The sequence below is a fragment of the Bacteroides sp. AR20 genome, from assembly GCF_964250605.1.
In the GTDB taxonomy this organism is placed as follows: Bacteria; Bacteroidota; Bacteroidia; order Bacteroidales; family Bacteroidaceae; genus Bacteroides; species Bacteroides uniformis.
Genome location: NZ_CAXUGK010000017.1, coordinates 1 through 57,671, shown reverse-complemented (window position 1 = coordinate 57,671; position 57,671 = coordinate 1). Strand labels below are relative to the sequence as shown.

Here is a 57,671-nt window from a genome sequence, read left to right as displayed (position 1 = left end):
GAAGGGGATGGTTAGCGGACTGTCTCCAGTGCCGACAAGCATAGTATGGCACCGGTCTTTATAATGTTCAAGAACGAATGCTATCAGTTGTCTTCCATATCCCTGGCGCTGGTATTCCGGATAGACAGCTATGCTCTTTATTTCGTAGATTCCTTTATCCTCGCAGGTGATTACACAAGACGCTTTGACTGTATCATTATCGGATAGGATGAACATCTCTCCCCGTTCCAGATAACAGTCAATCATGGACTCTTGTTCGTCGGCAAGCAGCAGCAGGTCAAGATATTGCTTTTTGTTGCCGGATATGGGATGTATTCTTATCATATTTCTGAATTTCTGGTGTGAAGTTAGTCATTTTCTATTGAATTACAATGGATATCTCTTTTTAACTGTTGAATGGTTGAGAGTTGCCGGTGAACAAAATCTGCCATACGCCGTTCTTCTCATAACATGATAATCTGATGAAGTTATGAGTAAGTTGAAATTCTCTTTTCTGGTTTTGATGCTGATGGTATCAGTCTCGGCTTCTGCCGATTGGGCACCTGCTGATGTACAGGCTGCACTGAAGAAAATGTATCCTACGGCAGATGATGTTGCCTGGTCGCATGATGAGTCTTATTATGTGGCAGATTTCCTGATGAACGGTTTTGATACGAAAGTCTGGTTTGACGGGCAGGCGCAATGGGTAATGCAACAGACGGACTGGGAGACAATGGACGAAGTGCCCCCTGCCGTTTACAATGCTTTTGCCGCCAGTGAATATTCCGGAGGGATGGTGCAGAATGTCACTTGGGTACAGTTTCCCAAATGGCAGTCCATCGTGGCGGTAGAGGTAGGGATGGCAAATCTCCAGACGAAATATCAGATATTGTTTACCCCGACGGGCGAAATCATCCGTGCCCGTAATGTCACCTATACATACAATCCGCTCGGCGCAGCCACTTTCTTGTAACGTCTGTTCGCATACCTGCTGAATTTATCATATCTTTGCCTTCCCAAACCAGACTTTTATGGACAAAGACACTTTTCAGCAGGAGGTTTATAATGTAGTGGCCGCAATCCCTCCGGGGCGGGTGGTGACGTACGGACAGATAGCCTATCTTGTCGGAAGACCTCAATGTTCGCGCATGGTGGGACATGCTATGCACGATGTGCCCGACGGCATGTGTCTGCCCTGCCATCGGGTAGTGAACAGCCAGGGCAGGCTGGCACCGTGCTGGGCGGAACAGCGGGCTTTGCTGGAGGCAGAGGGCGTGACGTTCAGAAAGAATGGGTGTGTGGACATGAAAAAATGCCAGTGGGAATTCATGAAAGAGCAAATACAATAAGATTATGAAATTTATAGGTGCACATGTATCGGCCAGTGGGGGAGTGGAAGCGGCTCCCGTCAATGCCAGTGAGATAGGGGCAAATGCTTTTGCCTTGTTTACCAAGAACCAGCGTCAGTGGGTGGCAAGGCCGCTGACGGAGGAGAGTATCAGGGTGTTTAAGGAAAATTGTGGGAAGCTTGGCTTCGATTCCCGCTATATCCTGCCTCACGACAGTTATCTGATAAATTTAGGGCATCCCGAAGAAGAAGGGTTACAGAAAAGCCGTGCCGCTTTTCTGGATGAGATGCAGCGCTGCGAACAATTAGGGCTGAAGTTACTGAATTTTCATCCGGGCAGCCATCTGAATAAGATTTCCGTGGAAGAGTGTCTGGACAAGGTCGCTGAATCCATTAATCTTATATTGGGCAAGACGCACGATGTGGTGGCTGTCATAGAGAACACAGCCGGGCAGGGTAGCAATGTGGGAAATGAGTTCTGGCAGCTGGGACATATCATTGACCGGGTGGATGACAAGTCTCGCGTTGGAGTTTGCCTTGATACCTGCCACACGTATACAGCAGGCTATGATATAGTGAATGAGTATGACAAGGTGTTTGAGGAGTTTGACACAGCGGTAGGTTTCGGCTATCTGCGTGGTATACACCTGAATGACTCCAAGAAAGCACTCGGCTCCAGAGTAGACCGTCACGACAGCATCGGCAAGGGGCTGATAGGTATGGATTTCTTCCGGCGCTTTATGCAAGATGTGCGTTTTGACGGTATACCTATTATTTTGGAGACGCCCGATGAATCGCTTTGGGCAGAGGAGATAAAACTGTTGAGAAGCTTTGTCTCCTCTGATTGAGAGACTATGCCCTGAATACACATTCTATACGGTTACCGTCCGGGTCGAGGACGACACTTTCAAAATATCCGTCGCCGGAGGTACGGGGCTCTCCTGCGATGGTATATCCCGCTGTACGTAGCCGTTCTGTCTGTCGGAGGACAGCTTCCTGGCTGTCGAAGGCAAAGGCAAAGTGGGTCAGTCCCAGTCTGTTTTCCTCAATAGGGGTATTCTGTATGTCCGTACGGCTCATCAGTTCCAAATCCGTTCCTTCATCGAAGTGAAGGAAATAAGATTCGAATCCTTTTTTGGGGTTGATGTACTTTTCATTGCTGCTCCCGTTGAAGTAACGTGTGTAGAACTCTTTCATCTCTTCCAGTTGGAAGGTCCAGATGGCGATGTGATGTATCTTCATAAGTTTGCTAAATTATAATCTGTGTTCAATCTGAGTAATCTGTGGTGGGGTTGGTAATTGCAGGTGCAGAATAGGGAAAGGCTTTCCCATCGGGTCGGTTTCGTCCCGGCCGGCCACTTGGAATCCCATATGTTGGTAAAATCGGCAAGCTTGTCCGTTCTGCTCGTTTACATCCACTTTGTGGATGTGTTTTTGGTGGACGGCGTACTCCATGAGCCGTTTTCCGTATCCCTTACCTTGTTGGTCGGGACGGACAAACAACATCTCGATGAGTTCATCGCTCAGTCCCATAAAGGCGGCAATTTCTTCTTTTTCGTTGCGGATGATGTAAAGCTCTACGGCAAGAAAGTACTGCTCTCTTATCAGTGGTTTGTAAAACTGTATATCCTTTTCTGCCAGGAAGTGGTGTGTGCTGCGGACAGAGGCTTCCCAGACGGTCAACAGTTCGTCATAATCTTGTGGGGTAGGTCGGAGTATCATCATTTATTGCATTACTTTGCTGGTTATTAATCAGTAGGCAGTCAGAATTCAGCTTCTTTGGTAATCCTTACGGTTTCTCCCGTTATAGGGTGGGTAAATTCTAAGTATTCGGCATGCAGATAAAGCCGGTCTGCTTTCTCCCCGTAAAGTTCATCACCGATGATGGGGCAGTGCAAGCCAAGCGGGTGTGCTGCATGTATACGTAGCTGATGGGTTCTTCCCGTGCGCGGATAGAAAGCGATACGGGTCCGTTTCCCGTCCAGACGTTCCAGAACTTGATAATCGGTGATGGCGGGCTTTCCGTGTTCGGTGTGTACCATTTGCCGTGGGCGGTCAAGTGGATTCAGGCAAAGCGGGAGGTCGACCGTATCTTTGTCCTTTGGGACAATACCCTCGAGCAATGCGACATAACGTTTCCTGACCAGGCGGTTCTTGAACTGGGCCTGCAGGTTCTGGTGTACACGCTTGGTCTTGGCAATGAGCATTAAACCGGAAGTGGCCATGTCGAGACGATGCACCGTCAGGGGACCGTCAGCTTCGGGATATTGCTCACGCATCAGGCTATAGACGGAGACTGCATCTTCCTTGCCGGGAACAGACAGCATTCCTGCCGGTTTGTTGATGACCGAAAGCCATGGGTCCTCATAAACAATCTCCAAATTTTGGGAGGGTACCTGCATTCTTTTCAACATGGGGTTTTCCTCTACTTGTAGACCTTGCAGCATGTGTTGCAGTATAGGTTCGCACTTTCCTTTGCAAGCCGGATAATAGTGACCGTGATGGCGTATCTCTGTCTTTGGGGAATCACCCCACCAGAACTCGGCCATGGCAATAGGTTTCCACCCGTGCAGATAAGCTTGTTGCAACAGTTTGGGGGCCGCACATTCACCCGCGCCGGCAGGAGGTGTCTTGTGCACGGTCTGCCCGAATATCTCACAGAGATTCTTGAGTTCTCCCCGGTAATTCAGCATCCCGAACTGTTCGAATAGCTTTTGCTGCAATGCTGCAGAGCGGGTTTTACGTTCAGACTTCAATGCTGAAATCCGTCTTTCCCAGTCTTCTGTCTGCGTTTGCAGTGTGGTAATCCTTGCTTTCCATGAACGTTCCAGACGTTTATATTCCGCCTTTTGGAACTGGCTTTCCCGTATCAGTTCGGCTTCTTCCTGCGCATTGAGTTCTTTTTCTTTTCTGCGCTGTTCTCTGGCTGTTTTGGCTTCTTTCAACTGTGCTTTGGCTGTTGCCAGTATGTCTTCTGCTGACTGAATGGTCCGGGCAAGCTCTGCTGATAAGGCGGCATATGCTTTGTCATTTTCCAATTGCCGGATGTTGCGGTTGATGGAAGAGATGTTCTCTTCTTCTATCTTGAAAAAGCCTTGTGGCTGTAGCAAGTCATATACGGGAGGAACAAAAAAGGGATGTAGGTTCTTTCCGGCCAATATGCCTGAGAATGCAGCTAAATATCCGGTTTCTCCATGCTCGGTTTGTACAATCAGTACCCCGAACATTTTGCCTTGGCGCAGTTCGTCCTTCCATGCAGTTTGTCGGGTAAGATAGCTTTGTACTTCTTTGGCTGCCAATATACATAATGGGTGCGGAGTATAGCAGAAAGGATAGGTGAACCTTTCCGGAAGCGGAATGTCGGTTATGGAAGTAGTAAAACGGTGCAACATGATGTTGCAAAGATACTATATTTCTCTTATAACAGACCGTTTGTACTGCAAATCTTTATTTCGTTGTATATAGGTTGTAGCGCTTATGAAGAGAAAAACATCTTTGGGAAAGTTTTACTTATTCTCCGTTTATACAAATATGTATATATGTGTGAATTAACTTTGTTTTTGATAAATTGGCAACTCTGTTATCCTTAAAAAATGACTATTAATCTGTCTCGGATATTTTCTTCTTCCATAGACTTCTTTTTGTGTACTTTAGATGTTATGCCGTCGTATGAATACGGATGAAGAGCTTTTGCCTTAGTGATACTTGTAAAATAAATTAAGTTATTGCCTTTTTTGTTTTATTGGGGAATGGTTGTTTTTTAAACTTCCTGGATATATAAAAGAAACTTATTTCTCTTTAAAAAGTTGTATATTAGCGCCTTAAAGTTTTTCAAAAGATTATATGGGCAAAAACAAAGAGAAATTAAACATATTCTTGCTTCATTTTTTAGAACGGTTGAATAGCAATGAACCCAATGAAAGGAAAGTTATTGAATCGTTGACCGATTTCTGCAACTACTATGACTTTACGAAAGGGTTTATCTATCAGACTGACGGATTCCGTTATTTCTTATTGAAAGAAACGATTGGAAATGAAGGTGGGACTATGAAACCCCGTTTCGATATGGGAGAGTTGAAAAAGGAGCATGTCGATGCCATGAAAGCTCGGGATAAACCTTTCTATGGAAACAGAAATGCGGATGCTTCATGGGATGATATTGACATTCTTGATTTCTACGGTGAGGATTCTTTGTTAATCAGGCATTTTGAAGATACTGAGGGTAAAATCATCGGATTCATAGGTTTTGCAGGCAGGGAGGAAGAGACCTATCTCACGGAAGAGGAGTTGCAAATCATTCATCTCTTGCTGGGCTCGTTCTCTAAGGAAATTGCGGTCAGGGAATATAAGGAAAGGGAAGTGAGGGCCAGCAATACATTAGGCAGTATCATGAATAATATGGGCGTTGATATTTACGTCAACTCTTTCGATTCCCACGATATGTTGTATGCCAATAGGTCTATGGTGGAACCATATGGCGGTATCGAGCATTTCTGGGGGAAAAAATGCTGGGAGGCCCTCTACTCGGACAAGACGGGGGAGTGTGAGTTCTGCCCAAAGAGGCATTTGATAGATGAAAACGGACACCCCACCAAAGTCTATTCGTGGGATTATCAACGGCCATTTGACAAGTGTTGGTTTCGCGTGTTCAGTGCAGCCTTTGCTTGGGTGGACGGGCAGATGGCGCATGTCATTACCAGTGTGGATATCGACCATCAGAAAAAGATAGAGGAGGAATTGCGGGTCGCCAAGGATAAGGCAGAACATCTGGACCGCTTGAAGTCTGCTTTCCTGGCCAATATGAGTCATGAAATCCGTACTCCGCTCAATTCCATTGTCGGTTTTGCAAGCATCATTGCCGAACTGGACGATAGGGAAGAACGCCAGGAATACCTTGCCATCATGCAGGAGAATACGGAACTGCTCTTGCAACTGATATCCGACATTCTGGATTTGGCAAAGATAGAAGCGGGAACACTTGATTATAATATGGGGTATGTGGATGTCAGTGACTTCTGTAAGGACGTGATGCGCAACTATGATATAAAGGAAGACAAGGCTGTACCGGTTCTGTTGGCTCCCGACTTGCCCGATTACCGTATCTATACCGACAAGAAACGTCTGATGCAGGTGGTCACCAATTTTATAAACAACGCTTTGAAGTTCACCAGTGAAGGGCAGATCCTTTTGGAATATCATCCGGTGGAAGGTACCGGTCAGATAGAGTTTTCTGTGACGGACACCGGTATGGGTATTGCTCCGGATGCCGTGGCTACTGTGTTCGACCGCTTTGTAAAGCTTAATACGTTTGCGAAGGGCACGGGTTTAGGCTTGTCCATCTGTAAAAGTATCATTGAGCATCTTGGCGGGACTATCGGTGCTGAGTCGGAATTGGGAGTCGGCAGCCGTTTTTGGTTCAGACATCCGTGTGCCGAATGATTTTATTTGCCTATATTTGTGCGAACTTCAATATTTATGGATAAAAAACTCTGTACCGATGAAAAACAAGACATGGACGTGCCTGGTTGTTGTGTCAGCAGCATTGCTGATGGCGGGTTGCGGCAGCAGGACAAAGAAACAAACAAATGAAGATGTAAGTATGGATAGTGTCGGTGTAACATGCAGTGGCGTAAAGACCTTGCAACTGGAGGGAGTGCAGGCCACTTGGATTCAGGATAATGCTGGTGAGCATTTGATGCCGAGAACGATTTTCCCGGATGCAAGCGATGAATTGATGGAAAGTTTGTCGCTTCAAGGCGGTATTCCTTCTTCCATGAGCACCTTCCTGGTAGATACGAATGGTATCCGTATCCTTTTTGATACGGGAATGGGAGCTCCCGGCAGTCGTCTGTTGCCCGGATTACAATCTTTGGGTATCTCTCCGGCAGATATTGGATATCTGTATCTTACCCATTTCCACGGCGACCATATCGGTGGAATGATGAAGGGAGACAGTGTAGTCTTCCCGAATGCCGAAGTGTACGCATCAAAAGTGGAATATGATGCCTGGATGGCAATGCCTGCCGAAAGGAAGGCGCAGGTCGTAAAGACGATGGATGCCTATAAGGAACGGCTGCATCTGTTTGAGTTTGGCGATACCTTGCCGGGCAATGTGGTTGCCATGGAGGCAGTCGGTCATACTCCCGGTCATACGGTTTTCCAGAGTGGCAAGTTACTGGTGATTGGTGACCTCATCCATGGTGCGGCCCTTCAGTTGGAGCATCCGGAATACTGCGCTTCCTATGATATGGATAAGGAAGCTGCCGTGAAAGCACGCAAGTATTTCCTCCAATATGCCAAGGACAACCAATTGACGATGGCAGGTATGCATCTTCCTGCTCCGGCCTTCAAATAGAATGGGAGAGTGTCAAAAGTATATGAGTACTTTCATTATGCTATATTTAGGCGCGGATAGTTCTGAGCCCCTCGTTATTCCTTTTTACTTTTAGAAGCGGCAGTCTTGTTCGATGTATGTCATATATTCGTCGTAACTGATGTGCCTGCCTCCCATTGTTTTGAGGTGAGGGGTTTCGAACTGGCAATCTATCATGACGCCTCCATGTTCCCTGAAGAATTGGGCCAGATGGATGAGGGCCAGCTTCGAGGCGCTGGGAACGAGTGAGAACATGCTCTCTCCAAAGAAACAACGTCCCAGGGTCACTCCGTACAGCCCACCTACCAATTGCTCTTCTTCCCATACTTCCACGCTGGCGGCGAATCCTTGTTCGTGCAGGTGCGTATAGGCTTCCATCATCTTCGTTCCGAGCCAGGCTCCTTCTTGTTCCATCCGCAATTCTCCGCAGGTTTGTATGACGTCTTCGAAAGCCTCGTTAAAGGTGATCTCGTACTTTCCTTTGTTGATGAGCGTACGCATGGAGTGGGAGATATGGATTTCGTCCGGAAAGATGACGAAACGGTCCATCGGGCACCACCATTGTATCAGTTCTTCCCGAAATGCGTACCAGGGGAAGATGCCGTTGGAGTACGCCAGGATGAGGCGGTCAATGGATAGGTCACCGCCCACAGCGAGCAACCCGTCGGGGTCGCCGTAGTGAGGGTCGGGGAAAGCAAGTTTATCCGTCAGTTGAAAGACCATATCGTTATTCGGTTGCGGGTTGTAGTTTCAATGCTCCGTTTTCCACTTGCACGCGGACTTTTCCTCCTGCCTTCAATGTACCGAACAGAATTTCGCGCATCAGCAAGGGTTTCAAGTGGGCGGCTATCACGCGGTCCATCTCCCGGGCGCCGTATTCGGGGATAAAACCCCGTTGGAGCAGCCATTCGTGTGCTTCCTGGCTCAATACCATTTCCACCTGGCGGGAAGACAGCTTGCTGCCTAGTTCTCCGAGTTTCTTGTCGAGGATAAGTGATGCCATCGGGCGGTCCATGTCATGGAAGACCACCGTGGCAGAGAGGCGGTTGATGAATTCGGGCTTAAAGGTTTTCTTGACTTGTTTCAGCATGGCTTCTCCGGCGGTGACCTGACTGTTGAAGCCGATGGACGCTTGGCGGGCATATTGTGCTCCGGCATTGGAGGTCATGATGAGGACCACGTGTCGGCAGTCGGCTTTCCGTCCTTTGTTGTCGGTCAGTACGGCATAGTCCATTACTTGCAGCAGGATGTTGAATACGTCGGGATGCGCTTTTTCTATTTCATCGAGCAATAGTACGCAGTTTGGAGTCTTGCGTATAGCGTCGGTCAGCAGGCCGCCGTCCTCGTAACCCACATAGCCGGCAGGCGAGCCAATCAGTTTGGCTACGGTATGCTTTTCGGTATATTCGCTCATGTCGAAACGTTGCAGGGCGATGCCCAGCTCGGCGGCGAGCACTTTGGCAACTTCGGTCTTTCCTACTCCGGTGGGGCCTACAAAGAGCAGGCTTGCTAGCGGTTTGTTTTCGTCCAGCAGTCCTGCTTTGGACATTTGCACAGCTTCCACTACCTGACGGACGGCTTCTTCCTGCCCGTAGATGCGGGAGCTGATGCGCTCGTGCAGGCTTTCCAAGGCGACTGTGTCGTCCTCTTTCATGGCGAGGGCATTGACTTTGCAGGTACGTGCCAGTATGTCGGTTATCAGTGCCTTGTCCACGGTCTGTTCTCCGGAGTCTGTGGGATGTATTTCCCGGTAAGCTCCTGCTTCGTCCACCAGGTCGATGGCTTTGTCGGGCAGGAAACGGTCGCTGATGTAGCGGGCGCTTGCCTTTACGGCGTAGGGGATGACGTCGGGCTCGTAGGTGACGCCGTGGTAGGTTTCGTATTTCTCTTTCAGGCCTTCTACGATATGTATGGCTTCTTCAATGCTCGGTTCCAGTATGTCTATCTGCTGGAAGCGGCGTACCAGTCCCTTGCTGCGTGCGAAGTAGCGGTTGTACTCGTCGTAGGTGGTGGAACCGATGAAACGTATTGCCCCGGTTTCCAGATAGGGTTTCAGCATGTTGGAGGCATCCATGGAGCCTTCACCCGTGCGTCCGGCGCCTATCAGGTTGTGTATCTCGTCGATGTAGACGATGGCGTGTCCTTCACGGCCTATGCCCTCCATGATGGTTTTCAACCGCTTCTCGAAATCGCCGCGATATTGCGTGCCTGCCAGCAGATTGCCCAAGTCCAGCTCGTAGATGCGGCAACCGGCAAGCCGTTCGGGGACGTTGCCCGCTTCGATACGGGCGGCAAGCCCATAGGCAAGGGCTGTTTTGCCTACGCCGGGTTCGCCCACATGCAACGGGTTGTTCTTTTCTTTGCGGCAGAGCACTTGTATGGTTCGCTCCAACTCCATCTCCCTGCCGATAAGCGGGTTGTGGTCTGCCAGGCGGTCGTTGAGGCAGGTCACGTAGTTACGCCATGGTTCTGTTTTCTCTTGTTCATCGGGGGATTGTACACCGCCTGCTTCTTCTGCCAGCTCCGCTTCTTCGTAGTGGGTAATGAGCAGACTGAGGAATTCGGGCAGGTCGCCGCCGACTGCTTCCTTTAGAAAATGGCATGCCCAGGAATCTTCCAGTTGCAGCAAGCCTTGTATCAGATGGGGAACACCCAGCTCTTCGGCGCTGGAATACTCTGTCACCATATAGGCATGTTGCAGGAGTGAACTGAGCTGGACGGAAAGTCCCAACTCGTATTCCACATTGTCGGGGATAGTTTCCACTTCTTCCGTCAGATAGTTTTCCAGTGAGATGCTGAGCTCCACATAATTGTAGAAGGTATCTTGCAGGGTGTTGATAAAGGGTTCCTGTTCCAGAATGGCGCTCAGCAGATGTTCGGGCATGATGAACTCGTGCCGGTAAGACTCGGCTTTTCTTTGTGCGGAAGCGAATGCTTGGTTTACGAATATCGTATTTTTTATATCCATATTGTTTCTTTCTTATTCTTCTTCCTCCGGGGTGACGGTGAGCCGGAGGGGGAAACCTTCATTGCGTGCCATGCGGGTGGCTTTCTGTACTTTGGAGTGGGCGATGTCGTATGAGTAGATGCCCACTACCGCGGAGTTGCTCTTGTGCACCTGCAGCATCAGTGTTTCCGCTTCTGCCGATGATTTGTAAAAGACGGTGGTGAGTACTTTTACCACAAACTCCATGGTGGTGAAGTCATCATTGTAGATGGTGACTTTGAAGCGTCGGGGTTCCCGTAATTCTATGCGTTCTTTTTCTTTGAAAGAAGATTGCTGTTGTTCCATTTCTTTTTAAAAACTACTGTTAAGACATTGTTCTACCGTTGTGTGGGCAACGAAAACTCCTGCCAGTCATATTCGTCCCCATACTCGTCGGCTATGGCTATGCGTATGGTGACGTTACCCGTCTTTATCCGTTCTCCGGCACTGATGTTGGCGGTGTATTTCACACCGTTGTGCGGAGTTATTTGCTCTATCATGACCGACGGTGATATGTAAATGCGCTTCATGCCCGTGGTTTCCGCCACCACCGGCACTACGTTGTAGGCTGTTTTGTTTCCTTCGTTCATGATTTCAAAAATCACTTTACAGTTTTCGCCCGAATTGATGACGTGGTTGCGGCTGTCGTCAATGAAACGTATATTCCGTACCCTCAAGTGGTCGATGGCCGATGCTTGCGGCTGTCTTCCGGATTGCGGGGGATAGGGCTGTGTCCTTTCTATCCGGTAGCTGTACTCCTCCTGCTTTTTGGGGGCTGTGGCTGCATTGGCAATGGCAGCTCCCGCAATGGTTCCTATGATGGTGCCGATGGCGGAACCCCGGTATCCTCCTCGCCAGCCTCCGTTACTGTCACCTATCAGCCCGCCGATGGCACCGCCTACATTACTTCCGATGGCAGCTCCTGCGAGCACTGCGTTAGGGTCGCCTGCAGCCATCTGGCTTGTGCCGCATCCGCTGAGGATGATGGTTGCTGCCAGGATTCCTATAAAAGACTTTTTCATGTTCATATCCTATAATTATTATGTTGGGCAGATTGTTTTATAAAAGGGCTATTCCCGATAAATCATCTTTTTGGTCATGCCTCCGTCAATGGTGATGTTTTCGCCATTGATGAAGTCGTTTTCGTCTTGACATAGGAATAGGCACATACGGGCAATATCTTCCGGTTTGCCAACCCGTCCGGAGGGATGTTGTGAATGGTCTTCTGCCCGTAATTGTTCATAATCGTGTGTCTGAATCCAGCCCGGAGAGATGGAGTTGACCGTGATGTGCCACTCTGCAAGCGATAAAGCCAACGCATGCGTCAATGAATAGATACCTCCTTTGGAAGCTGCATATCCTTCACTGCCTGGTTCACTCATCAGATAGCGGGTAGAACAGAGATTAATGATTCTTCCGTAGGTATTCGTGCTGTTTTGACTTTTGCGGTGTACTGCCAACGCATGTGAAGTAATGAACACCGGACGTAAATTCACAGACAATATTTTATCGAAAGTCTCCACACTCGTTTCTGTGATGGGAGAGAATTCACTGATGCCGGCATTGTTTATAATGATGTCAATATCCCCCCATTCCTTGAAAATATTTTGCAGGCAAAGTTCCAATGCTTCTTTGCTGTTTAGGTCGACGGGGTGGAATTGTGCTCCGGTGGCTTGGGCGGTTTGTTGTCCTTCCAGTTCATTCTTGTCACAAAAGGCTACTTGGTAATTAAGCTTGCAGAAGGCTTCTACAATGGCTTTGCCAATACCTCCTGCACCTCCGGTAACGAACACTTTCTTTCCGCCTTTTTTGAGGGGAAGTGTCGGCTTATGTAGCGTTTGTGCCTTACCGGATTTTTTCGCTTTCTCCCAAGCTGCTTTGCGTGCCCGGTATTGCTCGTACTGATTTTCAAGATAATTATCGGCCATATATGTTTCCGGTTTTATTGTTTAACTGTCTTTCTCCGAATAAGTTCACTTCCTTGCATTGGGAGATGATATAGAGATGATGCCCCCAAGGGATGGAGAAAAATTTCTCTTCACCTAATTTGGAAACAACTTGTTGCCAAATTGTATGTGGCTCATTATAAAATAGATACCACTGCTTTATACTGCGTATGTTTCTATATGAGAACCCTTTCATATCAGGAAATTCTGCCATCAGCTCACGACTCAACTCTTCGAGAAATCCGCTTCCCCAAGTCATTTCTTTCTGCCGTTCTATAATTTCTGCTCCCAGTTGCCAGTAAAGGTGAAGCAGTTCGCTGTTCACGCGTACAGCCGCTTTAATCTGTGCACTACGAATGTCTTGTTTTAGGTGGTTTACCCAATCCTTGAACGGTTGATTTATAGATAGTGCTGTTTTCATATTTTTATTTTCTTCATCGTCATATTCGATGTTTCTATTTCACAAAGTTAAGAAAAAGAATTTATTTCAACTGTAATCCTTTTCGTCTTTTCTACCTCTCCACTTTTACCACACAATATACCATCTCCCCCTCTCTTTCCTTTACCTCATCCCGTGTTGCTGCAATATCCTCCCGAACACGTTCACCCGTTTTGCAGAGAATAGGTATCGCACTATGTCGCTGTATTTCCTCCTATATTTTCGTAGGCGATAATTATTCCCCTTGTAGGGCTTCAAAAGGGAATCCGTCTGTTTCCCTAAGGAGAACGGTTTGTTTCAATATGGAGAACAGTTTGTTTCATTAGTAGGAAACAGTTTGTTCCGTTAAAGAAAACAGTTCGTTTTATTGAGTGCGAACAGTTTGTTTCATAGTATGTGAACACTTTGTTTCTTACTGTTGTAACAAAGTGTTCACCGTTGTGAACTAAAGTGTTATCTATATTTTCAGTGATAAAATGACATGAAAAGGGGGCTGAAGATTACCTTTCTACCATTTGTATTCCTCGCTGTAAGAGTCGAAAGCCGGTTCTCCCGGAATGTTGTATTGGTGGAAAGTTCTGCGGATATAGTTCTGGTCTTCGGGGGAAAGGTAAGATTCTTCCCGGTAGAAGCGGTAGTATTTTCCGCGGCCGAAATGGGCTATCAACTGGCTTTTCAGAGGTTGGAGATTCTTGTAGGGAACTTCATCGAGCAAGTGGCTGATTCCCCACGCAACATGTATCTTTTGTGTCGATTGGAAATAGGCGCATTGACTGCTATCCTCTGGAATGCACAGTGGATTGATGATGCGGATGGACGGGTACTCGGGGGTATCGCGAAGGGCAGCTAAGCGATGCAGGCAGTTGTCGGCTTTCGGGCATTGGTTGTTGAAACAGCGTGAGTAGTTGGCAGGTGCTAAAGGTTTTTCGGAAGAATGTTTCATGTTTATATATACTTTGATGAAGCTACAAAGATAACACTAACTTTTTGATATAGCCTTCTGTTCTCTTGTTTGAAATGCCTCTTCATTGAAAAAACAGTAGCCGGAACCACTGAATCCAGTAATTCCGGCTGTACCGTTCTTTCTTATAAGTATGGATGGACTATTTCACCTGGATGATGTCATAATTCAAGTCACTCACTGCTTCCTGCAGGCTGTCGTTGACAAGGCGCAGGGTAGTGTCGTTCACTACTACGAAGTACACCGGAGTGTCGCCGTCGTCTGGAGTCAGTTTGATGGCTGTTTTCTTCTTGTTATTGACGTCTTTCTGGATAACTTCTTTCTTTCCTTTGGAAGTAAAGCTTTTGTTTTTTCCGGGGCCTTCGGCATCCAAATAAGTTGTTACCAACGTATAACCGCTTTCTCCATCAGGACCTACGCTGTCCACGCTCAATACATACTGGATGCCCGGACCGTCGGCAGCAGGAAGAATTCCCTCGTATACGGCCACGGCAGACGAGTCATTGCCGGCAACTGCCATTACCCCTTCGTCCACGGCAACAGCATCATTGTTCTGGGTTCCTTTTGATTGGCAGGATACCAATGCAGCGGCAAAGGCTGCAATCATCATTACTTTTTTCATTGCTTTAATGGTTTAAATTAATTATAAAGACGCAATAGCGTTCGTTATTCATCATCTTCTTCTTTCTTGATGACAAGCAGTTTGTCCACTCGTCCGCGGTCCATATCCACTACTTCGAAGTCCAGGTTTTTGTAGCTGAACAAGTCTCCGGCTTTCGGCACCTGTCCTATCAGGAACATGGCAAGACCGCTCAAGGTGGTGAAGTCTTCTTCTTTCAGGTCATCATAGTTCATAATGCCCATTGCCTCCATAAAGTCATCCAGATTCATGGAAGCTTCCACCAGCATGGAACCGTCTTGACGGACAACGATTTCCTCTTCTTCCGTTTCATTCTCTTCGAGGATGTCTCCGAAGATACTTTCCGTCAAATCGTGTAGGGTGATGATACCTTCTGTATTTCCATACTCGTCTACAACAACTCCGAACTTGTTTTTGTTCTTCTTAAACAGCTCTAAAACTTTCTTTGCATACAAACTTTCCGGAATAAACAAAGCAGGGCGTGCAATACTACGTAAGTTGAAGGGTTGTTCGCCGCCCATCATCAAGATGATGTCCTTTACGGAAACCACACCGATAATCTCGTCCTTTCCCCGCTCCACCAGGAGATATTTGCTGAAGTGTTCTTCGTGGATGATGCGCAGCACCTCTTCCGGTGTGTCTGTGGGATGGAGCACGACGATGTCGCGGCGATAGGTCATCAGGTCATTCGCTCTTTTGTCCGAGAAGCGGAACACGTCACGCAACATTTCCGTTTCGTCTTTGTCGATGACGCCTTGTTCCGAGCTTTGGTGCAGAATCATCTTCAGTTCGTCTTGTGTCATTTGGCGTTCTTCGCCGCTGTTCAGTCCGATGAGTTTGTTCATCAGTTTGGTGGAAGCGCTCAGCAGGCATACAAACGGATAGGAAATCTTGGTCAGCACAATCATGAAGGGGCTGAGCATGGTGGCCCATCGTTCCGGGTTGTTCAAGGCGATGGACTTGGGCACCAGTTCGCCTATGATGAGCGACAGATAGGTGATGATGGCTACTACGGTAATCATGGCGAGAGTCTTGGCATAGGCGGCTACTCCCGGAATGAGGGCGAACAGCGGTTCTACGTCATCAGCGATGGTGGCACCACCATAGGCACCGGATACGATACCGATAAGAGTAATACCGATTTGGATGGTGGAGAGGAATTTTTCGGGTTCTTCCAGTTGTTTCAATACTCCTTTGGCTCTTTTGTTCCCTTTTCCGACAAGAGTTTCAAGGCGTGCTTTACTTGAGGAGACTAAAGCGATTTCATACATGGCAAAAATGCCGTTCAGAATAAGTAAAAGTAGAATGATAATAAACTCCATAGTGGATTTTGAATAGTTTGTGAGGCAAAGATAATGATTTTTCAGTATTTATTGTTAATATTGCCATCCGTTAGAAAAAATAAACAATAAATAGATGAAAAAAAGAATTATTGCCTTGGGGCTTTTGTGGTGTCTGTCTGCCGTAATGTTGCAGGCGGCACGTGTAGACACGGTGTTGGTGAGAAGTGCAGCCATGAATAAGGATGTAAAAGTTGTGTATGTATTGCCTGATAAGGCTATCGGCAAGCAGGCTTGTCCGGTGGTTTATCTGTTGCACGGTTATGGCGGCAATGCGCGGAGCTGGGTGCAACTGAAGCCGGAATTGCCGCAGATGGCAGATGAGAAAGGGATCATATTTGTATGTCCGGACGGCAAGAACAGTTGGTATTGGGACAGTCCGGAGAATCCTGCCTACCGTTATGAGACTTTTGTCACCTCGGAATTGGTGAAGTATACAGACGGGAACTATGCTACCATTCCCGATAGAAAGGCGCGTGCCATCAGTGGATTGAGTATGGGCGGCCACGGTGCTTTGTGGAGTGCTATCCGTCATAAGGATGTGTTCGGTGCGGCGGGCAGTATGAGTGGAGGAGTGGATATACGGCCGTTCCCCCAGAATTGGGAAATGAACAAGCAGTTGGGAGAGTTTGCTGCCAACAAGGCATCTTGGGATGCGCATACGGTGGTCAATCAGCTGGATAAGATTGTAAATGGAGACTTGGCGCTAATCATCGACTGCGGTGAGGCCGATTTCTTTCTTGAAGTGAACAAGGACTTGCACAACCGGCTGCTGGCAAGGAAGATAGACCATGACTTCATCACCCGTCCCGGTGGACATACCGGAACGTATTGGAACAACTCCATAGACTATCACGTCCTTTTCTTCGACAAGTTCTTTAAGAAGTAAGTAGTTTATTATTCGATGGTATAGTTCACGGTGCGTGTGTAGTCCTGCTCGTAGCCGTTCCTTATATGCCTGACGACTGCATGGCAGGAAGTGACGATACCCCGGTTATCTAACGTATAAGTATAGGTGGTGGTCTCTTCACTTTCTCCGTTGCTGTCCGGGATGAGTTGGGTAATCAGATAGTTTGCAGGTTCTCCCAATATCTTCCCGTATATGGCAACCGCATGCATGGAAAGCGGATACATGTCCGTAATGAATAGGCTTGGTATTTCGGAGATATTTGCAATTTCATTGCCTGATGGTGTGGTAGCCGTACTGTTGTGCTCAAAAGTGTCAACCTTTTGCTGTATGCGCAATGCCCGGAAGTTGCTGTAGTCTATTGTAATGAATGAGTATTCTTTTCCGTCGTCCAGCTTTTCTGTGATGTTTTCCAGATAGTATTTGTCTTCGGTGTTGATGAGGTAGGAGAAGGTGTAAGTACGGGTATTTCCTGCCATATCCTGACTGGTACAAGTGGTGGCATAACCTTTGTCATTCAGCGTGTAGGTTGATACTGTACCTGCTTCGTCGGTTATCACGGCTTGATGGTCCTTGTATTCGACAGTAGTGGTATTCTCTATCTCGAAGAGTTCGTCTCCTGCTGTAAAGCTCTGTTTGCCGGTGTAGCCGGTCAGCCTGCCTGCACTGTTGTAAAGGTAGGTGTGGGTGGCAGTAACCGGTTGCGCATCGCTCTCTATCACTTCTTTGAGTTCGATTTTGGAGAAAGGAGTAGTGGGGTAGGTTGATGGCTCCGGTTCTGGCGTATCACTGTCATTGTTATCATCGCTGCAAGCTGCCAGTCCGCCGAGCAACAGCAGGCTGAACATGATTCCCGAAAATCGGGTGATGATTGTAACTCTTCTGTTTAGTTTCATCCTATTTGTCTTTTTATTTGATGCGTACGGCATGGCTTGCCCGACGTTCAATGGAGTTTGCGAGAGTGGTCACTCTTAAAGAACGGGTATCTTCTTGTGCGGGCGGTTGTATGCTTCCGTCGATGGCGCCGAGTGCAGTGCTCAATAAGGCTTCGTTGGTATCTCCAAAGGGCAGGAAACGTGACATGTCGCTCATCTCATTCACTACATATCCCGAGTAGGCCGGTTGGAATCCGGATTCATAATCAGATTTCCCTTCCGAATTGTATATCTTGCAGACGATGGGATTCATCGTTATCATCAGTTCGGGGCTGGAGAAATTCCTGGAACCTACATTCTTGCCTACGGTAGTACCGCCGATTATGACAACATCCATATACGGGTCGAGGCAGTTAATCACCATTTCGGAGGCGGAGGCAGTCTGGCTGCTGGTAAGTACGTAGAGAGTATTCAGGTTTAGGTTTGCTCCGTTTCCGATGAGTCCGGAATTCAGGGTGAACGGTACTATCTGCGGATTGAAGCGGTTGTTGAATTCCAGGTACCCCAACTCTTGTCCCAAGGCGGAGGAAGGTGCAAGCATGGTACACAGCAATTCTGCGCAACTCAGTAATCCACCGTTGTTGTAGCGCAAGTCAAGGATGAATTCGTTGACTTGCTGTGATGCGAAATATTGGAATGCGCTGCGCAGGTCGTTGTCATATTCATTACTGTTGTCCGTGGGGCCGGAACTGAAGTGGTTGTAGACCAGATAACCTATTTTCTTGCTGCCTGATGTATATACATTCTTATAGTGCACCGGGTTGTCGTTGACGGGACGCGCCGATGCTATCTGTCTGGGTTTGTCGTAAGCAACGATGGCATTTTTCTCCACGTCGTAATAACCTACTGTAAGTTCCATGGCACTACTTCCATACAGTTTCTTATAATTCTGTTCAGTAATAAAGTTCCCGTCCATCTTCATAATCCAGTCACCCCGTTTTAGCCCGATTTCCGAGGCCGGGCTTCCGTCGGCAACGTAAAGAATCTGTGCAACAATGGCATTCTCTTCTCCTTCTACTTCTATCTGGTTGGTAGTGAACTGGAATCCGTAGCTGTAATCCGTATAGGGGATGCTGCGGGTAGTGGTGATGCTGACCAGACTGTCGATGGTGGAGAATTTGTCTTCTTCGGATTTGAGCGAGGCAAAGAAAGTGAAAGGGGCTTGAAAATAGTTCAAGTCGTTGGTATGGGGGATAGCGTCTACCCAATAGTACCACACACGCATGGTATCGTCAATCCAGCGGTCTGTCTGGGTCTGTCCGGCATACTCTTTCCAGCGGTCCACCCCGCAGGAAGTCAGATAAATGGGAAGAATCAGGGTTCCCAATATGAGTATCAGTATATTTCTTGCTTTCATGGGGGCAAAGATAGTGCAAATTGAGTGCAGAACTTTCATGCTTGCATGAAAAAGTTTTGCCGAAATGCAGTCTATCTTATCTAAAGATAGAAAATAGCTTGCTTATCTACCACAATTGTGGTATAAAATTCCCTAATCTGTGTCATTGTCTGCCCCGGCTTATCGCTCTATCTTTGCAACATCCGAATGAGAAACGGTTTATTCACCTAAAATACAAACGACAATGGAAACAAAGAAATTGCACTTTGAGACTCTACAACTTCACGTTGGACAAGAACAACCCGACCCGGCAACTGATGCCCGCGCCGTACCTATCTATCAGACAACTTCGTATGTATTCCGTAATTCGGCCCATGCGGCAGCCCGCTTTGGCTTGCAGGACCCGGGGAATATTTACGGGCGGTTGACGAATTCCACCCAGGATGTGTTCGAGAAACGTGTGGCGGCTCTGGAAGGCGGTGTTGCCGGATTGGCCGTAGCCTCGGGTGCGGCAGCCATCACTTATGCCTTTGAGAATATCACCCGTGCAGGCGACCATATCGTGGCAGCTAAGACCATCTACGGTGGAACGTATAATCTGCTGGCCCACACATTGCCTGCCTACGGGGTTACCACTACTTTTGTGGACCCGGGCAATCTGGACAATTTCGAGAAAGCGATTCAGGAGAATACCAAGGCAGTATTCATTGAAACGCTGGGAAATCCGAATTGCAACATCATTGACATTGATGCCGTTGCTGAAATAGCACACCGTCACCGGATTCCTCTGATTATAGATAACACCTTCGGTACTCCTTACTTGATTCGTCCCATAGAGCATGGGGCAGATATTGTAGTCCATTCGGCAACGAAGTTCATCGGAGGGCATGGTACGTCCTTGGGTGGTGTTATTGTAGATAGCGGCAAGTTCGACTGGGTGGCCTCGGGGAAGTTTCCCCAACTGACGGAACCGGACCCGAGTTATCATGGAGTACGTTTCGTCGACGCTGCCGGTCCTGCTGCCTATGCCATCCGTATCCGTGCCGTATTGTTGCGTGATACCGGTGCCACAATCAGTCCTTTCAATGCTTTCATTCTGTTGCAAGGATTGGAGACGTTGTCGCTTCGCGTGGAACGTCATGTGGAGAATGCCTTGAAAGTGGTTGAATTCTTGAAGAAGCATCCCAAAGTGGTTGCCGTGAACCACCCGTCCCTGCCCGAGCATCCTGACCACGCGCTTTACGGGAAATACTTTCCGAATGGAGGCGGTTCTATCTTTACGTTTGAGGTGCGGGGCGGTGTGAAGGAAGCGCAGACGTTTATTGACAGTTTACAGATATTCTCGTTGCTTGCCAATGTGGCTGATGTGAAATCCCTGGTTATCCATCCTGCCACCACTACCCATTCCCAATTGAGTGCACGGGAATTGGAAGAACAAGGCATCAAACCGGGCACGGTCCGCCTCTCCATCGGGACAGAACATATCGATGATTTGCTGGACGACTTGTCCCAGGCATTTGACAGAATTTAAAAGAATAACAGTATACGATAGAATGAATATTGCTGTATTATTGTCGGGAGGTGTAGACAGCTCCGTGGTGGTACATCTCCTTTGCGAACAAGGTTACCGTCCTTCTCTATTTTATATCAAAATAGGGAGGGACGATGCCGATTATATGGACTGCTCTGCGGAAGAGGATATGGAGATGGCTTCTGCCATTGCCCGGCGTTATGGATTATCGTTGGAAGTAGTGGACCTGCACCGGGAGTATTGGGACCAGGTGGCGGCTTATGCCATTGATAAAATAAGACGTGGCTTGACTCCCAATCCGGATGTGATGTGCAACAAGCTGATAAAGTTCGGGTGCTTTGAGCAACGTGTGGGGAAGGATTTCGATATCACGGCAACCGGGCACTACGCCACTACGGTGTTGAGGGATGGAAAGACATGGCTCGGTACCGCTGCCGATTCCGTGAAAGACCAGACCGACTTTCTGGCACAGATAGATTATCTGCAAGTTTCCAAACTGATGTTTCCATTGGGCAGACTGATGAAGAATGAGGTTCGTGACATAGCCCTGCGTGCCGGATTGCCCAGCGCCAGACGTCGTGACAGTCAGGGCATCTGCTTTCTGGGAAAGATTGATTATAATGATTTTGTGCGCCGTTTCCTTGGCGAAAGGGAAGGGGATATTGTGGAGTTGGAAACGGGTAGAAAGTTGGGCAAGCATCGGGGCTATTGGTTTCATACCATCGGCCAGCGTAAAGGATTGGGGTTGGGTGGAGGACCGTGGTTTGTTGTCCGCAAGGATGTGGAGGAGAATGTGATTTACGTGTCCCGCGGATGTGATACGGCATTGCAATACGGCTATGAATTCCGTATGTACGATTTTCATTTCATTACGGATAATCCCTGGAAGGGAGCGCAGGAAGAGGTGGAGGTGACTTTCAAGATACGCCATACGCCGGAGTTTGTCAAAGGCAGGTTGCAAAAGGAGGCGGAGGGTTACCGCATTGTTTCGGAAGAAAAGCTGCAAGGCATTGCTCCGGGCCAGTTCGGAGTGGTGTATGATGCTGATGCCCGGCTGTGTGTCGGGAGCGGGGAGATTTATATATAATATTCCACCAAGTCTACGATGCCTGCCTTCATGGCATATTTGGTGGCTTCGTGCGCATTGTTTACACCCAGTTTCCGGAAGATATTCTTCCGGTGGCTGTTTACCGTATGGAAGCTGAGGTTTCGTTCGGCAGCTATTTCTTTGGTTGTTTTCCCCAGGGCTATCTCTTTTAGGATGCTCCGTTCGGCAGTAGTCAGTAAATCATCTTTGATGGTAGGATGAGTGGGGGAGGAGGAACCGTTGCCTGCGAGCAGCAGGTTACTGACGTGATTACAGATGAATCGCTCCTTGCGTGAGGCGCATTGTAGTGCGGTCAGTATCTCTTCTTTGGAATTATCCTTCAGCGCTACGCCGAATGCCATGCTGCTGAACAATACCTGGCGCAGGAACGGTAGGCTCAATTCGTCGGAAAAGAGTAGCCAATCGGCTTCCTTGAAGCGTTCGTGAAGTACCATTAGCTCTTCGGCTCCCGAAAAATCAAAAAGGGTATAGTCCAGAATGACAACGGCGGTGGGATGCAGGCGTAGTTGCTGTATCAGTTCTGCCTTGTTGTCGGCTTCCAGCAGCAGGGAGGTGTCTTTCTGTCTGCCCAATAGGAACATCATGCCTGCTTTGGTGATATCTTGATTGTCTGCAATGATAAATTCTCTCATGACATTGGTATATAAAAAACTCCGCTACAAATGTACACTTTTTAGTGTGATTTGTGGCGGAGTGGGAATATATATATTTATATAAGGGTTTTACCAGGAACGTCCCTTGAATATGTTGGATTGTTCCAGCGGAACCAGGTTCCCGCTCAAAGTCATGGTGTTGGAGTTGAAGTTCGGGCTGATGGTTACGCTTGCGTTGTTCCCGCCATCGGTCAGCGTAAGGAATATCTGGGCGGAAATGCCGATACCCTGGATGCTGAAGTTACAATTCACGTTGCCCCGTTTGTCGGTAGTCATTTGGATGTCCGATACGGTTCCGTCTACTGTTACACCGCCAATGCCGTTAGGACCTGGGTATACGGTGTTGAAGGCTACCTGCACGGTGCCACGTCCTTGGTTGACCAATACGAAGTTGGTGTTGGAGTTTACAAATGCGGTCTGTCCGTTGCGGAACATCACTTGGTCTGCCTCCATTACGAACTGGTGAGCTTTCAAGGCCGCCATTGCGTCATCGTACGAAATGGCATCCTGTGCTTGTTCTTCAGCTTTCAGGCGTGCACGTTCTGCGTCTCTTTGGGCTTTACGGTCTGCGCGCTTTTCAGCTCTACTCTCTTGTGCATACATGGTCGTTGTTGCCATGCTTACCAATACTACTGCTGCTAATGCAATAAACTTTTTCATAATCGAATCTTTTTTTGTTTAGGTTTAAATAAATTGTTCGTTATAAGTTTATTGCAAGAACAATGCCTATCCAGGATTGTTCACCGGTTTTTTAATTATTTTATATCCGATAGCAGCAATAAAGATACTCATTACCGGACTGATAAGGTTGAAGAAGCAATAGGGAAGGTAGGTCAGTGTGGGTACACTCAAAATGGTGGCTTGCGTCATGCCGCAGGTGTTCCATGGGATAAGCGGGGAGGTGACGGTAACGGCATCTTCCGTGGTACGGCTAAGTAGCCGGCTTTCGTAGCCTTTCTTTGCGTAAACGTTGCTGAACATGTTTCCGGTGAGGATAATGCTGATGTACTGGTCTGCCGTGGCAAGGTTCAGGAACAATCCGGAACATACGGTGGATGCTACCATGCTGGCTGTATTCTTCATGAAGCGGACGAATAGGGAAGTGATGCTTCCTAGCATGCCGCTTGCCGTCATGGCTCCACCGAAACACATGGCGCAGATGATGAGCCAGATGGTATTCATCATTCCTGCCATACCTCGTGTGGCAATCAGTTCTGTCAACATGTCACTGTCAGTTTGTAGACTGGTACTGCCATAGAATGTCATCATTATCCCTTTGAACATATTCCCACCTTCCGCTATCTCATTCAGTAGTCCCGGTTGGAAGATGAAGGCGAATATCCCTGCCAGCAGAGTGGAGAGAAAGAGTGTGATGACGGAAGGTACTCTCCGGGCAATCAGTATTCCCGTAATCACGGGAACAGCCAGTAACCAGGGAGTAATGTTGAATTTGGCGTCCAATGCTGCCGTAAATTCCGCGATCTGTTGTGTATTGTTCGTTTCGTGTGTGAGTCCCATTACTGTAAAGATGACAAGGGTGATGAGGAGAGAGGGGACGGTGGTGATCATCATATAGCGGATATGGCTGAATAACGGTGTTTCCGTTACGGATGAGGCAAGGACCGTGGTATCCGATAACGGTGAAATTTTGTCTCCGAAATAGGCTCCCGAAATGATGGCACCGGCTATCCATCCCTCTTCAAAACCTTGTGCCTTACCTATGCCCAAAAGGGCGATACCGATGGTGGCGATAGTGGTCCATGAACTTCCCGTCATTACTGATACCAATGCACAAATAATGCAGGTAGAAGCAAGGAAAAAATTCGGATGGATAATCTGCATACCATAATATATAAGGGTAGGTACCACCCCACTTATCATCCATGTGCCGCTCAAAGCACCGATAATCAATAGAATAATGATAGCTGTGGCAACACCTGAAATGTTGTTGGTGATGGCAAGTTCATAATCTTTCCAAGGGATGCGGTAGAAAGTCATGCCGATAAAGACACACATACCAGTGGTGGCAAGCAGGGAAATCTGGCTTCCTCCACTCAAGGCGTCACTTCCGAAAGTATGGATGGTGGCGAACAGCATTCCTACGAGAAAAGCGATGGGAAATAGAGAAACGAGTGGAGAGGGTATTTTCTTTGCTGAATTCATAGGGTTGTTTTTGACTATGCTTGGTTGACGAATCTATTATCAATCTGTCGTTTATAGTTTGATGCGACAAAGGTATAACAATTCTGTTCAATATCTTCCTTATCCTTTGCATGACAAATAAAAATTATCAAATCTTTGCGTTTGCTTGGAAAAATGATAGTATCCTTGTTATTTCTTGCTGTAAAGGGTGATGGACAACGATATTATTGTTAAAATAACGCCGGTGCCGACCACGCCACTCCATCCCCAAGTCTGCCAACTGCTTCCTGCAAGGAAGGTACCCAAAGAGCCGCCGATGAAGTAAGTGGTCATGAAAATCGTATTTACCCGATTGGAGGCAGACGGGTAGATGTCGAAAATACTGGTCTGGTTGCTGAGTTGGATACATTGCATGCCTATGTCTATAAGAATGACACCGGTAATGATACCTGCATAGTTGTTTCCGCAGAAAAAGAGCGAGGCCCATGCAAGCAGAATCATTCCGCAACCGATAAAGTTGAAATTGCGTATGCCTACCTTTTTTACATATTTTCCTACAAAAGATGCGGTTAAGGCTCCGGCAATGCCGCAGAGCCCTAGTATGCCGATGACATCGCTGGATGCATGGAACGGGGCTTCTCCCATTTTGAATGCAAGGCAGGACCACATGGCAAGGAATGAGCCAAAGGCCAGTCCTGCACGTATCGAGTAGATTCGTAGAGAGGGGTATTCTCTTACTAATGAGAAAAGAGACTTCATCAGCCCGGAATATTTGCCTTGGAAAGTCGGTTGTATGTCCGGTAGTACCTTTAATACAACGATAGCGCATAGTAACATCATTCCAGCGGCGATGAAGTACATTTCACGCCAGCCAAGCACTTCACCCACAAATCCGCTGACAACACGTGATGCAAGTATTCCAGTCAGTAATCCTGAGATGACGACACCTACATTCCGTCCCTTGTTTTCGGGGCGTGAGAATTGCGAGGCAATCGGTACAAATATTTGGGGTATCATGGAGCAGATGCCGGTAATGAGTGATGCTGCCCAGATGATGTAGATGTTCGGTGCCATGGCAATGGCTAGAAGGGAAAATATGAGTAGGAAGAAATTCGTTAGGATGATATTCTTGCGTCGATAGAGGTCTCCTAATGGGACGATGAACAATAATCCCAGCGCATATCCGATTTGTGTAATCATGGCAATGAGGTTCGTTTTGAATTCAGAAACTTCCAATTCATGCCGCATGATATTAAGCAGGGGTTGATTGTAATACAAGTTGGCTACGGACACGCCAGCTACGATAGCAAGTGTCCAGAGTATATGTGCCGGTAATCCTCCGTTTTCTTTCAGTTCTTGTTTCATGCTGCAAAGATAATGTCTTTCTGTTTCATGCGCAAGATATGTGAGTATGATAAGAATATGTGTGAAGTGGTATCATCTTTTTAGCCTTTCCGTTTGTTATACTATTATTTTGTTTGAGAATAATTGATTGGAGCTATCTTGGATAAGCGGAATGTTGTATTGATATTTAAAGATACGTTGGGCATGGGAAATGAATGGTTTAGAGAGTTGCTGGGTATGAAATACAGGTGGACGAAATGCAGGCTCTTCTAGCAAACGAGGGTTGGTAAGGTGAATTCGATGACTCAAGGAACCTACCGTTCCCCCATTAGACCGCCTCCTGATGACATACTTGGGATTATCCTGCTATTGACTGAAAACTCGGGTATATATTAGTATGAATCATTATTACTTAAACTTATAATAGTATGAAACATTTATCGATAATAATAATAGTAGTGTCATTATGCGTTTTCCTGCTATCCATCGGCGTATATCATAAGGTTCCCTGGTCTGTTCTGCCAATAGTGGCTAGTGGAATCTGTATATTATGTTGGCTTTTGTTCCATTTACTCTGTATCAGTGAAGAAAGAGATTTACTGAAAGAGGGAAATCAGTATTTCATTGATACCTTTCAAAACATACGTAATCCCATTTCTTTGATTAAGACACCGTTAGGGGCAGTTTACGAAGGAGACTGTCCGGAAGACATAAAGAAGGAACTGGCTGTTGCACTTCATCATATAGGCGGGCTGGAGCAGCACTTGATAGCGTTGATGGAGTTGAAACGACTATTTGGCAATTCTGGTAGCCTGGTAGTTGCAGAACATGAAATCGGCGCATTTATGAGGAAGAAAGTGTCTTTTTTACAGTCTCATGTGGCCGGGTTACAGATGAAGCTGGATTTGGTTCCGGATTTTGACTATGCAAGCGCTTGGTTTGATCCGGGAAAGATATCTCCGGTTATCGACCGGTTTGTATTGAGTGCCATCGAGTGTTCTCTGCCGGAAACGCATCTCTCGATGCAGGTTTCGTTGAAGGGAGATTACTGGGCAATCAGGATTAAGGATACAGGCAACAAGCGATTTCTGAAATGTTGCAGATGGTACTCGTCGCGGCTTCCTATTCTGCGACCTCTGCATGGCAAGCAGTATGGCATGGGCGGTGTGTTTTTTGACAAGTTGATGAATATATGTGACGGGAAAATACTGACTTTGGAAAAGGAGGCTCTGCTTCGATTTCCCATAAGATGTTCGTGTGCGGTTTCGGGGGAGGATACATCCTTAAATATTCCGGACACTTTTCAGGTGAATGAGTCGGAAATAGCTTTCCATGGTTTCTCGAAGAAAAAAAATATGGATAGACCTTTAGTGATACTTGCGGATAATGACAAGGGATTCAAGGATTATCTTGAGAAACGTTTATCGGAATGTTTTGTAGTGAGGAGCTTTGATGACGGTCAGGAAGCATTGGAGGTAATATGTGAAGAGTATCCGGATTTGGTGATTTGTGATATCATGTTGAAAGGTATGAGCGGTGAGGAACTTTCTTCTAAACTGAAGACGTCGAGGGACACCTCCTTTATTCCGGTGATATTGATGGGGGCGCACATTGATGTGAAACGGCGGGAAAAGCGTTGTTCTTCTCAGGCTGATCTCTTTGTATGTAAGCCCTTTAATCTGGAGGACCTTAAAGTGGAAATATCCATATTGATAAATAATAGCCGTTTTCTTCGGAAGACATTTCTTCAGAAAGTTTTTGGAGAAGATTTTTTAACGAAACCTATGGAGCGGGCTCAGCAGGATGCCAATCTGGCATTTTTGAATGAAGTGAAGCTTTACATTATGGAGAATATGGATAAAGAGGATTTGACAGTAGATGATATTGCCTCCAGGATGTGCATGAGCCGGACAACCTTTTATAATAAGTGGAAGTTGTTGACGGGAGAAGCACCCAAATATTTGATTTCGAGAATCAGGATGGAGAAGGCACGGGAACTTTTGGAAAGCGGAAAATTTTCTGTGACTATGGTTGCTGAAATGGTGGGTATGCGAAATATGAAAAACTTCAGAGGCAGGTATAAGGAGTATTTTGGAAAAACACCGAAGGAGTTTATGAAAAAAGTATGATATTTACCTGAAAAAAACTTTCATGGAAAGGCTGTCACATATTAGATAATGGACAGCCTTTGTTTTGAAATAGGAGATAGGAGAACTAAACATCCCAAACTATCTATAAAGGAAAATCTCTCATCGTTTTCGTTTTGGGGATAACTGGGTATATATGATTAGCTTTACTTGCCGATGCAGCATATTAGACTGATTGACTACCAATAGTTTGAAACTTAAACGGTAGGAAAGTCTGATTTTGCTCTTTATTCTTCGCTGAACTTTTGCAAAGATACTGCGTTTTTCCGGTACAAGAAAACAAAAGAAAAGACTTTGATAAAAAAGGTGGTTTTTGGTGTAAATTTGCTAGCTGTACTATGAGATTTTCAGAAGATTTTGCATAGAATTTCATTGCTGGCGAAAAGAAAAAAAATACCCAGTAGGCTAATTTTCTTCTCTCCCTCTATTTGACTTAACTTTATTGCCCGTGTATATTATAACGGTCATTAAAGTCAAGTTAAGCGTGGAGTCATATCTTTTTCTTTTGGCAAGCAAAATAGTTCTTTGATATGATGTGTGTATGATGAACAATTTGCATCGTTTGTAACGAATAAGATATTATTTGTTGATGGTTGTACATGGTGCTTACAAATAACATTATAGCATTTGGTTTTTGGAAGTTTTTGCTCAAAATAGATTAGGTATATGGTTAATTATGCCAAGATGTGCATTTTACTATGTGTAATGCATCATTAAATAAATAAAAAGTATTACTTTTGTATATTATATGATATGTTGATTGTGATAAAGTCATCGGCATAGTTGCTTTGCACTTTAAATTGATGTAGTAATGACAAAGAATACAATGGGGACCAAACTTCCCCGAAAATTGGAGCAAAAGATGCAGATTGTAGGTGAGCAGATTAAGTTAGCTCGCTTGCGTCGGAATCTGAGTGTGGCTCAGGTGGCAGAACGGGCTACTTGTTCACCGCTTACTGTGTCCCGAATAGAAAAAGGGATTCCTACTGTTGCAATAGGGATTTATCTACGTGTTTTGTATGCATTGCAACTTGACGATGATATTTTATTGCTTGCCAAAGAAGATAAAATGGGAAAAACTTTGCAAGATTTGAGTTTGAAAACAAGAGAACGTGCATCCAAGAAAGAATAATCTATGAAAAAGTTGTATGTATATGCCGATTTCGATTGGCTCAAAGAAGTGGAACTCATTGGCGAATTAGGCTATGAGTCTCTTCGTGGTGCGGATAGCTATAGTTTTACGTTCAATAATGAATGGTTAAGGCAGCACAGCGATCTGTTTTTGAGTGACGATCTAAATAATTACCCGGGACAACAATATACACAACCGGACAAGGATATTTTCGGATGTTTTTCCGATGCTTTGCCGGATCGTTGGGGGCGAACTTTGTTGTTGCGTCGTGAGCAAATTTCGGCAGCGGAAGAAAAGCGACCTGTAAGGAGATTGTCATCTTTCGATTTCTTGACTGGTATCGATGATTTCTCCCGAATGGGTGGATTCCGTTTTAAAGAAACCCCTGATGATGAATTTATCAATGTAAGTGAATCGTTGAAAATCCCACCTCTGACGGATATTCGAGAATTGATTGCAGCCAGTGCGGAGATTGAGAAAAGCGAAGAAAACAATATGCTTCCTGATAGGAAATGGATTGCACAACTTGTGCAACCTGGTTCTTCGTTGGGTGGAGCAAGACCGAAAGCCAGTGTGATAGACACGGATAAAACGCTTTATGTTGCCAAGTTTCCTTCTCGTAAGGATGATTACGATGCAGGGCTTTGGGAGCATTTCAGTCACTTGCTTGCTACAAAAGCAGGAGTAAACGTAGCAAAAACCAAAGTGCTGGCAACTGGAGAAAAATATCATACATTGCTGTCACGACGTTTCGATAGAACAAACGATAGCAAACGTATTCATTTTGCATCTGCTATGACCTTGTTGGGATTAAGTGATGGAGATAATGCAACTACTGGACACGGCTATTTGGATATAGTTGACTTCATTATTCAGAACTGTACCGATGTAGAGCGAAATCTGCAGGAACTCTTCCGTCGTGTAGCCTTCAATATCTGCCTTGGTAACAGCGATGACCATTTCCGCAATCATGGTTTCCTGTTGACTGCAAAAGGATGGACATTGTCGCCGGCATACGATATGAATCCAACGCTGAATGAATATCAAAGTCTGCTCATCTCATCAACTTCCAACAAGGCGGATTTAAGTATCTTGTTTGATGCCTGCGAGGATTATATGCTTAATCGAAACACTGCGGAGAAAATTATTTCAGAGGTGATTGAAGCGATAAAAGAATGGCGCGAATTGGCAACACGATTAGGAATTTCCAAGAGAGAAATGGATATGTTTAGCGGGGTGTTGGATGAGCGGTGTGATAATATTTCCAGATGTTGAGTTTAATAACCAAAATTCTATCATAGTTGTACCCGTACTATACTATAAAATACATACTGTTATTATAGTGCAAGCGAAAAATTATTTGGGGCAAGAAATACAATATTAATAGTTTTAATCATAAATATAATGGATAAGAAAGAGTTGTTATATCTAATAGAACAGGATTCGGCTTTCATGAAAGCGTTTATAGATGAGTATAGACAAGAGGGTATTGATTCTGGCGTGGCAGAACGTTTGATGAGCCTATTTGTTGATATGAAACAAAGTGTTGAGGCGTTGGTTCCTGAATCTTTATTTGGCCGTTTTGGAAATCTACTACATTCGTTAGATATAGAGAAGTTGAGAAACAAACAAAATGCTCTTGAGAAATTACATGATTATGAACAATATCATAAGTTGGTTGAGAATATAATCACTAATAGTATATTTGTAAGTAAAACATTTTATTTGCTTAAAGCGATTGGATTTACAAGTTCTAATGTAGTTCTTATAGGGGCTAACGGTTGTGGTAAAACAACATTTGCAAATTCAATAAGAGAACACCTTGAAAGGACTGATAATGGAATTGTTATTCCTGCGCAAAAAATATTAATATTTCCAACGTATGATAGCTTACCAACTTACAAATCTGCTTTTTCTGATTATGAGAATCGTCAGAAAGTTTGCTTAGACGATAAGCAAACTTTTACTGCTGCAAAAAATGACGATTTCCCATATTCTTTATCAAAACAATATGGTGAAGAACTTAAGATACTTGTGTCTGCATTAATTTCCGAAAGGTTGGAAAGAAGAAATAATTTTTGTTCAAATGCTCAAGAAGGGGATATTATACATCTTGACGATTTTAGAAGTAATATTGATGACGTTATTGATATTTGGAATCGTCTTATAGAACATAGGGTTTTGTCTTGTGATAGTTTAGGAAATCTTAAGATTGAATATGCAGATAAACAATATCCTGCGTACAAAATGAGTGATGGTGAGCGTGTCATTTTTTATATAGTAGGGCGTGTTATGCTTGCAAAAGATTCATCTCTAATCATTGTAGACGAACCTGAAATACATTTACACAAGGCAATACTTAATAAATTATGGGATATTTTGGAGGAGAAGCGTAAAGATTGTATGTTTATATATTTAACTCATGATATAGATTTTGCCTCTACTAGGATAGCTAATAAACTTTGGTTAAAGTCTTATACATGTAGTGCTTCAGGGGTGTTCGAAAATTGGGAAATTGAGCAAATATCAGATTCTGAAATCCCAGAGGCAATGTTGATGAAAATACTGGGAAGTCGAAAAAAAGTGTTGTTTTGTGAAGGGAAAAAGGGTAGTTTGGATAGACAAATATTCGAAATGTTGTTCCAGGAATTTACAATAACCCCACTTGCCTCTTGCAAGGATGTAATCAATTACACGAGAGCTTATAATAAACTCAGTAAAAAATACGCTGTGGCCTATGGTATTATTGATAGAGATTTTAGAACAAATGAGCAATTGAGTAAGCTTGCAACGGAAAATATATACTCATACGATGTCGCAGAAATAGAAAACCTCTTTTTGATTGAAGATTTTATCAAAGGTTTTGCAGAATATAAACATGAAACTTGTGATATAGATAGTATTAAAAAACAAATTCTGTCTTTATTAGAACAAAATAAAGAGCTGCAAATTTCTTCGTATTTAATTCAAAAAATTAACTATAAATTTAATGAGTCTCATGTGCGAAATGGAAAAGATAAAACTGAAGTTGATGCGAATTTTAATGAGTTTGTAAAACAAATAAAAATTGAAGAATGGTATAATATACGATTACAGGAATTAAATGATGTGATTAATACTGGTGATTATGCAAAAGTTATTATGCTATACAATAACAAAGGTCTTCATTCAATTATTGAAAAGGCATTAGGTATTTCATCTTATAATTTGAAGGCATTGGAATACTTAAGAAATTCTCAAAGTGCTCGTTCTATATTACATAGTGTTTTTCCAAAATTAGAATAGAAACTTAGAATAACAACCTGAAAGTTGTGTAATCTCGATTATTTATAGTACCTTTGCCTACAAAATAGGACAAAGGTATTTTTGATTCATACAATGGCTGAAGAAAAGATAGACAACGCTTTAGGAGAAGTAAAGAATATAATGGAAAACAAAAGAGAGGATTGGGTTTGCCATTCACAGGCTATAGCTGCAACTATGTCGGACCGGATGGAGGAACTTGGCATGACACAACGAGTGCTGGCTGAGAAAATGAATTGTACCCAGCAGTATGTTTCTAAAGTTTTGAAAGGTCGAGAAAATTTGTCGTTGGAAACCTTATGCAAAATAGAAAATGCATTAGGTATCAAGATATTGCAAGCTAGAATAAATAAGTAGTAACACCATAGCAGGACAAGAATATGTCAACACAAAGCGAAGCGGCATTGGAAGCCGGACTGATAGCCACACTCCGACAAATGGACTACGAGTATGTCCAGATTGTCGAGGAAGATAATCTTTATGCCAATTTCAAGCGGCAGTTGGAGATTCACAACCGCAAACGATTGGAAGAACACGGACGTACTGAGTTTACGGCAGAAGAGTTTGAGAAATTTCTTATCTATCTTGAAGAAGGACTATCGGCAGATTCGTATAGCGGAGATATATGCCAGGCGGATTGATTGTATGATGAGTGGCGATGATAGATATTGTCATAAAAGAAAAAATTTACTTAGAGAAATAATGGCAGCAACAAGATATTATTATTCGGACACGATTTCGATGTTTCTAGACAGGAGCACTGATGAAATTATTGGTAAACTTGCTCTTGCCAGCCAACATGACATCAACGACGAAACCTCTAATTCATGGTTAGAGGAGATTGAGTCGTTGAGAAATGTTCTTGTGCCGTATAAAAACAAAGGTAGTATTTATTTTGAGTACAATATTCCTCGAATGGGAAAACGTGCAGATGTAATTCTTCTTATCAATGAACTTATTTTCATTCTCGAATATAAGACTGCAGATAGTAAGTTTACTCACGATGCTATTACTCAGGTATGGGATTATGCTCTTGATTTGAAAAATTTCCAGGAAGGCAGTTTGGAACGAATCATTGTGCCTATTTTGGTTGCACCATCAGAAAAAGATAAAAATTGTATATTCGTTCTTCATAATTTTGGGGATGATGTTTATGAACCATTGTTGACAAATGCAAATCATCTTGATGAAGCCATTTCTATTCCGTTGTCACAAATTCCCCATAGTGTTATAGAACACTCTGCAGAACGTGATGAGCGATGGGCAAAGAGTGGCTATGAACCAACTCCAACCATAATAGAGGCAGCCGTTGCACTATACGAAGAAAATACTGTAGAAGATATTACGAAACATGGTGGAGATATTGATAAGGCTTCTGCTGAACTTAGACGAATCATAGACTATTGCCGTGAGAATAGTCGCAAAGCTATCTGCTTTATTACCGGTGTTCCTGGTGCAGGCAAAACGCTCATTGGGCTAAATACGGCCATCGACCAATTCAATCGTGGTGAAAAAGCTGTTTATCTATCGGGAAACTTTCCTCTTGTAGAAGTATTGCAAGAAGCGCTTACACGTGACTTTATTCGTCGTGAGAAGATCAAAGCAAAGTTGGAAGGTCGTAAATCATGCACAAAAAAAGAAGCCAAGAGTAAAGTTAAGGCTTTTATCCAAATGATTCACCACTACCGTGACCTCTATCTCGAAGGTACAGAAGTTATTGGAAATGAAATACGACCAAAAGAAGGCTACTTTATCAATCATAAAGATAAGGCTTATATTCCAGCAGAGCATGTTGCCATATTCGACGAAGCTCAACGGGCATGGACTGGTGAAGAACTTAAACGTTTTATGCGAGAAAAGAAGAACATCAAAGATTTTCCTTATAGTGAGCCTGAATATCTCATATCCTGCATGGATCGTCAGATAGATTGGGGAGTTGTCGTTTGTCTTATTGGAAACGGGCAAGCCATAAATAAAGGCGAAGCAGGATTGAAGGAATGGATTGCGTCCATAAACCGCCGTTATCAAGATTGGGATGTATTCATGTCAGAGTTTCTTGTCGAATCAGGGGATATAGATAAAGAAGAATTGGCATTGATTCATAAACAATTGAAGCCTTGTGAGGACCTTCACTTAAAGATGTCAATGCGTTCATTCCGTTCCGAAAAAGTGAGCATCTTCGTTAATCAACTCATAGCCCTTCAAAAAAATGACGCTGCCGCCACCCTAAAAGAATTAGGTAATTATCCTATAGTGCTGACTCGCTCGTTAGAAACAGCAAAGCGGTGGTTACGAAAGCATGCGCGAGGAAGTGAACGTTACGGACTTCTTGCCAGTAGCAAGGCAGAGCGTCTGAAAGCCATTAGTATAAATGTGCGTTATCAACCCGACTTCGTTCATTGGTTCCTCGAAGATGACTCTGATATTCGCTCATCAAATGCTCTTGAAGACACACTTACGGAATTCAAAGTACAAGGTCTTGAAATCGACTGGGCATGTGTGGCTTGGGATGCAGACTTACGTCTTAACAAGGATCATACGGCATGGCAACATTACCAACTTCGTTCAGGCACTATGTGGCAGAACATCAACAAGCCTATCAACCAAGAGTACCAAATTAATGCCTATCGAGTACTACTTACCCGAGCTCGTCAAGGTATGGTAATCGTTGTACCGAATGGTGATAATGGCGTACCTCCTGATGAAACAAGAAAACCAGAATGGTACGATGAGACTTATAATTACCTTAAGGAAATAGGTATTAATGAAATTAAATGATAACAGTTAAACGATAATATGCCACTTAAGTTTATAGATTTGTTTGCAGGATTAGGTGGATTTCACCTTGCGCTTGAACAACTTGGTTGCGAATGCGTATTTGCGAGTGAGATTAACCCGGATCTTAGGCAATTATATGAAAGAAATCATGGAATACCATGTGCTGGAGATATTACTAAGGTAGATATTAAAAATGAAATTCCTGCACATGACATCTTATGTGCAGGTTTTCCATGTCAACCATTTTCTAAAGCTGGGATGCAAGGCGGATTTGAAGATGAACAAGGACGTGGTAATCTTTTCTATAGGATTATGGACATTCTTAATGAACATAAACCAGAATATGTGTTTCTTGAAAATGTCCCTAATCTTAAGTCGCATGATGGAGGTAATACATATAAGGTAATATCTGAACAGTTAAGTACACTCTATGATATTGCTGATGATATAATTTCTCCACATCATTTCGGTATTCCTCAGCATAGGACTAGAATTTACATTGTAGGGCGTCTTAAATCTCTTGGAGGATTACGTAACTTTAGTTTTCCATCTCACGAGGAGAAAATTGAGTGTAATATTCAGTCTATTTTAATTCCGGAAGATGAAGATTACATGTCAATGCGTCCAGCAACAAGACGTCATATTGCTGTATGGCAACACTTTCTAGATATTCTTGCAGAGAATAATGTTCCTATTCCAACTTTCCCTATATGGGCAATGGAGTTTGGTGCTACATATGACTATAAAGGGCGTGCTCCATATTTTCAAACACGTAAACAACTCGAAGGGAAACGAGGTAATTTTGGGCAACCTATACGTGGAAATAGTAAAGATGACTATTTATTTTGTCTTCCTATATATGCGCAGGACAATCCATGTAAAAGACTCAGTGATCAAGATCGTAAATTTTCATTTCCTGATTGGAAAATTCAATATATTACACAAAACAGAAAATTTTATCAAGACCATCAGAATATCCTTCAAGAATGGATGCAGGAAATTCAGCAATCAGGCTTTGAGAACAGTCATCAAAAATTTGAATGGAATTGTGGCTTTGAAGAGCATCCAGACATATATACGAAAATCATTCAGTTTCGAGCATCGGGAATAAGAGTTAAATTACCAACATATTCTCCAGCTCTCGTACTAAATACAACACAGATTCCAATAATTCCTTGGATTGTTACACCAAAAGGCGAACGTGGTAGATATATGACTCGGCGAGAAGCAGCAAAACTTCAATGTATGGATGATCTTCATGAAATACCTGATACTATAGCTAAGGCATTCCGGGCATTTGGTAATGCAGTTAACGTAGAGGTCGTCAAAAGAATTGCTGATAATTTAATCCCGGAGGATAAAAGATGAAACAAATAAACACAGTATCTATTGCACTTAAACCAAATGTTTATAGTACATTTAGGAACTTAAATAATACAGTCTCCAATACTCTAGGAGAGTATGTTGACAATGCGGTTCAAAGTTATCTCAACAATCGTGAATTGCTTTTATCTGTAGAGCCCGATTATAGATTAAGAATAACTATAGCTGTAAATTGGGAACGGAAATCAATTGTAATTGAGGATAATGCTGCTGGTATTGATACGGATAATTACGAACGGGCTTTTGAACCTGCTCATGTGCCTATTGATGATACTGGACTCAATGAATTCGGTATGGGTATGAAAACTGCGTCTGTATGGCTTGCTAATAAATGGCGAGTTTATACCAAAGCTCTTGGTGAATCAATGCAGAGATATACCGAATTTGATTTGCATAAGGTTACAACGGAAGGTAGAGAGGAACTCTTAGTAACGGAAACACCGATGCCAATTGAGGCTCATTTTACCCGTATAGAACTAACAGAATTGTCTAACCATGCACCGACAAGCAATCAGATGGATAAAGTACGTCGTCATTTATCAAGCATTTATAGAAAATTCTTGCGTAGTGGTGAAGTGGAAATTAAAGTCAATGATGTAAAACTGGAAGCACCTTGTTTTGACATTCTTAATGTTCCTTATTATAAAACGCCAAAAGGCAATAGTATACTCTGGAAAAAGGATGTTAATTTCGAAGCGGGTGAATATAAAGCTCGAGGGTTTATTGCAATTCTTGATAAAATTCAAAACAATGCTAATGGTCTTGTCCTAATGCGTAGAGGTCGAGTAATTGTTGGTGGAGGTGATGAACGTTATTTTCCTCAAGTTATATTCGGCTCGCCAGGTAATTTCCGTTATAAAAGGCTTTTTGGTGAACTTGAACTGGAAGGTTTTGAGGTTACGTTTAATAAAAATGGATTTCGTGATGAAGAAGATCTTTATGCTTTTATGGAAGCATTGCGAGATGAACTTAGAAATGATGGATTCAATCTTCTTGGTCAAGCCGATAATTACCGTCAACGCGATCGTGAACAGCATAGTGATATTGCAAAGAATGTCACGAAAGCCCTTAACAAAGAAAGTAAACCGAAACAATTAACTCGATTAGTACAAGAAACCGAGAATAAGATTAACGACCAGCAGCATATTATGCAGTCTGAACAACTTATTCAGCAGGCCGAACGTCTTGGTGGTAATTCGGAATCTTTTACTCTTGGGAAGGAACTTTATACGCTTAATATTGAACTTGTATCTGAAAATGATAGTGATTCAATTTATTCCGTAACAATGGGAGATGTAGACTCTAATGAAAAGACTTTGTTTGATGCAATGGAATCTAAATTAGTTACTTGTAAGATTAACATTGCACATCCTTTTTTTACTCGATTCGATCAATTTAAAAAAGGTAACGACTATATGCCAATTATATCGGTCTTCAAGGCCCTTACACTTGCGGAGTTAATGGCTCCAAATTATGGAGTGCAGTCTGCTTCTAAACTTAGACTTTTGTTCAATCAAAATCTTATGCAATAAAATGGAAATACAGATATTGAATCCTCAAAATACTAACGATTTTACTCCGATTATTGGAGATCGTACAATTGAACTTCTTGACCGTTTTGCCACTAAACTCGACATGGACGAACTTAATACTACAAGAGACGAGACTGTTGACATTTTGTCTTATTGTATTGACCCTAAGCAAAGTGTCCCACAGTCAATTACAAATCTTGTGGTTGGATATGTGCAAAGTGGTAAGACCATGTCTTTTACTTTGTTATCTGCGCTTGCACATGATAATGGTTTTAGAGTCATAATTTATTTTGCCGGAACCAAAAATAATCTTCTTGAGCAAACAACAAAGCGCCTTCGCAAAGACCTTATAAATGGCAATGAAAATGCTGCATATTATAAACTGCATGAGAATCCTACTTTGGATGATGTGCAGAGAATTAGTAATGAGTTTAGGATTACCACTAAGCCAACAATACTCATAACAGTTCTGAAGAAAGACATCCACATAGATCACCTTACGGAGATTTTTCAAAATGTATCAATTAGGAATGTTCTGAAAAATCAAGGAGTAATGATTATTGATGACGAAGCAGATCAGGCAAGTCTTAATGGATACGCTTTCAAAAACAGTAAATCAACTGATTGGGGCGAAGATGAATTTACTGCAACTTATAAGAGTATTCTTGCTTTAAAGTCTGTATTGCCAAATCATTCGTATATTCAATATACTGCAACTCCACAAGGACCGTTACTAATTAGCATTCTTGACCTTCTTTCTCCGAAACATCACAAAGTTCTTACACCAGGCAAAAAGTATACTGGAGGCAAAACTTTTTTCAAAGATGAACCTGGTCTAATCCTGACTATCCAAGATAATGAGGTTTACCATAGTAAAAGGAATAATCTGCCATGCTGCCCTCAATCTCTGAAAGATGCACTTATTCTTCATATAATGAGTGTAGCGATTATAGTCAAAATTAAAAAGCGTGAGCCATTTCTTTCAATGATGGTTCATGCAGATAAGGAACAAGATGCTAGTGAGAAATTTCATGGGTGGATTAAAAATATTGTAAGCGTTTGGACTGATATGCTTAATGCAGGTTCTCAAGACTTGGCATATACAGATTTTATTAAGGAATTTAAATCAATGTATCCAGAAGCGATACGTGAGTATCAGAGCCATGTTGAGGACTATCCAACATTCGAAGAGATAATGCAGCACGTTCCGGACATCATCTATGAGACTAATCTAATGTTGATTATTAGCCGTAATAAAAAGAAAGGACAGACATCGGAGATAGATTGGGATAGTAGTATTTCTCATATTCTTGTTGGCGCGGATATGCTCAACAGAGGTTTTACTGTTGAGAGGTTGGCTGTTACATATATGCCTCGTCACAGTGTAAGTAAATCTACTGCTGACACGATTCAGCAGCGATGCCGTTTTTTTGGTTATAAACGCAACTATCTTTATTCTTGTCGAGTATATCTTCCAGAAGATACAGCTCTCGAATATAGTGAATATGTAGATCATGAAGAAGAAATGCGCGACTGGCTTAAGAAGAATACAGATCTTCGTAAGGTTGAAAAACTTCTTCTTATATCTCCAAGCCTTAATGCTACACGTAAAAACATTCTATCAAAGGATACAGTTTACTGCAAATTAAATGGTTGGAGAAAAATGAATGCCTTTCAGAATATAGAAGAAAATACTAAATTCGTGGAAGATTTTCTGGGAACGGTATCGTTCAAATCTTATCAACCATATGGAACTGATGACAGGGATCACAGATATGTAAAACTTTCTATAGAACAAGCAATTGATTTTCTTACTAATTTCAACTTTCAATGTGCGCCTGATGCTGCGAGAAAACAGGCGACATTGAGATATATTCAGTATCTTGCCTCGCAAGAAAATAATCCAATGCAATATGTGTATTTCATTCATATGGCATATAGGAATACAATGGGACGTGAGCGTGCCTTTAATTTGGAGAAAAAGACAGTTAATAATATTCACGCAGGTCATGATCCTAAAGGATATCATATATATCCGGGTGATTCAGAAATTAAATTTGAAGATGCTATTTGCATACAATTGCATAAGGTAAGATTGAAGTGTGCAGACTATAAGTGGAACGGCAAGGCGGCATATACTCTTGCTATTTATTATCCCGAAGACTTTGCAGTTAGTTATGTTGAACCCCGAAATTCAGTCAAAAAATATGAATGATGTTTATCAAGTGTTTAAATCCCTCTTAAACAAACCAGTTGAAGAAGGATGCTATGCGGCTGATTCTATACCGTTTGCTTGTCAACATAAAATAGGAATTTCGCCTGAGGGTTATCCAATGTTTTTTATTCAAACGTTGGGTAAAGAGAAAGCTCTTGACATTACAATGGAGTTTATAAAAGTTATGTTTAATCGATCCTGCAGCATTATAGAGAATAATGAAATACGGAGGACTCATGAGTACACAATTGTCTCCTTGAATGCTGGGAATGTTGATTATCAGAAGTATTTTATAGATGTGGTTTGTATTCTTTTGCATGGACTTTCTGATAATGTTACAATCAAGACCCTCAAAATTGAATTAATGAAAATCGCAGACTTGTTCAGTAATTTGAGTAAACCATCAAAGAAAACCTTACAAGGTCTTTGGGCGGAACTATTAGTTATCGAACGATCTAAAAGTCCTGCGTATCTTCTCCAGTCATGGCATGTATCCCCAAATGATAAATTTGATTTTAATGATGGTATAGATAAAATTGAGGTTAAGAGTACTAGAAATGTAAGACGAATTCACACATTTTCTTTAGAACAACTTCATCCTAATGTTAACGCAAATCTTCTTATTGCCTCTGTGTTTGTAATTGAGACGGGACATGGGAGAACTATTTTTGATTTAAAGAATTCTATTTGCAAGAAAGTTTCTGACCTCAAACTTCAATATCGTCTTAATGAAATAATTGTGCAGACTCTTGGTCGTGATTTTGATAAAGTAAATGATGTCAGTTTCGATTATCAACAAGCACTTGACACTATTGCGTTCTATGATTATCAAGATATACCATCAATAGCAATTGAGAATATACCAAAATCACTTTCTAATATTCATTTTGATTGCGACTTGTCGACAGTTAAAACTATACAGGATAAGTGCTTAGAAATAAATGAAAGTTCACTTTTTAAAAGTATACAGATATGAGCAAGATTAACCCAGATACATTGAGGGATTTGTTTCTTGCCGTAATGACAGGTAATCCTGATTTTGAATATGTCAACGGAGAACAACCATTTGTGATTAAGTACAAAGGCCAACGTTATCATATATATATGATTAAACTTACGTCAGCCTATTTTAAATCACGCCCAGACACTACACGCGCGCAACTTAATAGACGTGTTTGTTTTGATGAAATAAAGAAGTCTTCAGATCCTTTCATATTTCTCGGATATGATAGTGACAATGACGTCCTTGTGTGCTGGAATAATAAGATTGCTAAGGCAAGACTTAATGAAAAGAGTACGGTTTCTTTTTATTCTCGCAAGATATATCAAGACCAGATAATTCTTGGTGAACCGAAGCATTTTAAATTAAAAAATGGGGATCAACCATATTTTTTTAAGAGAAAGGACCTTCCGCTCTTTTTGGATAAGGTTAATACGTTGTTCCCTGATATTGCCGAGATTCCAAAACAAAGCGAACGAAGAGAAAAGGAACTGTATTCTACTCCAAATAATAATGCTGAAAATCATCTGAATGATGTAGAACTTTTAGCTTTGTTAAAGCCAATGCTTGTCGGCCCTGCTAAACGTACTCTTGAAGCCGTACAAACCATGATGAATTATTTACGTGATAGATATGGCATTCATATTTCAATGCGTGAATGTACAACGTTTCTGAAAACGTTACATTTTGACATTGTTGACGGTTATGTTTCACATCGGGAAAACCTTAATAATGTGGCCGAAGGGATTAATAATACATCTAAAAAGTAAATAAACATTAACTTTAAAGATGATAAAGTGAAAATCTAGAGTAAGACAGAGTAGCTATTAAATTATGGCAAAGAATATAGAAATACGCAATAGTACAGTTGAGTTTCTCATCTTTATGCTTGAAGGCAAGGAGGATGGGATTCAGGTGATGTATAAAGGTGAGACCATTTGGGCAACCCAAAAGGCTATGGCGCAGCTTTTTGATGTGGGAGTACCTGCAATCAGCAAGCATCTTAAAAACATCTTTGAGAGTGGAGAGTTGGTTGAAAATTCAGTTATTTCCAAAATGGAAACAACTGCTTCGGATGGGAAAAACTATAACACGACCTATTATAATCTTGATGCCATTATCAGTGTTGGATATAGAGTCAATTCTGTTCGCGCTACTCAGTTCCGCCAGTGGTGTACGTTTGTACTCCGGCAGTTTGCCATCCGTGGATATGTGCTTGACCATAAGCGAATGGAGAACGGGGCTTTCTTAGGTGTGGATTACTTTGAGCATTTGCTTGCCGAAATAAGGGAGATAAGGCTGAGTGAGCGTCGTTTTTATCAGAAACTGACCGATATTTATGCTACGGCTATAGACTATAACAAAGATGCTCTGACAACTCGTCTTTTCTTCAAAAAGGTACAGAACAAAATGCACTATGCTGTGCATGGGCATACTGCTGCGGAGTTGATAGTCGAACGAGCCGATGCGAATAAAGAACACATGGGATTGACCACTTGGGAAAACGCTCCGAATGGAAAAATTGTCAAAACAGATGTGTCTGTAGCAAAGAACTATTTGCGAGAAAAAGAATTGGAAGAAATGGGCAGAATAGTCAATGCATCGCTTGATATGGCAGAAAGTATGGCCAAGCGTCATATCCCTATGACAATGGAAGATTGGGCCAAGCGAATAGACAAATTCATTAATTTATTTGAGAGCCCAATATTGCAAGACAGCGGAAAAGTTTCTGCCGAATTTGCCAAAGAGTTTGCTGAATCCGAGTTTGAGAAATACAGGATCATTCAAGATCGTCTTTTCCAATCAGACTTTGATAGATTTGAGGATAATAGCCTTCCTTCATTAGATATGGAATGATTACGGTGCCATTCTGAGGTTGGCAAAATATTCATAGAGATATGGCAGATTCGTTTCGACTGATTGGCAAGTGTTCGGACAATAGTTCTGTGTTCATTATCGAGTATCTGCATTTATGGTGGCCGACATTACTCCGGGATATCAACCTAAAAGCAGGAAAAGAGTTCACATAAGAGTTCATAAAAGAGCCAGTAGGGTTCATAAAAGAGTTCGTAAAAGCATTATTGAAATGCGCTTATCCCTGCCAGCTATCAAACAGAGGATATCCCAACCAAAACATGATTGCGTGGAGAGTTAAGGTATTCTATAATCGCAATAAAGCCATATCCTGCTTGCCTGGTATTGGCAACTTCTCACGAGCGATTCATCGCTTGGGGTATTGAGTTACCCTAACTCAATAAATGTTGTATAACGGGTAAACCCGGACGCAAATTGGCGTATTGATTTCGTCTTTGTCAAGAATGACATATCGAGGCTGGCAAAAATATAAAAGGTCCAAAAAACGCCTTCTTTTCACCAATCAGCTTGCTGAAACATCTGGCACTCTCAAACGACCGCTTGGTCGCTTGGGGTATTAGGCTACAATATAATATACAATAGTAATATGATTGTATTATTCTTTATATCTGTAAGTTTGCAACACTTTTGCAGAGTGTGTTTTTGCAGTGAAAAGAAAATAATGTCACTTGAGTGTCACAAAAGTATGATTTCGGCAAGGCAAAGAAAGAAATCACATTTTTTTTGGCCAGCAAATATATAACAGAAGGTAGGGAAAGATTAATATATAGTTTCTTTTTCCCTACCTTTAAACATATAACTTTACTTTATCATCCGCATATATATAATGCGGATAAATTAAAGTAAAATTCAAATGGAGTCTGTATCCGACTGAATTTTGGCATTAGCAACTTTGATTGCTTCTTGCTTAAATTCATCTTCACCCTTTATAGCATCCAAAACTTTGTCGGCCACCCAAAGGATGAGAAGTTCTTTCTCGTCAATCTTGAAATAGTTAGCTATCTGAATGACCTGAGTACGTTTTGCTCGTCTGTCTCCTCTCTCTATTTTTGAGAACATCGGAGTGTCAATCTCAAGTAATGAAGCCAATTGTCTTTGCAACACTCCATGAGTATCTCTAAGTTCTTTTATCTTTTGACCTAACAACATCTTTATTTCTTTTATATATTTGTTTAACCAATAATTTCCCAATGACCACCTTTATTTGGCCCAACTCTTTTAACGATTCCCTTATCTTGCAGATGTTTGATATTAGTTGCAATCCAACGGCGAGATACACCAAGATTCCCTGCAATTTCAGATAGTGTAATATTTGGATTATTCCTAATTTCATCAATGATTTGCAGTGCAGTTTCTGGTGCACTTTCTAGTGCAGTTTCTGGTGCACTTTTCAGTGCACTACGCTTTGACGCCTTTAATGTTCCATCTTTATGAGCAATATCAGCAATAATATTTCCAGCTGCTTCATGACAAGGAATTGTAATGCGGAAGAACGTGCGGTCTTCATCAGTTATGATTGTCGCACGTGGTGAACCGTTATTCTCCAAAACATTTTGTATGGTTGGAATGCCAGTGCTACGTCCCTCTGTCATATCCAGCTCTTTAAGATATTCTCCCAAGCGACGGTTGCGGTAACGTCGTGAAACAAGAATATCACAACGAGAAATATCAGCTGCCGAGATACTTCTATCAGGGCCACCCACATTTTGGATGGTTATACCATCTGGTTCTACGGTTATCACCACTGGTTCCCACTCCTGATAATCACGGTGATAAAGGCTGTTAGTCACACTTTCCTCTAAAGCCTGATACGGATAAGTGTAGAATTTTCTACTACGATAGTCATCATTGGGTTTGATGATACTTTGCATCACCAGCATACGTTTAAGATATTCCAACGTGCGATCAATGATTTGAGGCACGGAACCAGTGATAACAGCTCCCTCATACAGATTACTTGGATTATTCAACCGCCCTTCAGGGAAATATACTATTTCGACTTGAGTACGCTTGAAGAACTTGCTTGGGTTCTCACAAAACATCATTGCCGCCACGTTGCGAAGCATCCTGTTCTCTTTTGGCCCGACATACAAATCCATCTGCTCTAGAATTTCCTGCAATGGTTTTGTATTGATGTCACTGGCAAGTTTACTTCCCACCTTCACTAGGTATTCACGAAGAAGCAAAGTAGAGATGTCTTCCAAACGAATATCAGGATTCCCTCGTTCATCAAATGGTACACGGCTTGCCAACTCACGTAATTCATCAAGGACTTCACCTTTAGCAATGATGCTGCTTGTGCCACTACGGACATAGAAATATTCCTTGGTCATACTTTTGGCTGTCACATTTTCTGGCACAGAATATGGTCTATTGATTCCAGCAGGACACCATATCACAAGTACGGACTTACCATCAACTTCCTCCACGCTTGTGCGAGGCATATAGTAAGGAGAAATTTTGTTATTGTAGCCTACCATATCCTGAAGAATCCCATCAATCTTTTCTGTAGGTATTCCTTCTACAGGACGAATTGCAACTCCAGTTGCTTCATCTGTATCAACACCAACCACGATGTAACCACCTCCAAGATCATCAAAATCGTTAGCGAACGCACATACGCTGTGGTATATGCTCGCTGGATTCCAACCCTTCTTGAACTCAATCCGGTTTGATTCTATTTTCTGCTTATTTAGCAGATCGTTTATATTTATTGCAAGTGCCATCTTGTTTAGATGTTATATGGCTATTCAATTATAACTTTCCCAAATACGTATGGCAGACGAATCTACCATACGGGTTGTTCAGTTTTCCTTCTTAGGCAAAGAATCTACGCCACTATATTTGCACATCTACCAATCCATCTCTAATATAGCATAAGCAAGCATAAGAACGTCTAACATAATCGACATTATTCCTATCATTAGCGCCAATTTAGGGGATAATATTAGGCTACAAACAGATAGGCTAATAGACAATACACTTACTGCAGACTACCACTTCATTATCTAATGCTATTTCCTTGCATCATTGAGACAGAACGCATCCAGAGCAATGCATACATATGCAATGTATCCCCAATGCGGAATTATCGACAATGTCGTTAATATTAATGATAAAATGCAAATTTTCGATGATTTGTCTGCAATCATCTTTTCAAATGTAGGGAGAATTCTTTTAGAAAAGAACTCTCTAACCTACATACCGATTAAGATTTTATTCTTTCTCATTGTAATAAAGTTATTAAATTTATTCTCCATGAAACTCACTCAAATTGCAGGGTCTCCATGAGTCTCAGCCACTTGACCATTGGCAGAACCTACTCTCCCGCTTTCGCAGTACCATCAGCGCATATAGCCTTAACTTCTCTGTTCGGAATGGAAAGAGGTGATTTCTATATGCCGTATCCACCGTCGCAATATTACTATTCATTATCTTTACGTTTAATATCAAAAGAACGTTCTAATTCCAATTCAGGGCGAGTTAACAAAATCGGCATATGTTTTTGATTGTCAACATTCATTTTTTTAGATGCATTTTTAGCTCTAGTTTTAGCCCATTCTCTCAAATTAGTAATTTGCTCTTTCATTGTTTGTGATAATGGGACTGTTGCCTCAATTGCGTCAATAATATGTTTGGTTTGAAGAATTGGAGTTTTGGGGTTCTGAATATATGCCTCAAACATCGCTTCCTTTATACATTCCTCAATTTCAGCACCATTGAACCCATCAACTTTTTCGCTTAATTTTTCCAATGCAAAGTTGCTTGGATCTTGTCCTTTCTTTAGCAGATGAATTGAAAAAATATTCTTTCTTTCCTCTTTTGTTGGTAAATCAACAAAAAATATTTCATCAAATCTACCCTTACGAAGAAGCTCAGGAGGTAAAAGATTTATATTATTTGCAGTCGCAACAACAAATACCGGCGTGTTTTTTTCTTGCATCCATGTCAATATGGTAGAAAATATGCGAGATGTAACACCGCCATCAGTAGCTCCACTTGATTGAACTCCGCTTAACCCTTTCTCAATTTCATCAATCCAAAGTACACAAGGCGCAACTGCTTCAGCCGTCATAATTGCCTTACGAATATTGTCCTCTGAACTACCAACTAATCCTTGATAAACTTTACCTATGTCTAATCTTAGTAAAGGCATATTCCAAAAGGATGCAATACTCTTAGCGGTAAGACTTTTTCCACAACCTGGAACACCTAAAAGCAGAAGACCTTTAGGCTCTTGTAATCCCCAATCTCGTGCATTTTTCTCGTATGCCATTTGTCGTTTTTGCAACCAATCCTTAAGTTCATCCATACCTCCCACATCTTTCAAACTCTCGTTCTTTGGGAAATAGTCTAAAATACCAGACTTACGAATGATTTGTTCCTTCTCAGCAGATACAATATATGGAGAATTCTTACCTAAGTTATCTTTAACCGCAGCAAGGCAGAATGCTAAATCAGCCTCCATAGAAGTCATACCTAGTGCCGCATCGATAAGACGATTTCTTCGCTCAGATGACAAAATAATTTTGGTATCTCGTTCAACCTGTTGAAGAGTCTTGTCAAGATCATAACGGCTCGGCAGAGGTATATTTAATACCGTCACATATTTTTCAAGTTCTGTAGGTAGTTTGTATGATGCAGAAACAATTATGACATGAGTGTTTGTAAATCTTGCTTTGTCTGCTATAACACGCATCAAATGTTTTATTTTAGTCTCTTCAATATAATTATTGAAGTCCTCAAGAATAAAAACATCTTTGTAAGAACGATCGGAGATGGAGAGGATATATTTCAAAAGTTCCTCTGGTTCTTCCATATTCTCAATTTCTTTGCGAGAGTCCTTATCAACAAGTTTGAGACCTTCTACACAATTCCATTCGTAGATATGATTATGTGTTGAGACATCTGCAACCGCCGTCCTAACCTTCTGTTTTGTTCTTTCATACTCGAAACTTGTAAGGTATAGAACAGGGTAAAAAGCCTTTAGTAAAGCTTCTATCTTCTTGAATACTTCATCCATATAATATTCTATTTATGATTTTGTTCTACTACTGTTACTCTACGAGGCTTCATTTTATGCAAATATTTAGATGGGACATCTTTCCTAGTCATAACTCGCTTATTGCCAAGAAGAGTTTCAAGTTCATCCATGGCATCATGAGCCTTCTCATTAACATCATTAGGTAGATACTCGGAATCTGTAATGATGGTACCGTCCTTGAGTATAGTGAATTTTATTTGGGCAACAGGTTCGTCCTCTGTTTTGTCTTTTGATCTTCCTACCATAAAGAAAGAATACACTTCTTCTTCTGTTGGATGGAACTTATCGTTTGATAGGTATGTAAATCCCTTTCTCTTGAAGGATTGTATGAGAGATTTGCGAGCATATTCAGCATTAAGCCTGTAAAATACATTTTGCAGTTCTTCGACTTTAGTTTTGGCATCCGGAGTGTAATATGTGTTGTAGCTTACTTGGTTGGTAGTCAAGTTCAGTTGTAAAACATATTCACCATACATGTTCTGAGTTTGATTAACGTCAGATATTGTTAGAATATTACCATTGATAGTGTATTCCCACTTCAAAGAGTCACATGCAGACTTTAGGATTTCTGCATTCATGACATTGCTATTGCGAGCAAATCTTGATGATTCAAAACGTGACATACTTTATTTGTTTATGAGGGTTTTGAAGGTATTTCCCAAATTCTTTAAATTAACATTCTCCAATCTAGTTGTACCTTTAGGTATTCTGATAGTTCTGAGTTTTGTTTCCATATTAATGGGACAAATACCCAATAAACGGAATGAATATCCACCAATGCCGATAGTTATATCTAACATTTTTCCGTTCTTATTTGGAGTATAATCAAAAACAGAAAAAACAGATGTAACCATAGAATCCTTTAGTATCTTTTTTAGATACTTCATACCTTCGGTAGGATTTTTGAATGCTCTATTAGCATACAAGAAATTGAGAGCAGATACATATAATGTAACATTCCTTTCATTTTCAAAATTTGACGCATTGATAATGGCCATAGCCTGATCCGACAATGAGCCAAACGTGTTTAATGAGGATACACTGTTTTTATTTGATACGTCTTTAGTTTTGTTCTTACTCTTAGGGAGTTTTTCAAAGTTTGTATATGCTTTCTCTAACTCAGAAATTGTAGTTGAACTAATCGTTAATGCAACAGATCCCTTGATGAGTTTCTGATATAATACACTCGTTGTCTTGAACTCATTCTGGTCAACGAAACCATTAGCATTGAATTGATTAATTCTTTCCATCAGTTCTTCACATTCCTCATACCACGCAGTATTTTTAGCTTGAAGGGTTTTCTCGTCATATTCGGTATAGAAATCAACGAAGATATCTTTGTTTTCGGAAATCTGATAAAGATAGTCAATGCGGTCACTCTTAATTTCCGCAACATCCTTAGGATTCTTGCTCTGATTTATCTCATCAAGAATCCGTTTTGAATAGATATCTGTAAAAGTCTTGATATACTCCTGATGTTTTGATATTGCGACCTGATGATGTACAAGAGCCATCTCCTCTCTACTTACTTTTCTACCAGCACTCACATTATCAAATGAGAGAACATTAAAACTACCATTGAATAAAACACATTGCCCATTTTTTACTTCCAACACCTGTTTGGTATGAAACTTTGGCAATTCAACATAATAGAAGTTCGGATATGTTTTTGACAATCTTCTTATCTCATTCATTACAGCCTGTTCTGCTTCAGGAGAGATAGTTGGTCTATTGTCATACGGTTCTGAGTAGGCAATAAAAATACGTTTGTTCGCTTTTAATAATGGTTCGAACTGCTTAGCACGTACTTTGACAAAACTCCAACTCACAAATGGACTTATTACCCATACTTCATCTGGGTTATCTTTTCTAAATATCTTATCTAATTCAAACTCAAATGAAACTAGATCATATATTGCTTTCTTATGAAGCCTTTCAAGATCATTTCCTTCAATTTCTTTTCCTTCTGTTTCTTCATCCTCACATTTAACAAGTTCAGCCTCTATAGCTTTCTGTACATCATTCTTTTCTTGTTCGTAAGGCACAACAGTCCAACCTCCATCTTCTTCCGAAAGTGTTAATGATTTTTTGATGCATTGTTCAAGAAGGTGTGAAATCCACTCTCTTTCGTTTTGTATAAGTTCAGATAGATGGGGAAGAATTGATTCCTGTGTGTCATCGTATGCAAATACACGGTACTCGTTTTCATCTCTAATTGACTGAAGTATTACAACAAAAATATTAGCTACAATAGATTCTGCACTTTTTAAAGTTGCAGATTGTAGTATGTATCTATTCTTCTCATTCTGAACACTAGGCGCTTGCATCTCAGCAAAAGCCTTAATGGTATGTATATCGTTCAAAGCAGTTGTAGACGAAATAGGGACGGTTTCAAATACAAGCTTAGAAGAAGAAAAATCTGCATCAAGATAGATGTAATCAGGATGTTTGTTGTCATATGAAATGGTAAAATCTTTAGTGTATGTAACAGGGCGTTCGCCCTCTTTAGCAAAGACTTTGCCTTTTTCTGTAAGAGAAAAATATGACTCATCGCCTTCCAACATACCATAACCTTTCATTTTATTAATTGCTTCAAGCAACATGTCTTTTTCTGCGTTATCATGCAAAATGTCAAGCCCTAGAATCTTACCGACTTTTTCAAGTGACGCATCTCCATCGATGTCTATAATACCCACAACGGCTCTTTCTAAAGGAGTAATAGGCTCAGGACGAACGGTAGTTCCATTGTATGTAAAGCGTTCATAGGTGTAATCAATATTAGTGATTCCTATGACACGCTCAGAAGTGCGCTTTACGGATGCTATTGCTTTTGCAATACGAAGTTCGACAGTGGTTTTCATTACCACAGTGTCATTTATATTATCATTCTTTTCCATAATGTCTTAACTCAGCTGATTAATTCCTATTACCTCCATTGCCTGAATTGATGTCCTATAATCTGGATTTTTTGCAAAGAAATCCTTATCACCGACAACAATCAACAATCTCTTAGCACGAGAGAATGCTACGTTAATTCGTTCAATAGCTTTTGCGAATCCGATTTTATCTGTTCGCACAGTAGATATGATAACTATATTTCGTTCCATACCTTGGAAACTATCAACAACGTCTATTTTATACTTGCCTGGACCGAATTTTCCTTCTTTGTGCATTTTCTGAAGTTCTTTTACTTGAGCTCCATAAAAAGTGATAATTCCAATCTCTTCATCCTCAGGACGATTACAATGAGACATATATTCCTTGTAACCATCAGAAGCACGAAGATTTTTAAGAATCTTTTCAATAGCTTTTAGCTCTGCTCTGTTGTAAGGAGAATGACCATTCTTTTCCTCTTTTCCGTCAACATCGACCCAAATCGCATGAACATTAGGGTTTATGAAAGGAGAATTCTCAAGTCCGTGATATCGGCTACCTCTATTGGACCAATCCTCACTATCCATAGAGTCCTCAATACCACATTTTAAACCTCCATCAATGTCATCCTTATAGAAGTGTGTAATACAGTTCATAATCTGCTTATGCATACGGTACTGCGTATCCAGAGTAGACACGAGAGATTGTCTCATTTTTTGTGAGGCCTCAAACAAACGTTTGAATTGGGATTCCTTAATATTCTCCAATTTTTCTACAAGATCTCCTCTGCCAATTTTTCTTATAGCCTCCTTTACCTCATCATCATCGACCATAGGAGGAAGTTGCTTGTGGTCTCCAATCAGAATAATCTTTTTCCCAAGAACCATAGGAATTGCCATTTCAAGAGGTGTAGCTTTAGAGGCCTCATCCATTATGACGACATCAAAATTCATGTCGTAGCTACCGAATATCTGATTATATATTTCACCGAAACTTCTTGAACCACAAATACTACATGTGGCTGCTACAAGGTTAACATTCCTCAAGTATGATTCAGTAAAAGTTCTTCTCACAAATTGATCATTTTCGGTAAGGTCCTGTTTCCATCTTCTGATTACTTGAGAATACTTATCCGAAGAATCCATTTCATTTAAGATAGTATTAACCCAGATATTAACAGCATTATCAGTATTATCTTCGGTCGGTTTTTTACTCCATTCCTGAATCTGAGATAAAAGATATCTCTTGCCTTCACGAACCATTCTTGCTTCTCCATTGATTTTGGGGATTCTAATTGGACGAATACCTCTTTTGCCTTGCAAACGCTCAAGAGCATTATCTACAGCAGTGTTTGTCTGAGAAGTAAGCAAGATTTTGCATGATGGGTTACGAAGAACTTCTTGCCAAATAATTTCGGCAATAACGGTTGTTTTACCTGTACCAGGAGGACCTTGAATGAAAGCAATGTCTTGTGCTTCTATGGCTTTTGCTACAGCTTCACGTTGCTTTTCATTCATATTTGATTCAATTTGGCGCTCCTTGATTTGTTCCTTTACCACTTCAATGTCGGATACAGTTTCAGATGCATACCTTGGGTCAAATAGGAAATTAGATAGATTCGGATTAGTTGCACTTGGAATTATCTTTCCATATCTATTCTTTGTTCCAGGCTTCAATATTCTATCTATTGCATCTTTCTGTCTAGCTATATTTATCGCCTCACCAAGCAATGGAAACTGGATATAGTCATTTTCTTGTATTGAAATTTCCGCTGTTTCCAACTTTTCAATAAAAGATTGGCATAATTCTATTTTTACTGTATTTCTAGTACGTAATGTACAAGTCCCTATCTTCTCTGCCTTTTGAAGCATATCACGCTCTTTCTTTCTGAGTGAAGAAATCTCAGCTTTGTCATCCTCCAAAATAGCCTCTAACAGGCCTGACTGAATCTCATCATAGTCAGAAGATATTAACTTTACCTCTTGGCGACCAAAATCACCTTGAAGTTCTTTCTCATATTCAGTCCTTAAGTCTGCATCTTCGTTAAAAACAATAGTTGTAATACCATTAACATTGTTATTTTCAAATGTCAAATCAAAAACATGAGAATAATCAGATGCTATCTTTTGCATTTTAGCCACTATCCGTTCTCTAGTACTTTCATTGTCAAGAACTAATGTAAACATCAACATGTCTCCATCAATTGACCACTTGCAAGATAGGTCCTGCAAACTATTCTCAATTGCAACAAAAGACTCCTGTTTGTATTCTGGATCTTCATTAAGGAAAGACAATGTAAAAGTCGGAATATATTCAGGATAAAGCACCTGAACATTATTAGGAACACTCAATGCAATCTTGTCCCTAATTTCCTCATAATTGGTTGCATCTATAGGTGAGCAAAATGCACGACCAGTAGCAGTGTTAATTCTTATGTTTGATTCACCTCCAAGTAATCTTGCTATTGACTTCATTACATCTTTGCTTACAGATTTTCTGAAAGTATATTCGTAATCAGAAATAGCACAACGAGTCTTCAAACCGTTCTTTTCATATGCCTTTGACACAGAATATGTCCACCCTGTTGGCTGAACCTCTATTTTTGTTTTATCATGGATAATACCGAAGTATGCCCCATCTTTAGGTGCAAGATTTTTTATAACAGGTACAGCTGAATCAAAACTTGAAACACGGAGCCAAACGCGACAACTATCAAAAGCAAGAGACATCGACTCTAGTTTATCGCAATCAATAGGATGCTTGGTTTGCAATATGATGAATTGTTCATGCTCAATGACTTTTGCTTTAGAATAAATCTTCTTGATAGTTTGAGACAGATCATCCAGTCCATCTTCTACAAATGAGATAGTTAAATTAGTATCTGAAGTACATTTGAGTATATTCCCAAAACGACGTTCAATAATATCTCTTGCATATGATATATCGCTATCAGAAGCGAAAGAGTATCGTCTTCCAACTTTCTTGGGATAGTCAGGATCATAATCCTTCAAAAGAGAATCAAACTCAGAAGTGATGACTTCATTATCGGACTCACTTGATTTAAACGAATAGGCTCCTTTTAAAATGTGAAGTGGCTGAAGGCTCTTCATTCGGTAGCATGACTGCTCTGCTATGGATGATAATTCCATCAATTCATCTTCTGCAAAAGTGCGAAAGCCATCGTAAATAATTGAACACTCCTTGCCATTCTTATTTGAAACGAAACGAGGTTTTGTAATATGCCCATCTAACACCTCATATATACTTTTCTCAAGATCCTGAGCATTTGTTGTTGAGACAATCTCAAGATTAATAACACTAACGTTTTCTTTCCGACGATTTTTCTCAGTCTGAATCTTTCCCACTTTAGAAATCTTTCTAAGTTCCTGTTTGGCTTTTGTTAAAGCCTCAAGGCCCTCAGCATAAGAAGACCATATTGCTTGATCTTCTTCTTTTCGTATCTCCTTTAATGGCCGTTTTAGTGAAGCTATTGATTGTATGAAAGTCTTCAACTCAGACAAACGATTACCCCATTGCATCTCTGTTGCAACATCTATTTCGTCAGAGTAGTTGTCAACAATGCGGATATCACATCGACGTCTGATAAATTCATTATCGTCGCTTGGGATAACAGGTTTTTCTGATAATAAAGTAGGACCAAAGAACGAACGATAAGAACCGTCTATTTGGACGCGAATTGATAGGTCAATATCATCTAGTATAATTAAAAACTGAGCACGAGCATTCTTACCTTTCGAGATTCCATCATTAACGAATACACAGTTATGTATGCCTTCGTAGTTCTTAATAGCATCTTTAAATAGAGTGTCATTTTTTTCATTATGTCTAACTTCGTTGAAGTCAGCATACTTAATTATGATTGGAGCGATATCAGATTCTTCAACAAAGAGTTCTGGTTGAGCGAAGCGTTCAAATTGTTCCATATTTATTACTTTAGATATACAATACTAATGTTTCTGTCGTACATATTCAATTGTGCTCGAACAATAGCGGCATCCTCTATCATTAGAATGATGCCATAATTTTCGAAGGATGCATCTTGTAACGGTGCTCCTATGGCTAAAGCATTTTCATCATATCCAAAACCACGGAACTCCACAATATCTCCTTTAACGCTTAAAATTTTCATACGCTTGGGAGCCATTTGGACATTATTTTTCCATAACGGATGAATACCATCAAGATTATACATAGTTACAGTGTAACCCTCATCACCTTGAATATTTTTTTCTATTACAAGTCTACGATTACAACCATAATTGTGTCCAGAAACGTTTTGCCCGTTTTGAAAACGAATATGATCAGAAGAATCAAACACGACTGCTCCTTTTGGAGGATTATTACAGCCAGCAAGAATACTTTTCAGAAATTTATCCATAGCATTTATTGTAATCTATTTGAATTGTCAACATTTGGACACAAAATTATAAAAAGGATTGCAGATTCACGAAGAAAACTCCGAAAATCTGCAATTCTCTTGTGAAAAAGATTGTTTTCTTATTCGTTTGAAACCAATTGTTACCGTTTTCGTTTAGATGACCCCATATTGCTATCACGCTTCTTCTCTCCCCACGGCATATCCGACGATGAACCACCTCCACCAATTCCAACATGAGTTTGTGCAGGGCCACCAGCCATCAGTCCTAAGGAAGCATCAAGCAACTGCGCTTGCATTTGGCTGACCTGCTCAAACGGTTCAAAGATGGCATTGATAAGTTCATATTCGGTGAATTCATCATTCAAATACTTCTGCATAGCCGGATTTCGCCACTCCGTATATTTGGCATCATCGAATATCTCATCTTTTACCTGTGTCCAAATGTGAACGCTTGGCGATGGTACATGTCTTGGAGAAATGTAAAAGTGAGTGAGCGTAGCCCCTGAAGACAGCCTATAACGATGGGGATTTGCCTTGCGGTCAAGCTCCCTGTTCTTCTCTTTCAGATTCTCGTTCTCCTTTTTATAGGCATCCGATTCTCGGATTGTCTTCTTCAAGGTTTGCTCCAGATTGAAACGGGTTTTCTCACCTTTCTCTACCAATATCTTTTTCTCCATCTCCAATGCTTGGACTCGTTTTTGTAATGATTCAATCTGTGCGGTCTGTTCGACAATGGCGGTTCTTGCTTTTGCCAAGTCACCTTTATTGAATAGACTAAGGATGAAATTCTTACCCTCCTTAGCGGCTTCCTCCTCCTTTTTCAACTTGGCTAATTTTACTTGTCTTGCTTCCGTTTCTTGAATGAGCATCTCGATGTTCTCCTGAATACTTTCCATCTTCTGCTTGTAGTAGTCACAGTTCGAAACATGCTTTGCAATGGAACCGACTACACCACGTTCAAGCCCGAAGCCTTTCATGGCTTCGCCATAGCTGTCCTGGTATTTGGTAAGCATGGAACGATGCATCACATCATCGGCACTCAGCCGTGGCCCTCCTTTTGCGGTACGGTATTTCTTTTGCCCCTCCCTCTCCCGACGCTTACGTTCTGTGGTTACAATAGGAATAATCGTAGCATGCAAATGGGGAGTTTTCTCGTCCATGTGCAGCACACAGGAAACCAAATTCTCCTTCCCGAATGTAGCTTCTAACCAGCGAATATTGGCATTAATCCATTCGGACAATCGCCCCTCCTGCTGTATCTTCATCATTCGGTCATGGCTGCCGGATAAGATTGCACACAGGTGGGTTGTTTGGTTCTTGCCTATCTTACGTTTAAGTCCAGCATTGGCAAGCCGGTTCTTGATGGCACCGTTTCTGTCTTTTACTCCATCGGGGAATGAGAGCAGTTCACGATTGAGGTGTGTCCTCGATGGATCTGCATTTTGAGGAATGAACGGCTTTCCGCTTTTCGTCTGTCTCTCTATGTGGGTGCTTAATCCACTGCCGTTTGAATTGCCACGTTGGATGTGGCATACCGCATATTGGGTCATGATAGTTTCGTTTTAATGTTAGTTTTACTGTTTACTTTACGATGGTCGCTTTATAAAATTCCGTCCTTGCAAACCGTCATCGACGATGATAGGGAAAAGAATAGAACAGGTAGTCAAACGGGTGTCGAGAGGGTTACCCTTTCGCTTATCGGCTTTTTTAGCTGCCACTTGGGCAGCGGTCGTAGAAAAAATGCCGTAATAAGCTATGGAATTTTATAAAATATCCCTCCTTAACCAGCAAGCTGTCCACATCCAACATATCAGATACTCACCACCATTTGGATTTCGCACAATGGATTCCCCACCAATATTCAGGTTCTTATGCGGTTGCAACTTTACTCATCTTTATTCCTATATATATGCACCTTGAATAAAGTATAGTAATCGAAGATAGTGTAGCTAACACTTGAAAAGGGACCCGGGTAGCATTTGAAACGTGTACCACCCGATAGGTTTTGCAAAGTTAATTAA

The 57,671-nt window shown here is 42.0% G+C and carries 48 protein-coding genes, 1 rRNA gene and 1 pseudogene (1 of these 50 running past the window's edge); 22 read left to right on the top strand and 28 right to left on the bottom strand.

What is annotated here, in order from left to right; genetic code table 11:
- Positions 1-324, bottom strand: the 5' portion of a protein-coding gene (locus tag ACESTD_RS10380; RefSeq protein WP_022401636.1) for a GNAT family N-acetyltransferase. Its footprint begins 135 nt before the window's first position; only the first 324 of its 459 coding nucleotides appear in the window; it begins with the start codon at positions 322-324; the stop codon falls past the left edge of the window.
- 145 nt (positions 325-469) lie between these two features.
- On the opposite strand from ACESTD_RS10380, the gene ACESTD_RS10375 reads away from it, so the two are divergent.
- From ACESTD_RS10375 to nfo, 3 genes are read left to right on the top strand one after another with little or no spacing between them, the layout of a single operon-like run.
- Positions 470-952, top strand: coding sequence for a PepSY-like domain-containing protein (locus ACESTD_RS10375; RefSeq protein ID WP_005835865.1), 483 nt, complete (start codon positions 470-472; stop codon positions 950-952).
- Between the two features lie 58 nt (positions 953-1,010).
- On the top strand, positions 1,011-1,328 hold the full coding sequence (locus ACESTD_RS10370; RefSeq protein ID WP_005826471.1) for an MGMT family protein: 318 nt from the start codon (positions 1,011-1,013) through the stop codon (positions 1,326-1,328).
- A gap of 4 nt (positions 1,329-1,332) precedes the next feature.
- Positions 1,333-2,175: a deoxyribonuclease IV gene (gene nfo, locus ACESTD_RS10365; RefSeq protein ID WP_005835868.1), complete on the top strand. Its 843-nt coding sequence runs from the start codon at positions 1,333-1,335 to the stop codon at positions 2,173-2,175.
- 4 nt (positions 2,176-2,179) lie between these two features.
- Here nfo and ACESTD_RS10360 read toward each other — a convergent pair whose 3' ends face one another.
- The 3 genes from ACESTD_RS10360 to ACESTD_RS10350 are packed head-to-tail and all read right to left on the bottom strand — an operon-like array spanning position 2,180 to position 4,719.
- Positions 2,180-2,569: a VOC family protein gene (locus tag ACESTD_RS10360; RefSeq protein WP_005826473.1), complete on the bottom strand. Its 390-nt coding sequence runs from the start codon at positions 2,567-2,569 to the stop codon at positions 2,180-2,182.
- Between the two features lie 12 nt (positions 2,570-2,581).
- The gene (locus ACESTD_RS10355) at positions 2,582-3,052 is read right to left on the bottom strand and encodes a GNAT family N-acetyltransferase (protein ID WP_057097627.1); all 471 of its coding nucleotides are present in this window, start codon (positions 3,050-3,052) and stop codon (positions 2,582-2,584) included.
- 38 nt (positions 3,053-3,090) lie between these two features.
- Positions 3,091-4,719, bottom strand: coding sequence for an RluA family pseudouridine synthase (locus ACESTD_RS10350; RefSeq protein WP_242363841.1), 1,629 nt, complete (start codon positions 4,717-4,719; stop codon positions 3,091-3,093).
- A gap of 451 nt (positions 4,720-5,170) precedes the next feature.
- Here ACESTD_RS10350 and ACESTD_RS10345 point away from each other — a divergent pair, with 451 nt between their 5' ends.
- A complete protein-coding gene (locus tag ACESTD_RS10345) occupies positions 5,171-6,766 on the top strand; it encodes a sensor histidine kinase KdpD (protein WP_009036634.1) in 1,596 nt (531 codons plus the stop codon).
- Positions 6,767-6,824: 58 nt separating this feature from the next.
- Positions 6,825-7,682 (top strand): MBL fold metallo-hydrolase, encoded by an 858-nt coding sequence (locus ACESTD_RS10340; protein ID WP_005826480.1) that lies wholly within the window; start codon positions 6,825-6,827, stop codon positions 7,680-7,682.
- A 90-nt stretch (positions 7,683-7,772) separates the two neighbouring features.
- On the opposite strand, the gene aat is transcribed toward ACESTD_RS10340, so the two are convergent.
- From aat to ACESTD_RS10295, 9 genes are all read right to left on the bottom strand, one after another.
- Positions 7,773-8,423, bottom strand: a complete 651-nt coding sequence (aat, locus tag ACESTD_RS10335; protein WP_005835880.1) for a leucyl/phenylalanyl-tRNA--protein transferase — start codon at positions 8,421-8,423, stop codon at positions 7,773-7,775.
- Positions 8,424-8,427: 4 nt separating this feature from the next.
- Positions 8,428-10,668 carry an AAA family ATPase gene (locus ACESTD_RS10330; protein ID WP_005835881.1) on the bottom strand — a complete coding sequence of 747 codons (2,241 nt, stop codon included), beginning with the start codon at positions 10,666-10,668 and terminating at the stop codon, positions 8,428-8,430.
- A 12-nt stretch (positions 10,669-10,680) separates the two neighbouring features.
- Entirely contained in the window at positions 10,681-10,992 is a 312-nt protein-coding gene (locus ACESTD_RS10325) for an ATP-dependent Clp protease adaptor ClpS (protein ID WP_005826483.1), read from the bottom strand.
- A gap of 32 nt (positions 10,993-11,024) precedes the next feature.
- Positions 11,025-11,714 (bottom strand): glycine zipper family protein, encoded by a 690-nt coding sequence (locus ACESTD_RS10320; protein ID WP_130080985.1) that lies wholly within the window; start codon positions 11,712-11,714, stop codon positions 11,025-11,027.
- A gap of 42 nt (positions 11,715-11,756) precedes the next feature.
- The gene (locus ACESTD_RS10315; RefSeq protein ID WP_009036638.1) at positions 11,757-12,614 is read right to left on the bottom strand and encodes an SDR family NAD(P)-dependent oxidoreductase; all 858 of its coding nucleotides are present in this window, start codon (positions 12,612-12,614) and stop codon (positions 11,757-11,759) included.
- Positions 12,604-13,053 carry a DUF1016 N-terminal domain-containing protein gene (locus ACESTD_RS10310; RefSeq protein ID WP_243634913.1) on the bottom strand — a complete coding sequence of 150 codons (450 nt, stop codon included), beginning with the start codon at positions 13,051-13,053 and terminating at the stop codon, positions 12,604-12,606. The genes ACESTD_RS10315 and ACESTD_RS10310 overlap by 11 nt, the downstream gene beginning before the upstream one ends.
- Before the next feature lie 526 nt (positions 13,054-13,579).
- Positions 13,580-14,014, bottom strand: a complete 435-nt coding sequence (locus ACESTD_RS10305) for a DUF6078 family protein (protein WP_008663796.1) — start codon at positions 14,012-14,014, stop codon at positions 13,580-13,582.
- Between the two features lie 160 nt (positions 14,015-14,174).
- Positions 14,175-14,654, bottom strand: a complete 480-nt coding sequence (locus tag ACESTD_RS10300) for a copper resistance protein NlpE N-terminal domain-containing protein (protein ID WP_117600695.1) — start codon at positions 14,652-14,654, stop codon at positions 14,175-14,177.
- A gap of 44 nt (positions 14,655-14,698) precedes the next feature.
- Positions 14,699-15,994: a hemolysin family protein gene (locus tag ACESTD_RS10295; protein ID WP_373158846.1), complete on the bottom strand. Its 1,296-nt coding sequence runs from the start codon at positions 15,992-15,994 to the stop codon at positions 14,699-14,701.
- A gap of 94 nt (positions 15,995-16,088) precedes the next feature.
- Here ACESTD_RS10295 and ACESTD_RS10290 point away from each other — a divergent pair, with 94 nt between their 5' ends.
- On the top strand, positions 16,089-16,901 hold the full coding sequence (locus ACESTD_RS10290; protein ID WP_005826503.1) for an alpha/beta hydrolase family protein: 813 nt from the start codon (positions 16,089-16,091) through the stop codon (positions 16,899-16,901).
- Between the two features lie 8 nt (positions 16,902-16,909).
- Here the strand turns inward: ACESTD_RS10290 and ACESTD_RS10285 are convergent, their stop codons facing one another.
- Together ACESTD_RS10285 and ACESTD_RS10280 are read right to left on the bottom strand one after the other, a co-directional pair.
- Positions 16,910-17,815 carry a DUF4595 domain-containing protein gene (locus tag ACESTD_RS10285; RefSeq protein WP_373158847.1) on the bottom strand — a complete coding sequence of 302 codons (906 nt, stop codon included), beginning with the start codon at positions 17,813-17,815 and terminating at the stop codon, positions 16,910-16,912.
- A 13-nt stretch (positions 17,816-17,828) separates the two neighbouring features.
- Complete coding sequence (locus tag ACESTD_RS10280) at positions 17,829-19,250, bottom strand: S41 family peptidase (RefSeq protein ID WP_050756838.1); 1,422 nt, start codon at positions 19,248-19,250, stop codon at positions 17,829-17,831.
- A 184-nt stretch (positions 19,251-19,434) separates the two neighbouring features.
- Between ACESTD_RS10280 and ACESTD_RS10275 the strand changes: the two genes are divergently transcribed.
- Both ACESTD_RS10275 and mnmA read left to right on the top strand, forming a co-directional pair.
- Positions 19,435-20,721: an O-acetylhomoserine aminocarboxypropyltransferase/cysteine synthase family protein gene (locus ACESTD_RS10275; RefSeq protein ID WP_005835904.1), complete on the top strand. Its 1,287-nt coding sequence runs from the start codon at positions 19,435-19,437 to the stop codon at positions 20,719-20,721.
- Positions 20,722-20,743: 22 nt separating this feature from the next.
- Positions 20,744-21,808, top strand: a complete 1,065-nt coding sequence (gene mnmA / locus ACESTD_RS10270) for a tRNA 2-thiouridine(34) synthase MnmA (RefSeq protein ID WP_005835905.1) — start codon at positions 20,744-20,746, stop codon at positions 21,806-21,808.
- Here the strand turns inward: mnmA and ACESTD_RS10265 are convergent.
- The 4 genes from ACESTD_RS10265 to ACESTD_RS10250 all read right to left on the bottom strand — a co-directional run bounded on the left by ACESTD_RS10265 (position 21,799) and on the right by ACESTD_RS10250 (position 25,989).
- Positions 21,799-22,461 (bottom strand): response regulator transcription factor, encoded by a 663-nt coding sequence (locus ACESTD_RS10265; RefSeq protein WP_005826511.1) that lies wholly within the window; start codon positions 22,459-22,461, stop codon positions 21,799-21,801. The two genes, mnmA and ACESTD_RS10265, sit on opposite strands and share 10 nt — an antisense overlap.
- 90 nt (positions 22,462-22,551) lie before the next feature.
- Positions 22,552-23,142: a DUF4251 domain-containing protein gene (locus ACESTD_RS10260; protein WP_373158848.1), complete on the bottom strand. Its 591-nt coding sequence runs from the start codon at positions 23,140-23,142 to the stop codon at positions 22,552-22,554.
- A gap of 66 nt (positions 23,143-23,208) precedes the next feature.
- Entirely contained in the window at positions 23,209-24,645 is a 1,437-nt protein-coding gene (gene nhaC, locus ACESTD_RS10255) for a Na+/H+ antiporter NhaC (RefSeq protein WP_005835906.1), read from the bottom strand.
- Between the two features lie 168 nt (positions 24,646-24,813).
- Positions 24,814-25,989: an MFS transporter gene (locus ACESTD_RS10250; RefSeq protein ID WP_005826523.1), complete on the bottom strand. Its 1,176-nt coding sequence runs from the start codon at positions 25,987-25,989 to the stop codon at positions 24,814-24,816.
- Positions 25,990-26,396: 407 nt separating this feature from the next.
- Between ACESTD_RS10250 and ACESTD_RS10245 the strand changes: the two genes are divergently transcribed.
- From ACESTD_RS10245 to ACESTD_RS10180, 14 genes and pseudogenes are all read left to right on the top strand, one after another.
- Positions 26,397-28,097, top strand: a complete 1,701-nt coding sequence (locus tag ACESTD_RS10245; RefSeq protein WP_195288646.1) for a response regulator — start codon at positions 26,397-26,399, stop codon at positions 28,095-28,097.
- Positions 28,098-28,926: 829 nt separating this feature from the next.
- Positions 28,927-29,247 carry a helix-turn-helix domain-containing protein gene (locus ACESTD_RS10240; RefSeq protein ID WP_373158849.1) on the top strand — a complete coding sequence of 107 codons (321 nt, stop codon included), beginning with the start codon at positions 28,927-28,929 and terminating at the stop codon, positions 29,245-29,247.
- A gap of 3 nt (positions 29,248-29,250) precedes the next feature.
- The gene (locus ACESTD_RS10235; RefSeq protein ID WP_122294982.1) at positions 29,251-30,522 is read left to right on the top strand and encodes a type II toxin-antitoxin system HipA family toxin; all 1,272 of its coding nucleotides are present in this window, start codon (positions 29,251-29,253) and stop codon (positions 30,520-30,522) included.
- A gap of 129 nt (positions 30,523-30,651) precedes the next feature.
- Entirely contained in the window at positions 30,652-32,532 is a 1,881-nt protein-coding gene (locus tag ACESTD_RS10230) for an AAA family ATPase (protein WP_122294984.1), read from the top strand.
- Positions 32,533-32,625: 93 nt separating this feature from the next.
- On the top strand, positions 32,626-32,907 hold the full coding sequence (locus ACESTD_RS10225; RefSeq protein WP_100788715.1) for a helix-turn-helix domain-containing protein: 282 nt from the start codon (positions 32,626-32,628) through the stop codon (positions 32,905-32,907).
- A gap of 23 nt (positions 32,908-32,930) precedes the next feature.
- A pseudogene (locus ACESTD_RS10220) lies at positions 32,931-33,146 on the top strand (hypothetical protein); the annotation flags it as partial.
- A gap of 106 nt (positions 33,147-33,252) precedes the next feature.
- Complete coding sequence (locus ACESTD_RS10215; RefSeq protein ID WP_122294987.1) at positions 33,253-35,328, top strand: DUF2075 domain-containing protein; 2,076 nt, start codon at positions 33,253-33,255, stop codon at positions 35,326-35,328.
- Positions 35,329-35,346: 18 nt separating this feature from the next.
- Entirely contained in the window at positions 35,347-36,696 is a 1,350-nt protein-coding gene (dcm, locus tag ACESTD_RS10210; RefSeq protein ID WP_018336498.1) for a DNA (cytosine-5-)-methyltransferase, read from the top strand.
- A complete protein-coding gene (locus tag ACESTD_RS10205; RefSeq protein ID WP_018336499.1) occupies positions 36,693-38,243 on the top strand; it encodes an ATP-binding protein in 1,551 nt (516 codons plus the stop codon). The genes dcm and ACESTD_RS10205 overlap by 4 nt, the downstream gene beginning before the upstream one ends.
- Before the next feature lies 1 nt (position 38,244).
- The gene (locus tag ACESTD_RS10200) at positions 38,245-40,458 is read left to right on the top strand and encodes a Z1 domain-containing protein (RefSeq protein WP_122294989.1); all 2,214 of its coding nucleotides are present in this window, start codon (positions 38,245-38,247) and stop codon (positions 40,456-40,458) included.
- The gene (locus tag ACESTD_RS10195; RefSeq protein ID WP_122294992.1) at positions 40,451-41,434 is read left to right on the top strand and encodes a PD-(D/E)XK motif protein; all 984 of its coding nucleotides are present in this window, start codon (positions 40,451-40,453) and stop codon (positions 41,432-41,434) included. Before ACESTD_RS10200 ends, ACESTD_RS10195 begins: the two co-directional genes overlap by 8 nt.
- Positions 41,431-42,228, top strand: a complete 798-nt coding sequence (locus tag ACESTD_RS10190) for a hypothetical protein (RefSeq protein ID WP_122294994.1) — start codon at positions 41,431-41,433, stop codon at positions 42,226-42,228. The genes ACESTD_RS10195 and ACESTD_RS10190 overlap by 4 nt, the downstream gene beginning before the upstream one ends.
- Positions 42,229-42,292: 64 nt before the next feature.
- The gene (locus ACESTD_RS10185; RefSeq protein ID WP_122294996.1) at positions 42,293-43,315 is read left to right on the top strand and encodes a virulence RhuM family protein; all 1,023 of its coding nucleotides are present in this window, start codon (positions 42,293-42,295) and stop codon (positions 43,313-43,315) included.
- 41 nt (positions 43,316-43,356) lie between these two features.
- Positions 43,357-43,488 (top strand): hypothetical protein, encoded by a 132-nt coding sequence (locus tag ACESTD_RS10180; protein ID WP_259328031.1) that lies wholly within the window; start codon positions 43,357-43,359, stop codon positions 43,486-43,488.
- A 694-nt stretch (positions 43,489-44,182) separates the two neighbouring features.
- On the opposite strand, the gene ACESTD_RS10175 is transcribed toward ACESTD_RS10180, so the two are convergent.
- The 9 genes from ACESTD_RS10175 to mobV form a co-directional block, all read right to left on the bottom strand.
- Complete coding sequence (locus ACESTD_RS10175; protein ID WP_196042837.1) at positions 44,183-44,482, bottom strand: helix-turn-helix domain-containing protein; 300 nt, start codon at positions 44,480-44,482, stop codon at positions 44,183-44,185.
- A gap of 23 nt (positions 44,483-44,505) precedes the next feature.
- Positions 44,506-46,059, bottom strand: coding sequence for an RNA-binding domain-containing protein (locus ACESTD_RS10170; protein ID WP_373158850.1), 1,554 nt, complete (start codon positions 46,057-46,059; stop codon positions 44,506-44,508).
- A 581-nt stretch (positions 46,060-46,640) separates the two neighbouring features.
- Positions 46,641-46,748, bottom strand: a 5S ribosomal RNA gene (gene rrf / locus ACESTD_RS10165).
- A 9-nt stretch (positions 46,749-46,757) separates the two neighbouring features.
- A complete protein-coding gene (locus tag ACESTD_RS10160) occupies positions 46,758-48,356 on the bottom strand; it encodes an AAA family ATPase (protein WP_373158851.1) in 1,599 nt (532 codons plus the stop codon).
- Positions 48,357-48,364: 8 nt separating this feature from the next.
- Positions 48,365-49,000 (bottom strand): hypothetical protein, encoded by a 636-nt coding sequence (locus tag ACESTD_RS10155; RefSeq protein WP_373158852.1) that lies wholly within the window; start codon positions 48,998-49,000, stop codon positions 48,365-48,367.
- Positions 49,001-49,003: 3 nt separating this feature from the next.
- Positions 49,004-51,274, bottom strand: coding sequence for a hypothetical protein (locus ACESTD_RS10150; protein ID WP_373158853.1), 2,271 nt, complete (start codon positions 51,272-51,274; stop codon positions 49,004-49,006).
- 6 nt (positions 51,275-51,280) lie between these two features.
- Positions 51,281-55,195, bottom strand: a complete 3,915-nt coding sequence (locus tag ACESTD_RS10145; protein WP_373158854.1) for a DEAD/DEAH box helicase — start codon at positions 55,193-55,195, stop codon at positions 51,281-51,283.
- A gap of 5 nt (positions 55,196-55,200) precedes the next feature.
- Entirely contained in the window at positions 55,201-55,650 is a 450-nt protein-coding gene (locus ACESTD_RS10140; RefSeq protein WP_373158855.1) for a hypothetical protein, read from the bottom strand.
- Between the two features lie 140 nt (positions 55,651-55,790).
- On the bottom strand, positions 55,791-57,200 hold the full coding sequence (mobV, locus tag ACESTD_RS10135) for a MobV family relaxase (protein WP_373158856.1): 1,410 nt from the start codon (positions 57,198-57,200) through the stop codon (positions 55,791-55,793).
- Between the last annotated feature and the right edge of the window lie 471 nt (positions 57,201-57,671).

Bases quoted from the DNA above. Each gene is read 5' to 3' on its own strand.
- ACESTD_RS10340 (WP_005826480.1), top strand. From the start codon at position 6,825: ATGAAAAACAAGACATGGACGTGCCTGGTTGTTGTGTCAGCAGCATTG.
- ACESTD_RS10325 (WP_005826483.1), bottom strand. From the start codon at position 10,992: ATGGAACAACAGCAATCTTCTTTCAAAGAAAAAGAACGCATAGAATTA.
- ACESTD_RS10175 (WP_196042837.1), bottom strand. From the start codon at position 44,482: ATGTTGTTAGGTCAAAAGATAAAAGAACTTAGAGATACTCATGGAGTG.
- ACESTD_RS10290 (WP_005826503.1), top strand. From the start codon at position 16,089: ATGAAAAAAAGAATTATTGCCTTGGGGCTTTTGTGGTGTCTGTCTGCC.
- ACESTD_RS10355 (WP_057097627.1), bottom strand. From the start codon at position 3,052: ATGATGATACTCCGACCTACCCCACAAGATTATGACGAACTGTTGACC.
- ACESTD_RS10145 (WP_373158854.1), bottom strand. From the start codon at position 55,195: ATGGAACAATTTGAACGCTTCGCTCAACCAGAACTCTTTGTTGAAGAA.
- ACESTD_RS10235 (WP_122294982.1), top strand. From the start codon at position 29,251: ATGAAAAAGTTGTATGTATATGCCGATTTCGATTGGCTCAAAGAAGTG.
- ACESTD_RS10205 (WP_018336499.1), top strand. From the start codon at position 36,693: ATGAAACAAATAAACACAGTATCTATTGCACTTAAACCAAATGTTTAT.
- ACESTD_RS10320 (WP_130080985.1), bottom strand. From the start codon at position 11,714: ATGAACATGAAAAAGTCTTTTATAGGAATCCTGGCAGCAACCATCATC.
- ACESTD_RS10160 (WP_373158851.1), bottom strand. From the start codon at position 48,356: ATGGATGAAGTATTCAAGAAGATAGAAGCTTTACTAAAGGCTTTTTAC.
- ACESTD_RS10225 (WP_100788715.1), top strand. From the start codon at position 32,626: ATGGCTGAAGAAAAGATAGACAACGCTTTAGGAGAAGTAAAGAATATA.
- ACESTD_RS10265 (WP_005826511.1), bottom strand. From the start codon at position 22,461: ATGAGAGAATTTATCATTGCAGACAATCAAGATATCACCAAAGCAGGC.
- ACESTD_RS10310 (WP_243634913.1), bottom strand. From the start codon at position 13,053: ATGAAAACAGCACTATCTATAAATCAACCGTTCAAGGATTGGGTAAAC.
- ACESTD_RS10370 (WP_005826471.1), top strand. From the start codon at position 1,011: ATGGACAAAGACACTTTTCAGCAGGAGGTTTATAATGTAGTGGCCGCA.
- ACESTD_RS10190 (WP_122294994.1), top strand. From the start codon at position 41,431: ATGAGCAAGATTAACCCAGATACATTGAGGGATTTGTTTCTTGCCGTA.
- ACESTD_RS10260 (WP_373158848.1), bottom strand. From the start codon at position 23,142: ATGAAAAAGTTTATTGCATTAGCAGCAGTAGTATTGGTAAGCATGGCA.
- ACESTD_RS10285 (WP_373158847.1), bottom strand. From the start codon at position 17,815: ATGAAACTAAACAGAAGAGTTACAATCATCACCCGATTTTCGGGAATC.
- ACESTD_RS10350 (WP_242363841.1), bottom strand. From the start codon at position 4,719: ATGTTGCACCGTTTTACTACTTCCATAACCGACATTCCGCTTCCGGAA.
- ACESTD_RS10215 (WP_122294987.1), top strand. From the start codon at position 33,253: ATGGCAGCAACAAGATATTATTATTCGGACACGATTTCGATGTTTCTA.
- ACESTD_RS10140 (WP_373158855.1), bottom strand. From the start codon at position 55,650: ATGGATAAATTTCTGAAAAGTATTCTTGCTGGCTGTAATAATCCTCCA.
- ACESTD_RS10275 (WP_005835904.1), top strand. From the start codon at position 19,435: ATGGAAACAAAGAAATTGCACTTTGAGACTCTACAACTTCACGTTGGA.
- ACESTD_RS10250 (WP_005826523.1), bottom strand. From the start codon at position 25,989: ATGAAACAAGAACTGAAAGAAAACGGAGGATTACCGGCACATATACTC.
- ACESTD_RS10315 (WP_009036638.1), bottom strand. From the start codon at position 12,614: ATGGCCGATAATTATCTTGAAAATCAGTACGAGCAATACCGGGCACGC.
- ACESTD_RS10170 (WP_373158850.1), bottom strand. From the start codon at position 46,059: ATGGCACTTGCAATAAATATAAACGATCTGCTAAATAAGCAGAAAATA.
- ACESTD_RS10195 (WP_122294992.1), top strand. From the start codon at position 40,451: ATGAATGATGTTTATCAAGTGTTTAAATCCCTCTTAAACAAACCAGTT.
- ACESTD_RS10305 (WP_008663796.1), bottom strand. From the start codon at position 14,014: ATGAAACATTCTTCCGAAAAACCTTTAGCACCTGCCAACTACTCACGC.
- mnmA (WP_005835905.1), top strand. From the start codon at position 20,744: ATGAATATTGCTGTATTATTGTCGGGAGGTGTAGACAGCTCCGTGGTG.
- ACESTD_RS10280 (WP_050756838.1), bottom strand. From the start codon at position 19,250: ATGAAAGTTCTGCACTCAATTTGCACTATCTTTGCCCCCATGAAAGCA.
- nfo (WP_005835868.1), top strand. From the start codon at position 1,333: ATGAAATTTATAGGTGCACATGTATCGGCCAGTGGGGGAGTGGAAGCG.
- ACESTD_RS10185 (WP_122294996.1), top strand. From the start codon at position 42,293: ATGGCAAAGAATATAGAAATACGCAATAGTACAGTTGAGTTTCTCATC.
- ACESTD_RS10230 (WP_122294984.1), top strand. From the start codon at position 30,652: ATGGATAAGAAAGAGTTGTTATATCTAATAGAACAGGATTCGGCTTTC.
- ACESTD_RS10295 (WP_373158846.1), bottom strand. From the start codon at position 15,994: ATGGAGTTTATTATCATTCTACTTTTACTTATTCTGAACGGCATTTTT.
- mobV (WP_373158856.1), bottom strand. From the start codon at position 57,200: ATGACCCAATATGCGGTATGCCACATCCAACGTGGCAATTCAAACGGC.
- ACESTD_RS10180 (WP_259328031.1), top strand. From the start codon at position 43,357: ATGGCAGATTCGTTTCGACTGATTGGCAAGTGTTCGGACAATAGTTCT.
- ACESTD_RS10150 (WP_373158853.1), bottom strand. From the start codon at position 51,274: ATGGAAAAGAATGATAATATAAATGACACTGTGGTAATGAAAACCACT.
- ACESTD_RS10330 (WP_005835881.1), bottom strand. From the start codon at position 10,668: ATGGATATAAAAAATACGATATTCGTAAACCAAGCATTCGCTTCCGCA.
- ACESTD_RS10345 (WP_009036634.1), top strand. From the start codon at position 5,171: ATGGGCAAAAACAAAGAGAAATTAAACATATTCTTGCTTCATTTTTTA.
- ACESTD_RS10300 (WP_117600695.1), bottom strand. From the start codon at position 14,654: ATGAAAAAAGTAATGATGATTGCAGCCTTTGCCGCTGCATTGGTATCC.
- ACESTD_RS10360 (WP_005826473.1), bottom strand. From the start codon at position 2,569: ATGAAGATACATCACATCGCCATCTGGACCTTCCAACTGGAAGAGATG.
- ACESTD_RS10155 (WP_373158852.1), bottom strand. From the start codon at position 49,000: ATGTCACGTTTTGAATCATCAAGATTTGCTCGCAATAGCAATGTCATG.
- aat (WP_005835880.1), bottom strand. From the start codon at position 8,423: ATGGTCTTTCAACTGACGGATAAACTTGCTTTCCCCGACCCTCACTAC.
- nhaC (WP_005835906.1), bottom strand. From the start codon at position 24,645: ATGAATTCAGCAAAGAAAATACCCTCTCCACTCGTTTCTCTATTTCCC.
- ACESTD_RS10200 (WP_122294989.1), top strand. From the start codon at position 38,245: ATGGAAATACAGATATTGAATCCTCAAAATACTAACGATTTTACTCCG.
- ACESTD_RS10375 (WP_005835865.1), top strand. From the start codon at position 470: ATGAGTAAGTTGAAATTCTCTTTTCTGGTTTTGATGCTGATGGTATCA.
- ACESTD_RS10240 (WP_373158849.1), top strand. From the start codon at position 28,927: ATGACAAAGAATACAATGGGGACCAAACTTCCCCGAAAATTGGAGCAA.
- ACESTD_RS10245 (WP_195288646.1), top strand. From the start codon at position 26,397: ATGAAACATTTATCGATAATAATAATAGTAGTGTCATTATGCGTTTTC.
- dcm (WP_018336498.1), top strand. From the start codon at position 35,347: ATGCCACTTAAGTTTATAGATTTGTTTGCAGGATTAGGTGGATTTCAC.